Source organism: Salinibacillus kushneri (assembly GCF_900111405.1).
Classification (GTDB): domain Bacteria; phylum Bacillota; class Bacilli; order Bacillales; family Alkalibacillaceae; genus Salinibacillus; species Salinibacillus kushneri.
The window spans coordinates 1-57,671 of record NZ_FOHJ01000004.1; the positions used below are offsets into that span (position 1 = coordinate 1).

At 36.6% G+C, this 57,671-nt stretch carries 62 protein-coding genes and 1 other RNA gene (1 of these 63 running past the window's edge); 46 read left to right on the forward strand and 17 right to left on the reverse strand.

Annotated features, from left to right (window positions below; all coding sequences use genetic code 11):
• The 3 genes from BMX63_RS06575 to recU all read right to left on the reverse strand — a co-directional run.
• Nucleotides 1–251 (reverse strand): helix-turn-helix domain-containing protein (locus BMX63_RS06575; protein ID WP_143060121.1); only part of this gene is annotated, 251 nt, incomplete at its 3' end.
• 71 nt (nucleotides 252–322) lie between these two features.
• The gene (locus BMX63_RS06580) at nucleotides 323–2,914 is read right to left on the reverse strand and encodes a transglycosylase domain-containing protein (protein WP_093133220.1); all 2,592 of its coding nucleotides are present in this window, start codon (nucleotides 2,912–2,914) and stop codon (nucleotides 323–325) included.
• Nucleotides 2,915–2,932: 18 nt separating this feature from the next.
• Nucleotides 2,933–3,526: a Holliday junction resolvase RecU gene (gene recU, locus BMX63_RS06585; RefSeq protein WP_093133222.1), complete on the reverse strand. Its 594-nt coding sequence runs from the start codon at nucleotides 3,524–3,526 to the stop codon at nucleotides 2,933–2,935.
• Nucleotides 3,527–3,622: 96 nt separating this feature from the next.
• Here recU and BMX63_RS06590 point away from each other — a divergent pair, with 96 nt between their 5' ends.
• From BMX63_RS06590 to BMX63_RS06640, 11 genes are all read left to right on the forward strand, one after another.
• The gene (locus tag BMX63_RS06590) at nucleotides 3,623–4,567 is read left to right on the forward strand and encodes a DUF2515 family protein (RefSeq protein WP_093134023.1); all 945 of its coding nucleotides are present in this window, start codon (nucleotides 3,623–3,625) and stop codon (nucleotides 4,565–4,567) included.
• A 331-nt stretch (nucleotides 4,568–4,898) separates the two neighbouring features.
• Nucleotides 4,899–5,201 carry a hypothetical protein gene (locus BMX63_RS06595; RefSeq protein WP_093133224.1) on the forward strand — a complete coding sequence of 101 codons (303 nt, stop codon included), beginning with the start codon at nucleotides 4,899–4,901 and terminating at the stop codon, nucleotides 5,199–5,201.
• 39 nt (nucleotides 5,202–5,240) lie between these two features.
• On the forward strand, nucleotides 5,241–5,585 hold the full coding sequence (locus BMX63_RS06600) for a DUF1798 family protein (protein ID WP_093133226.1): 345 nt from the start codon (nucleotides 5,241–5,243) through the stop codon (nucleotides 5,583–5,585).
• 88 nt (nucleotides 5,586–5,673) lie between these two features.
• Entirely contained in the window at nucleotides 5,674–6,087 is a 414-nt protein-coding gene (locus BMX63_RS06605; RefSeq protein ID WP_093133228.1) for a cytidine deaminase, read from the forward strand.
• 149 nt (nucleotides 6,088–6,236) lie between these two features.
• On the forward strand, nucleotides 6,237–6,593 hold the full coding sequence (locus BMX63_RS06610; protein WP_245732749.1) for a CotD family spore coat protein: 357 nt from the start codon (nucleotides 6,237–6,239) through the stop codon (nucleotides 6,591–6,593).
• 45 nt (nucleotides 6,594–6,638) lie between these two features.
• On the forward strand, nucleotides 6,639–7,190 hold the full coding sequence (locus BMX63_RS06615) for an SLOG family protein (RefSeq protein ID WP_093133230.1): 552 nt from the start codon (nucleotides 6,639–6,641) through the stop codon (nucleotides 7,188–7,190).
• A 78-nt stretch (nucleotides 7,191–7,268) separates the two neighbouring features.
• Nucleotides 7,269–7,568, forward strand: coding sequence for a cell division regulator GpsB (gpsB, locus tag BMX63_RS06620; RefSeq protein ID WP_177167219.1), 300 nt, complete (start codon nucleotides 7,269–7,271; stop codon nucleotides 7,566–7,568).
• Between the two features lie 80 nt (nucleotides 7,569–7,648).
• Nucleotides 7,649–8,036: RNase P RNA component class B (gene rnpB, locus BMX63_RS06625), an RNA gene on the forward strand.
• Between the two features lie 157 nt (nucleotides 8,037–8,193).
• Nucleotides 8,194–9,330, forward strand: a complete 1,137-nt coding sequence (locus BMX63_RS06630) for a THUMP domain-containing class I SAM-dependent RNA methyltransferase (protein WP_093133232.1) — start codon at nucleotides 8,194–8,196, stop codon at nucleotides 9,328–9,330.
• A gap of 80 nt (nucleotides 9,331–9,410) precedes the next feature.
• A complete protein-coding gene (gene spoIIP / locus BMX63_RS06635) occupies nucleotides 9,411–10,583 on the forward strand; it encodes a stage II sporulation protein P (protein WP_093133234.1) in 1,173 nt (390 codons plus the stop codon).
• A gap of 501 nt (nucleotides 10,584–11,084) precedes the next feature.
• Nucleotides 11,085–12,587 (forward strand): carboxypeptidase M32, encoded by a 1,503-nt coding sequence (locus tag BMX63_RS06640; RefSeq protein ID WP_093133236.1) that lies wholly within the window; start codon nucleotides 11,085–11,087, stop codon nucleotides 12,585–12,587.
• A 44-nt stretch (nucleotides 12,588–12,631) separates the two neighbouring features.
• Here BMX63_RS06640 and BMX63_RS06645 read toward each other — a convergent pair whose 3' ends face one another.
• The 3 genes from BMX63_RS06645 to BMX63_RS17710 are packed head-to-tail and all read right to left on the reverse strand — an operon-like array spanning nucleotide 12,632 to nucleotide 14,983.
• Nucleotides 12,632–14,284 carry a b(o/a)3-type cytochrome-c oxidase subunit 1 gene (locus BMX63_RS06645; protein WP_093133238.1) on the reverse strand — a complete coding sequence of 551 codons (1,653 nt, stop codon included), beginning with the start codon at nucleotides 14,282–14,284 and terminating at the stop codon, nucleotides 12,632–12,634.
• Entirely contained in the window at nucleotides 14,281–14,787 is a 507-nt protein-coding gene (locus BMX63_RS06650; RefSeq protein ID WP_093133240.1) for a cytochrome c oxidase subunit II, read from the reverse strand. Before BMX63_RS06650 ends, BMX63_RS06645 begins: the two co-directional genes overlap by 4 nt.
• Nucleotides 14,788–14,815: 28 nt before the next feature.
• Nucleotides 14,816–14,983, reverse strand: coding sequence for a cytochrome c oxidase subunit 2A (locus tag BMX63_RS17710; protein ID WP_143060122.1), 168 nt, complete (start codon nucleotides 14,981–14,983; stop codon nucleotides 14,816–14,818).
• Nucleotides 14,984–15,379: 396 nt separating this feature from the next.
• On the opposite strand from BMX63_RS17710, the gene BMX63_RS06665 reads away from it, so the two are divergent.
• Together BMX63_RS06665 and BMX63_RS06670 are read left to right on the forward strand one after the other, a co-directional pair.
• The gene (locus tag BMX63_RS06665) at nucleotides 15,380–16,471 is read left to right on the forward strand and encodes a type III polyketide synthase (protein ID WP_093133244.1); all 1,092 of its coding nucleotides are present in this window, start codon (nucleotides 15,380–15,382) and stop codon (nucleotides 16,469–16,471) included.
• The gene (locus BMX63_RS06670) at nucleotides 16,468–16,977 is read left to right on the forward strand and encodes an isoprenylcysteine carboxyl methyltransferase family protein (RefSeq protein ID WP_093133246.1); all 510 of its coding nucleotides are present in this window, start codon (nucleotides 16,468–16,470) and stop codon (nucleotides 16,975–16,977) included. The genes BMX63_RS06665 and BMX63_RS06670 overlap by 4 nt, the downstream gene beginning before the upstream one ends.
• Before the next feature lie 54 nt (nucleotides 16,978–17,031).
• Here BMX63_RS06670 and BMX63_RS06675 read toward each other — a convergent pair whose 3' ends face one another.
• Nucleotides 17,032–17,703 (reverse strand): queuosine precursor transporter, encoded by a 672-nt coding sequence (locus BMX63_RS06675; protein WP_093133248.1) that lies wholly within the window; start codon nucleotides 17,701–17,703, stop codon nucleotides 17,032–17,034.
• Between the two features lie 510 nt (nucleotides 17,704–18,213).
• Here BMX63_RS06675 and BMX63_RS06680 point away from each other — a divergent pair.
• Nucleotides 18,214–18,870, forward strand: a complete 657-nt coding sequence (locus BMX63_RS06680) for a lysozyme inhibitor LprI family protein (RefSeq protein ID WP_093133250.1) — start codon at nucleotides 18,214–18,216, stop codon at nucleotides 18,868–18,870.
• Nucleotides 18,871–19,062: 192 nt separating this feature from the next.
• Here BMX63_RS06680 and BMX63_RS06685 read toward each other — a convergent pair whose 3' ends face one another.
• A complete protein-coding gene (locus BMX63_RS06685; RefSeq protein WP_093133252.1) occupies nucleotides 19,063–19,689 on the reverse strand; it encodes a lytic transglycosylase domain-containing protein in 627 nt (208 codons plus the stop codon).
• A gap of 156 nt (nucleotides 19,690–19,845) precedes the next feature.
• On the reverse strand, nucleotides 19,846–20,046 hold the full coding sequence (locus tag BMX63_RS06690) for a cold-shock protein (RefSeq protein WP_093133254.1): 201 nt from the start codon (nucleotides 20,044–20,046) through the stop codon (nucleotides 19,846–19,848).
• Nucleotides 20,047–20,356: 310 nt separating this feature from the next.
• On the opposite strand from BMX63_RS06690, the gene BMX63_RS06695 reads away from it, so the two are divergent.
• From BMX63_RS06695 to BMX63_RS06705, 3 genes are read left to right on the forward strand one after another with little or no spacing between them, the layout of a single operon-like run.
• Nucleotides 20,357–20,917 (forward strand): DUF7010 family protein, encoded by a 561-nt coding sequence (locus BMX63_RS06695; RefSeq protein WP_093133256.1) that lies wholly within the window; start codon nucleotides 20,357–20,359, stop codon nucleotides 20,915–20,917.
• Nucleotides 20,918–20,962: 45 nt separating this feature from the next.
• Nucleotides 20,963–21,826 carry a DUF72 domain-containing protein gene (locus BMX63_RS06700; RefSeq protein WP_093133258.1) on the forward strand — a complete coding sequence of 288 codons (864 nt, stop codon included), beginning with the start codon at nucleotides 20,963–20,965 and terminating at the stop codon, nucleotides 21,824–21,826.
• Nucleotides 21,826–22,464: an HD domain-containing protein gene (locus tag BMX63_RS06705; RefSeq protein ID WP_093133260.1), complete on the forward strand. Its 639-nt coding sequence runs from the start codon at nucleotides 21,826–21,828 to the stop codon at nucleotides 22,462–22,464. The genes BMX63_RS06700 and BMX63_RS06705 overlap by 1 nt, the downstream gene beginning before the upstream one ends.
• Nucleotides 22,465–22,485: 21 nt before the next feature.
• Here the strand turns inward: BMX63_RS06705 and BMX63_RS06710 are convergent, their stop codons facing one another.
• A complete protein-coding gene (locus BMX63_RS06710) occupies nucleotides 22,486–23,493 on the reverse strand; it encodes a C40 family peptidase (protein ID WP_093133262.1) in 1,008 nt (335 codons plus the stop codon).
• 115 nt (nucleotides 23,494–23,608) lie between these two features.
• Here BMX63_RS06710 and BMX63_RS06715 point away from each other — a divergent pair, with 115 nt between their 5' ends.
• The 11 genes from BMX63_RS06715 to BMX63_RS06765 all read left to right on the forward strand — a co-directional run bounded on the left by BMX63_RS06715 (nucleotide 23,609) and on the right by BMX63_RS06765 (nucleotide 30,789).
• The gene (locus BMX63_RS06715) at nucleotides 23,609–24,556 is read left to right on the forward strand and encodes a thymidylate synthase (protein WP_093133264.1); all 948 of its coding nucleotides are present in this window, start codon (nucleotides 23,609–23,611) and stop codon (nucleotides 24,554–24,556) included.
• 22 nt (nucleotides 24,557–24,578) lie between these two features.
• The gene (locus tag BMX63_RS06720; protein ID WP_093133266.1) at nucleotides 24,579–25,073 is read left to right on the forward strand and encodes a dihydrofolate reductase; all 495 of its coding nucleotides are present in this window, start codon (nucleotides 24,579–24,581) and stop codon (nucleotides 25,071–25,073) included.
• Between the two features lie 136 nt (nucleotides 25,074–25,209).
• Nucleotides 25,210–25,446 (forward strand): twin-arginine translocase TatA/TatE family subunit, encoded by a 237-nt coding sequence (gene tatA / locus BMX63_RS06725; protein ID WP_245732750.1) that lies wholly within the window; start codon nucleotides 25,210–25,212, stop codon nucleotides 25,444–25,446.
• A gap of 21 nt (nucleotides 25,447–25,467) precedes the next feature.
• On the forward strand, nucleotides 25,468–25,659 hold the full coding sequence (locus tag BMX63_RS06730) for a twin-arginine translocase TatA/TatE family subunit (protein WP_093133270.1): 192 nt from the start codon (nucleotides 25,468–25,470) through the stop codon (nucleotides 25,657–25,659).
• 90 nt (nucleotides 25,660–25,749) lie between these two features.
• Nucleotides 25,750–26,517: a twin-arginine translocase subunit TatC gene (gene tatC / locus BMX63_RS06735; RefSeq protein ID WP_245732751.1), complete on the forward strand. Its 768-nt coding sequence runs from the start codon at nucleotides 25,750–25,752 to the stop codon at nucleotides 26,515–26,517.
• Nucleotides 26,518–26,554: 37 nt separating this feature from the next.
• Complete coding sequence (locus BMX63_RS06740) at nucleotides 26,555–26,776, forward strand: YozE family protein (protein WP_093133272.1); 222 nt, start codon at nucleotides 26,555–26,557, stop codon at nucleotides 26,774–26,776.
• 296 nt (nucleotides 26,777–27,072) lie between these two features.
• Nucleotides 27,073–27,450, forward strand: a complete 378-nt coding sequence (locus BMX63_RS06745; protein ID WP_093133274.1) for a GntR family transcriptional regulator — start codon at nucleotides 27,073–27,075, stop codon at nucleotides 27,448–27,450.
• A gap of 2 nt (nucleotides 27,451–27,452) precedes the next feature.
• Nucleotides 27,453–28,142, forward strand: a complete 690-nt coding sequence (locus BMX63_RS06750) for an ABC transporter ATP-binding protein (protein WP_093133277.1) — start codon at nucleotides 27,453–27,455, stop codon at nucleotides 28,140–28,142.
• Nucleotides 28,139–28,972, forward strand: coding sequence for a hypothetical protein (locus BMX63_RS06755; RefSeq protein ID WP_093133279.1), 834 nt, complete (start codon nucleotides 28,139–28,141; stop codon nucleotides 28,970–28,972). The genes BMX63_RS06750 and BMX63_RS06755 overlap by 4 nt, the downstream gene beginning before the upstream one ends.
• Nucleotides 28,973–28,984: 12 nt before the next feature.
• Nucleotides 28,985–30,208 carry a hypothetical protein gene (locus BMX63_RS06760; protein WP_093133281.1) on the forward strand — a complete coding sequence of 408 codons (1,224 nt, stop codon included), beginning with the start codon at nucleotides 28,985–28,987 and terminating at the stop codon, nucleotides 30,206–30,208.
• A 32-nt stretch (nucleotides 30,209–30,240) separates the two neighbouring features.
• The gene (locus BMX63_RS06765) at nucleotides 30,241–30,789 is read left to right on the forward strand and encodes an RNA polymerase sigma factor (RefSeq protein WP_177167220.1); all 549 of its coding nucleotides are present in this window, start codon (nucleotides 30,241–30,243) and stop codon (nucleotides 30,787–30,789) included.
• 294 nt (nucleotides 30,790–31,083) lie between these two features.
• Here BMX63_RS06765 and BMX63_RS06770 read toward each other — a convergent pair whose 3' ends face one another.
• On the reverse strand, nucleotides 31,084–31,419 hold the full coding sequence (locus BMX63_RS06770; RefSeq protein WP_143060123.1) for a YolD-like family protein: 336 nt from the start codon (nucleotides 31,417–31,419) through the stop codon (nucleotides 31,084–31,086).
• A 101-nt stretch (nucleotides 31,420–31,520) separates the two neighbouring features.
• Between BMX63_RS06770 and BMX63_RS06775 the strand changes: the two genes are divergently transcribed.
• The 6 genes from BMX63_RS06775 (at nucleotide 31,521) to BMX63_RS06795 (ending at nucleotide 37,330) form a co-directional block, all read left to right on the forward strand.
• Nucleotides 31,521–31,730: a WYL domain-containing protein gene (locus tag BMX63_RS06775; protein WP_093133285.1), complete on the forward strand. Its 210-nt coding sequence runs from the start codon at nucleotides 31,521–31,523 to the stop codon at nucleotides 31,728–31,730.
• Between the two features lie 106 nt (nucleotides 31,731–31,836).
• Nucleotides 31,837–32,985, forward strand: a complete 1,149-nt coding sequence (locus BMX63_RS06780) for an exonuclease SbcCD subunit D (protein WP_093133287.1) — start codon at nucleotides 31,837–31,839, stop codon at nucleotides 32,983–32,985.
• Nucleotide 32,986: 1 nt separating this feature from the next.
• Complete coding sequence (locus BMX63_RS06785) at nucleotides 32,987–36,100, forward strand: AAA family ATPase (RefSeq protein ID WP_093133289.1); 3,114 nt, start codon at nucleotides 32,987–32,989, stop codon at nucleotides 36,098–36,100.
• 261 nt (nucleotides 36,101–36,361) lie between these two features.
• Nucleotides 36,362–36,610 carry a DUF2584 family protein gene (locus BMX63_RS06790; RefSeq protein ID WP_177167221.1) on the forward strand — a complete coding sequence of 83 codons (249 nt, stop codon included), beginning with the start codon at nucleotides 36,362–36,364 and terminating at the stop codon, nucleotides 36,608–36,610.
• A 37-nt stretch (nucleotides 36,611–36,647) separates the two neighbouring features.
• The gene (locus BMX63_RS18280) at nucleotides 36,648–36,821 is read left to right on the forward strand and encodes a hypothetical protein (protein ID WP_220083818.1); all 174 of its coding nucleotides are present in this window, start codon (nucleotides 36,648–36,650) and stop codon (nucleotides 36,819–36,821) included.
• Nucleotides 36,822–36,835: 14 nt separating this feature from the next.
• Nucleotides 36,836–37,330, forward strand: a complete 495-nt coding sequence (locus tag BMX63_RS06795) for a GNAT family N-acetyltransferase (RefSeq protein ID WP_245732752.1) — start codon at nucleotides 36,836–36,838, stop codon at nucleotides 37,328–37,330.
• Between the two features lie 112 nt (nucleotides 37,331–37,442).
• Here BMX63_RS06795 and trhO read toward each other — a convergent pair whose 3' ends face one another.
• The 4 genes from trhO to BMX63_RS06815 all read right to left on the reverse strand — a co-directional run bounded on the left by trhO (nucleotide 37,443) and on the right by BMX63_RS06815 (nucleotide 41,881).
• A complete protein-coding gene (gene trhO / locus BMX63_RS06800) occupies nucleotides 37,443–38,417 on the reverse strand; it encodes an oxygen-dependent tRNA uridine(34) hydroxylase TrhO (protein WP_093133293.1) in 975 nt (324 codons plus the stop codon).
• A gap of 196 nt (nucleotides 38,418–38,613) precedes the next feature.
• Nucleotides 38,614–39,678: a type I restriction endonuclease gene (locus tag BMX63_RS06805; protein WP_093133295.1), complete on the reverse strand. Its 1,065-nt coding sequence runs from the start codon at nucleotides 39,676–39,678 to the stop codon at nucleotides 38,614–38,616.
• A gap of 409 nt (nucleotides 39,679–40,087) precedes the next feature.
• A complete protein-coding gene (locus BMX63_RS06810; protein WP_093133297.1) occupies nucleotides 40,088–40,756 on the reverse strand; it encodes a haloacid dehalogenase type II in 669 nt (222 codons plus the stop codon).
• Between the two features lie 255 nt (nucleotides 40,757–41,011).
• Nucleotides 41,012–41,881, reverse strand: a complete 870-nt coding sequence (locus BMX63_RS06815) for an NAD(P)-dependent oxidoreductase (protein ID WP_093133299.1) — start codon at nucleotides 41,879–41,881, stop codon at nucleotides 41,012–41,014.
• A 294-nt stretch (nucleotides 41,882–42,175) separates the two neighbouring features.
• On the opposite strand from BMX63_RS06815, the gene BMX63_RS06820 reads away from it, so the two are divergent.
• The 6 genes from BMX63_RS06820 to BMX63_RS06845 all read left to right on the forward strand — a co-directional run bounded on the left by BMX63_RS06820 (nucleotide 42,176) and on the right by BMX63_RS06845 (nucleotide 46,193).
• Complete coding sequence (locus tag BMX63_RS06820; RefSeq protein ID WP_245732753.1) at nucleotides 42,176–42,865, forward strand: uracil-DNA glycosylase; 690 nt, start codon at nucleotides 42,176–42,178, stop codon at nucleotides 42,863–42,865.
• 85 nt (nucleotides 42,866–42,950) lie between these two features.
• Entirely contained in the window at nucleotides 42,951–43,580 is a 630-nt protein-coding gene (vrrA, locus tag BMX63_RS06825) for a VrrA/YqfQ family protein (protein WP_177167222.1), read from the forward strand.
• Nucleotides 43,581–43,666: 86 nt separating this feature from the next.
• Entirely contained in the window at nucleotides 43,667–44,629 is a 963-nt protein-coding gene (msrA, locus tag BMX63_RS06830) for a peptide-methionine (S)-S-oxide reductase MsrA (RefSeq protein ID WP_093133302.1), read from the forward strand.
• A gap of 260 nt (nucleotides 44,630–44,889) precedes the next feature.
• The gene (locus BMX63_RS06835) at nucleotides 44,890–45,093 is read left to right on the forward strand and encodes a DUF6501 family protein (protein WP_093133304.1); all 204 of its coding nucleotides are present in this window, start codon (nucleotides 44,890–44,892) and stop codon (nucleotides 45,091–45,093) included.
• Nucleotides 45,093–45,803 (forward strand): DNA/RNA nuclease SfsA, encoded by a 711-nt coding sequence (sfsA, locus tag BMX63_RS06840; protein WP_093133306.1) that lies wholly within the window; start codon nucleotides 45,093–45,095, stop codon nucleotides 45,801–45,803. Before BMX63_RS06835 ends, sfsA begins: the two co-directional genes overlap by 1 nt.
• Nucleotides 45,804–45,818: 15 nt before the next feature.
• Nucleotides 45,819–46,193: a VOC family protein gene (locus BMX63_RS06845; RefSeq protein WP_093133307.1), complete on the forward strand. Its 375-nt coding sequence runs from the start codon at nucleotides 45,819–45,821 to the stop codon at nucleotides 46,191–46,193.
• Between the two features lie 48 nt (nucleotides 46,194–46,241).
• On the opposite strand, the gene BMX63_RS06850 is transcribed toward BMX63_RS06845, so the two are convergent.
• Both BMX63_RS06850 and BMX63_RS06855 read right to left on the reverse strand, forming a co-directional pair.
• Nucleotides 46,242–46,631 carry a cbb3-type cytochrome c oxidase subunit I gene (locus BMX63_RS06850; protein WP_177167223.1) on the reverse strand — a complete coding sequence of 130 codons (390 nt, stop codon included), beginning with the start codon at nucleotides 46,629–46,631 and terminating at the stop codon, nucleotides 46,242–46,244.
• A gap of 94 nt (nucleotides 46,632–46,725) precedes the next feature.
• The gene (locus tag BMX63_RS06855) at nucleotides 46,726–47,916 is read right to left on the reverse strand and encodes a M14 family metallopeptidase (RefSeq protein WP_093133311.1); all 1,191 of its coding nucleotides are present in this window, start codon (nucleotides 47,914–47,916) and stop codon (nucleotides 46,726–46,728) included.
• A 174-nt stretch (nucleotides 47,917–48,090) separates the two neighbouring features.
• Between BMX63_RS06855 and BMX63_RS06860 the strand changes: the two genes are divergently transcribed.
• The 6 genes from BMX63_RS06860 to BMX63_RS06885 form a co-directional block, all read left to right on the forward strand.
• Nucleotides 48,091–48,327 (forward strand): ferredoxin family protein, encoded by a 237-nt coding sequence (locus BMX63_RS06860; protein WP_093133313.1) that lies wholly within the window; start codon nucleotides 48,091–48,093, stop codon nucleotides 48,325–48,327.
• An 86-nt stretch (nucleotides 48,328–48,413) separates the two neighbouring features.
• Nucleotides 48,414–49,385 carry a P1 family peptidase gene (locus BMX63_RS06865; RefSeq protein ID WP_093133315.1) on the forward strand — a complete coding sequence of 324 codons (972 nt, stop codon included), beginning with the start codon at nucleotides 48,414–48,416 and terminating at the stop codon, nucleotides 49,383–49,385.
• A 94-nt stretch (nucleotides 49,386–49,479) separates the two neighbouring features.
• Nucleotides 49,480–53,118, forward strand: coding sequence for a dynamin family protein (locus BMX63_RS06870; protein WP_093133317.1), 3,639 nt, complete (start codon nucleotides 49,480–49,482; stop codon nucleotides 53,116–53,118).
• A gap of 291 nt (nucleotides 53,119–53,409) precedes the next feature.
• Nucleotides 53,410–54,906 (forward strand): degradosome RNA helicase CshA, encoded by a 1,497-nt coding sequence (gene cshA / locus BMX63_RS06875; RefSeq protein WP_245732754.1) that lies wholly within the window; start codon nucleotides 53,410–53,412, stop codon nucleotides 54,904–54,906.
• A gap of 140 nt (nucleotides 54,907–55,046) precedes the next feature.
• Entirely contained in the window at nucleotides 55,047–56,648 is a 1,602-nt protein-coding gene (locus tag BMX63_RS06880) for an ABC-F family ATP-binding cassette domain-containing protein (protein ID WP_093133319.1), read from the forward strand.
• Nucleotides 56,649–56,764: 116 nt separating this feature from the next.
• Nucleotides 56,765–57,671, forward strand: partial view of an ATP-binding protein gene (locus tag BMX63_RS06885; protein ID WP_093133321.1) — the 5' portion only. 347 nt of this gene lie beyond the right edge of the window; the window shows 907 of its 1,254 coding nt (coding positions 1–907); the start codon lies at nucleotides 56,765–56,767; the stop codon falls past the right edge of the window.

Consider the following 57,671-nt stretch of genomic DNA (forward strand, 5'->3'; position numbering starts at 1 on the left):
ACATCTTCAAGGGAATCTCCTGTTCTTACCTTATAGTTTATGACATCTAATTTAAATTGAACAGGATAATTCGTAGATGCTTTTTTAGTAGTCAAACCCTGTTCCCCAAACTGTCGGAAAGCACTGACCCATTTTCTTATATTGGTTTTACTTCGAATTCCAAATCTTTTAGCCAAGGAAGCATATCCACCTTCTCCAGCTAAATAAGCGTTAACTACATTTTGCTTAAATCCTTCATCATATTTGACCACAAAAAACACCCCAAAAGTTAGAATTAGTTCGTCTAACTTTTGGGGTGCACATCAGTGTCAGTCCTTTTCATTTAGCCAGCTCTTTCATGTAAGAACCCAGTTACACCATTTTCTCCTTGATCACCGTCTTCACCCTGGTCATCGCCTTCATCGGATCCATCGTCTTCATCTTGGCCACCGTCTTGCCCCTGGTCGCCGTCTTCACCTTGGCCGTTGCCTTGCCCCTGGTCGCCGCCTTCATCCTGGCCGTTGCCTTGACCTTGGCCGTTGCCTTGACCTTGGCCGTTGCCTTCACCGGGGCCATTACCTTCACCAGGAAGCATATCCTCAATTGGATCTTCTTCCTCTTTCGGAATCTCTATTTCTACACGCTTAGGCTCACTGCGGTTGTCAGCGTCATCTGTGTGAACTGCGGTAACTTCGAAAACAGCTTTTGAACCTGGTACAATATCTGTTACTTTTAATTTTTTCTGTTGAGTATTTGTGATAACTTGCATGTCAGCATTTTTGGCACCAGCTTTTACTTCAAATTTAACTTTATCAGTGTCTTCGTAACCCCAGCTTAGATTAATAGCCTTTTCTTTCTCGTTGTACTCAGCTTTCAAATCTGATACGGGGTCAAGCTGGTCATATTGTTCTGATACCTTTTCAGGTTCATGACCTTTTACGAATAGTTCATGAACAATCTGTTCATCAGGGGTAAATTCACTTGGTAATTTCGCTGGTCGTGTGCCTTTCTCTACACCAACCTCAACAACTGAATCAGGTTTTACGAAATCCTTTGTTTCTACATCCTCTGAAATATGCTGCATGACATCTTTAAACATTAACTTAGGTATATCATCTAAGTCGCCATTAAGGCTTTTATCTGTCTTAGGATAACCAGTCCATACAGATACAGTATAATTGGTTGTATAACCGTTGAACCAGGCATCCTGATTACCGTTCGTTGTACCCGTCTTACCTGCAAGTGGAAGACCTGATATATTGGCAGCAGTACCTGTACCGTATTGAAGAACATCTTTTAGCATATCCGTTATCATATAAGCGGTATGATCAGACATTGCTGCTTTCGGTTCTTCCTTAAAGCTAATTTCCTTATCACCAGCCACTACTTTTTTAACAGCATGTGGTTTATTGAAAATACCTTCATTTCCAAATGCAGAATAGGCACCAGCCATTTGTACTGTATTTGGTTCAATATGACCGCCAATGGCATCCGATTCATAGACACCTTCTTTAGGTATTGGGATTCCAAGATTACCAGCAAAGTCTGCTGCTTTATCTGTACCTACTTCCTGTAATGACTTCAAGGCCGGGATATTACGTGAGTATGCAAGATGGTAACGCATGCTATTCCACCCTTTGAAGGTATCATCCCAGTTAGTAACCTTATCACCAGTTGAATATTCATGAGGTTCATCATTAATTTGATAATACGTTGATTTATTCTTGTATTCGATTAAAGGACCATAGTCCATAATCGGTTTCATGGTTGAACCTGGCTGGAAACCGTCTTGAAAGGCATAGTTAAAGTCGGTTCCAATTCCTTGTTTTCCATGAACGCCTCCGCCAATCGCCAGGATTTCACCAGTTTTTGTATCGACAACGGATAAAGCGGTTTGCAAGTCCTCATCTTCAAAGTAACCCTTAAATGGATTGTCATCTGAATCACTTAGTAAAAATTCTACACGTTTTTGTGCTTTTTGATCTAGTGTTGTATAAATTTTTAATCCATCCTGATAAATATCTACTTCATCACCCATCTTTTGCTCGACTTCCTTGACTACCTTCTCCAGGAAGTCTCCATAGGCGATATCTGGTTCATAGTCTTCAACTACCATATCACGAACGTGGACTTTTTTAGCTTCTTTAGCTTCTTTTTCAGAAATTTTTCCGTGCTGAACCATTAAATTCAACACAACATTTTTTCTTTTTTCAGCTCTGTCAGGATGCTTTGTTGGATCATACACGTTTGGAAGCTGTGGTATTCCAGCTAATAAAGCAGCCTCAGGTAATGTTAAATCATCAAGATTCTTTTTCCCAAAGTAAACTTCTGCTGCTTTGGCGACTCCATAAGTAGAGTTTCCGTAATGAATTTTATTTAAATACATGGTCAAAATATCATTCTTGGAATACTTTCTTTCTAATTTCACTGCCAGCCATTGTTCCTGAACTTTTCTTTTGAGTTTCTTATCTTGTGATAAGAAGGCATTTTTAACTACCTGCTGGGTAATGGTACTTGCACCTTCAGCCCCGAATCCTTCTGTAATATTGGCCCATACAGCACCGCCTATTCGTCTGAAGTCAATTCCGAAATGTTCACGGAATCTGGCATCTTCTGTAGCAATAACGGCATCCTCAAGAACCTGTGGAATATCACTATATTCTATTTTGGTTCGCTTTTGTGATCCTAAATCAGCAATAAGGTTTCCATCGCGATCATAAATCTTTGAAGATAGGGGGTCGGATAAACTTGCTGCATCTAATGACGGAGCACCCGCTGCCCATACGATAAATGTACCTGCTACTCCTGCGAATAATACACCACCAATAATGGCAAAAATAAGCAGGATTCGTTTCCAATTCCATTTCGACTTTCCTTGTTTATCTTTATTCTGCTGTTGACGTCGTTGCATACGAGATTGGCCTTGTTCTGCCATGATTATATCTCCTCCCGTCTATAAATAGACCTGTTCAATGACTTTTAAGTAGTCTACCTTTGCCTGTAAGCTAAAGGGAATTTTAAAGCCATGTTCCTTTATATCGTTAATTGGAATCGATTTTCTGCCTCCTTGAAATTGCCGGTCCCAATAGGGGAAAAATTGCTCTGCAGGAAGCAAAAAAGATTCATCCTGATTTTCAAAGCGAATAATAAGAAAGCAGATTCCATTGTGTTCAACAACGGACTTCATATGATCTACTTGGTGCTGGTGGATATTGGCTAATGGAAAAGATGTTCGACTTCGTGTTTCTTTGGCTTCAAAATCAATATATCTTCCTTTGTAAAGGCCGTTATAATCCGTCGTAGATGCTTGTTTAAAATAGGCCTCACGAATTACTGCAGCACTTCGTTTTGGATAATCTACCTGAACGATTTGTACAGGAGTAGGTTTTTTGTGAACTACTGCAATATTCCATTCCAAATAATAATGATTCGTCTCATTAATGTCATTTTCGAGGGTCATGCCCCGCTTTCCAAAATTTGTCGGGTTATTTAATGTATTTTTGGATTGGTTTGTTGTCATCCTTTTCTTTCCATTTGGATAGTGCATAAAATCCTCCCCTATATGGCAGTATCATACCAAATTTTGCGTGAAATGGGTATGAAAATGATAAAAATAATTTTAAAAGTGGAAGGGAAGCCCTTTATGAATGATTCTAAAATGATCAACAAAATAAAAATACAAACAGAGAAAATGAACATCAATAACATTAAAAGAACTAATGCCTATTTATATTTTTTTGATGATTATCCGGAAATCAAGTGGTCTTTCTTGGCAAGTATGGTTTCCCGTAATGCAGGCTGGAATATGACAGATTTAAAAACCGATACATATCAAAAATTGCTATCAATAAAAATGGTTCGTTATTTATTTATGACCTATGAAAGAGCAAATTGGTTTATATTTAGTGATGCGTATCCGCAGCTACTCATCTATCACTTTTCCATTATGCAAAAGCAACCATTATTTCATTTATTAAAGTACTTTTATGTTTCTACGTTTATGATAGACGAATGGATGCATTTTTGGTTACATAAAAATAAAAATCGTTTATTGTATGCTCAGATTATAAATGAACAAAATCTAATTCAAAAGCCTGTAATAGAAGAACCTTTTTTTAAGTGGAGGGTCTTTCATAATATTCCTTATTTACTACAGGAAAAAATTCATTTAAATGCGGTATTATTTCCAACGCTTTCAGGTTCATTATATGGCTTGTCTATTAAAAAGTTTACTGATGTTACAGAAAGAATTAATACAGGAAAAAAATTAGCATCGATTTTATTTGACGAGCGTTTGTATCAAGAATTTTTAGCCTTTGCTAAAAAGGTATATCCAGACGGAACAAGAAGGGAATATGAACAATTTTTAAAAAAGAAGTACATCACAGCTGATCACTTAGAAGAGATTTACCCTAATATTACGCATGAAAACAAATATAGAGAGGATTGGTATGAACCCAAAAACTTTCTATCTGTGTGGTGGAAGAAGGATATGGTTCAGCCTCAGCCTATAGGAGATAGGTTTTATAAAAAAAGAAGGACAATTGAAAAAATTTCAGGATTAACGGGAATACTTAAAAATGGCTGATAAATTGTAAGTCATACAATATACCAGCCATTTTATATTTCTCATTAAGTAGATGGCCGATTTGGTCCATCCAATTTAGGATTCCCGTCACCTTTCCAGCCTTTTCGTGTTGGTTTTTCTTCTACTGGCTTACGACTCTTTTGATTATCCTTTTTACTCATCAGAAACCCTCCTTAATTATAGTTTGAAACATGTCGATAAAACTATACTTCCTTTGAATTAAATCGAAACCTTTGTAACATTTCTTCTTTCTTTGTCGGACACAAAGGATATAAAGGAATATGGCAGAAAGATTTAAAGTAAGTGCCAATTTTAAAGGAGGCGTTAGAGGATGAGCGTTGCCTATAAAGGTGAGAAAGCGGAAAATAAAGTGAGTGGATATGAATTAGACAAGATATTGAATAAAGCAGAAGAAAAGCTTAAGGTATTGGAGGAACAAGTAGGGGGCCAAGTGAATCGCGAAGTTAAGGAACACCTTTATAAAACAGGAAGAAATATGAAGTCATTACCTTTAGAATTATTCGTGATTTATGATAAGTTCGATGAAAAAAATCCGATTAGTGAAAAAAGAAGTTCTAAACGAGTTCGAGCTTTCCCATTCTTAGCAAGGTTTGCACAATGGGTGAAAATGTAGAAAAAACGTGTTAAAGTGTAAGGAAAAAGGATGTTTAAAATGCCAGAACACTTACACGATATCATCAATCAAATTTATAAAAACCTATTGGAAAAAAGCTTAAAACGGTATGAAGCTGGAAATAAAGTGGATCGGAAGGACCTGGATGAATTTGAACGTGTTAAGGAAGAAACAGCGCCAATATTTGAACTGATTACTGAGTGGGAGCAAGAAGTTACAGAAAATATGGCAAACTTAAATGTTATGCCAAATCAAGTAGAAAATACTAAAGATAATATGGAGCTTTTGTTGCTGCACAGCTATTATATTGATGTTCGAAGGAAACGGTTTATGGAGTTATACCACTCCATCGATTATATAATGAATCGTATTTTAAATGATTAAGAGTTCCTCATGACCTGGAAAGCGCTTTACAATATCCCTGTTTATTATATATAATAAACACCCATACTTTTCTGAGAGGAAGACCAACATGGAACAACAAAAGCTCATTAATTATGCGAAAGAAATCTGGAAGAAGGCTTATGTCCCTTATTCTAAATTTAAAGTAGGGGCTGCTCTTCTAACGAAGGATGGAAAGGTGTATCAAGGCTGTAACATTGAAAACGCTGCTTATCCTGTTACATGCTGTGCGGAAAGAGTGGCGATCTTCAAGGCGATTTCTGAAGGGGAAACAGAGTTCTCTCAATTAGCAGTCATTGCGGATACAGACCGTCCTGTTCCACCATGTGGTTCATGCAGACAAGTCATGAGTGAATTTTTTAAACCGGATATGGAAGTACTTGTTTCGAATTTGCAGGGTGAAGTAAAATCAATGACAGTAGATGAACTATTACCTTTCTCCTTTACACCGAAGGATTTAGCTGAAGGACAGATGAAATCATAGTGTACATACCTCTTGTTTTACAACAGGAGGTTTTTTTAGGCCGTCGTACATATTTAGATTTATAGAAAGATTTAGGTTGATGACTTAGTACATGTCTCCTTTTTCAATAATATAGTGGTAGTGTAGAGTTTAAGAAAGGGGAGGATATTGTGCATCATCGTCATCATCATAAAGGATGTCATCCAATGGGTATAAGCCCGGCTCAGAATGCCGTTAGTCCAGCTCAAAATATTGTTTATCCTACAAAGCACTGCGTAAAGAACAATTTTATACCCCATGAAGTAAATCATATTCATCCAACTCATACAACAGTTATGAATCATCATTTAGTTAACAATAAACACTTCTATCCTCAAACACAGTCTGTTCAGAGCAACGTACAATCACAACAGACGAATATGGGACCAGGATTACCTAATATGGTGTCACCCGCTTCAATGGGACCAGGAGGACCAAATGCCGTATCACCAGCATCAATGAATAAACATCATTATAAAGGCTGCTAAAGAACAGGGAGGGTTTCGGCCCTCCTCTTAAAATGGAGAGATTTAATGAAAAATTTAATGATTACGGGTTATAAACCTATGGAATTAAACATATTTAATATGAATGACAAGCGTATTTTCTTTATTAAAGAAACGATTAAGAAGCGTTTAATCCCTTTAATAGAAGAAGGAATCGAATGGATATTGATTTCAGGACAGTCAGGAGTAGAACTTTGGGCAGGAGAGGTTGTACTTGAATTAAAGACACAATATGATATAAAGCTTGCCGTCATTACACCATTTTTAAATCAGGAACATGTATGGAAAGAAGATCAACAGACTCTTTATCAATCCATTATTGGACAAGCGGACTTTTTTCAATCACTGGTTCAAAAAGAATATGAAGGCCCATACCAATTTCGAATGAAAGATCGCTGGTTTTTAGAAAAAAGTGACGCCTGTTTAATGCTCTATGATCAGGAGCAAGAAGGATCTCCGCTGTATTTTTTACGTGAGGCTGAGAATCGAAAAGGAGATTTTCCGATTTTCTTTATTCAATCCTATGATTTGGAAGAAACCGTTCGGGAAATTCAGGAAGATTTAAGTGATTTTACATAGGATTCTTAAATTGAAAATTGACATTTACGCTGTAATTTGAAAGAATATGATTGAACTGTATGTTGTGGGGTGAATATAATGGCAGAACGTGTACAATTAACAACAAAGGAAATCTTGGAGAAAGATTTCAAAACAGCGATTAGAGGCTATAACCAGGAAGAAGTAGATCAGTTTTTAGATATTGTTATTCAGGATTATGAAGCATTACAAAATGAAATTGAACGACTTACCCAAGAAAATCAGCGGTTAAAAGGTGGACAAAATGGAAAAACTAGAGTAAGACAAACTCAAGCTGCAACCGCTAATGTGAATTATGATGTATTAAAGCGCTTGTCTAACTTAGAAAAAGCTGTATTTGGAAATAAGTATGCTGATTAAATTGGTAAATATTGCGATTTGCAAAATAGTGGAATCATGTTATAATTCTAAGTCCATGACATAAGTGGAGTGAAAAATGAATGTTCGGGTAATCGCTGCATGACAAAAGTCTGCAGAGGAAAGTCCATGCTCGCACAAGCTGAGATGCTTGTAGTGTTTGTGCCTGACGAAAACATAAGTCAGGGTAGCCACAGGGCTAACGGCAGGGAAAATACCTAAGTTCACTTGAATAGGGTATGATTACCTTTAAAGTGCCACAGGGACGAATTTAACTAGAAATAGTTGAAGTGGAACGCGGTAAACCCCGCAAGCGAGCAACCCAAATGATGGTAGGGGCACTCTCCAGGAGGGAAATGAACCAAGGGAGGGACAAGCAATTAAGATTGCTTGTAGATAGATGATTACCACCGGAGTACAAGACTTTGACAGTCGTTATGAGTACAAAGGGACAAAACATGGCTTACAGAACATTCATTTCGTCAATTTCACGATTTAATTTTGAGAACAAGCCTTTTCTAAGCATTAACGGTTTAGAAAGGGCTTTTTATTTTACATACGATTATAGATTTAATGAGTGCATGAAAAGAGCAAAAAATCAAACAATAGAGGAAGGAAGACTTTAACTATGTCCGGACCGTATACATTAATTGCAACAGCAGCTGCTGGTTTAGAATCATTAGTAGCTAAGGAAGTAAAAGAACTGGGATTTAATGAGGTTAACGTGGAAAATGGAAGAGTGACATATCAATCAGATGCACTAGGGATTTCGAGAAGCAATTTATGGTTACGTACAGCTGATCGTGTAAAATTATTAGTCGGAGAATTTGAAGCAAAGACATTTGATGAGCTTTATGAACAGACAAAAGCTCTGCCTTGGGAAAGCTTTGTACCAGAAAATGGGGCTATACCAGTGGTAGGGAAATCAGTAAAATCCCAATTACATTCGGTGCCGGATTGTCAGTCTATTGTGAAAAAGGCTATTGTTGATCGAATGGCCAAAAAACATGGTTTAGTCGGGAAATTACCAGAAAACGGTGCTTTGTATCGGGTAGAAGTGGCCTTATTAAAAGATAGGGCAACCCTTACGATTGATACATCTGGTGAGGGACTTCATCGTAGAGGTTATCGTATTGAGCAAAATGAGGCTCCTCTCAAGGAAACTCTGGCTGCTGCTTTAGTTGAACTGACTAATTGGCGCCCCAATGATTCTTTTATTGACCCATTTACCGGATCAGGAACCATCCCTATAGAAGCCGCTCTAATTGGCCAAAATATTGCGCCGGGCTTCAATCGTGAATTTGCTTCAGAAGAATGGGAGATTGTGCCTCAGAAGCTGTGGGATGAAGCTTTAACGGAAGCAGAAGACGTTGCCAACTATGATCAACCTTTGGATATTTCTGGATATGATATTGATCATCGAATGATTGAAATTTCCGAGAAAAATGCGTTGGAAGCTGGACTTGCGGACTTAATAAATTGGAAGCAAATGCAGGTGCGTGATTTGAATCCTGCAACACCAAATGGTTATTTAATAGGAAACCCTCCTTATGGTGAAAGGCTGGGTGATCGAAAGGAAGTTGAACAAATCTACCGTGACTTAGGTAAAATTATGAATCAGCATCCAAGCTGGAGTGTATATATTATTACTTCCTATAAAGACTTTGAAAAGGTGTATGGAAAACAGGCAACAAAGAAACGGAAGCTGTATAATGGGTATATTCGAACCGACTATTATCAGTATTTTGGAAAGCGTCAAAAATAAATCCATCATAATTTTTTACTAAAAATCAATTCTATTAGGATATTTTGTTTCATAGGTTTACTACTAGAGGTGGTAAAGCTATGAAATTAAAAAAACGAAAACAGAGACCAATAAATCGTAATGATGGACAAACAAAATTTATCATTACTAGATTTTATCTGATTTTTATTTTATTTCTGTTTACAATTAGTATTTTTTCATTACCTTTTTTTCAAAATAAAGTGTTTCATTTAAGTTCGATTGAAAAAATCACACAGTCTGAGGAAATCACAAATATTTTGTTAACAGCCATGAGTACGGAAATGCCTGAATTGGAAGCTTCCACAGATATAGGTATTGAAATCCCTTCATTATCTACGTTAGCGTTTGAAATTACGACCGGGATAAAGCCTAATGAATTATCCTCTATACTGGAGAAAAGTCTCCCGGGTTTTGAAACCTATACCTCCGAAGTTTATGTAGCAGGGGAAGGTACAAATGATTCTAATTTACCTGTAGAATCACCACCACCTGATTTTGATGAATTATTAGAGGATGAGGATTCTTCTAAAGAAGAATCAGAAGAGAATAAAAATGATCAATCCCAAAATGCATCGGTATTTGTTTATCATAGTCACAGCTGGGAAGCATTCCGGCCTTTAATGGATGAAGAAAATGTAAAGCCTAGTGATTCTTCGAGTGTCGACCCAAAGGAAAATATTTTACTAGTGGGATCGATGCTGACCAAAGAATTAGAACAAAATGGAATTCCGACCATTCATGACAATACAAATGTGGCTAAATCCTTAAATAGCAAGGGATGGGGATACAGTGATTCCTATAAATTGACTCGCGAATTAATTCAGACAGCTACCTCGAATCAGGAGCAGCTCCAATACTATATTGATGTTCATCGGGATTCGGCCGGAAAAGATGTTACCACGAAAACGATTGATGGCAAGAAATATGCGAAACTATATTTTATTGTAGGAAAGGAACATTCACAATATAAACAAAACCTTAAGTTTGCTGAACAATTGCATACAAAATTAGAAGAGAAGTATCCAGGTATTAGTAGAGGGGTTTTCCAAAAGGATAAATATGATGGAAATGGGGTTTATAACCAAGATGTTTCGGAAAATGCTATTTTAATCGAAATGGGCGGCATTGATAATCAGAAACAGGAACTACAAAATACGATTAAAGCCTTTGTAAATGTATTCAAAGAGCATTATGATGGTTCCATCGAAGTGCAAGCAAAACCAAACGAGTAAGGATGATTTTACTCGGGCTGTCGAGTAAGTCTCGGCAGCTTCATTTTTTTCATCCGGAGGCAGCGTTGAGACTTAAATAAAACCAAAACAATTCATTTAAGACTTTATAAGGCTATTGCTATGGTAGCGAGGTTATCAGAGAGATTTTTCCTTATAGATGGGAAATGCTATTCAAATTTATCAAAGGATGACATTTTGCTAATTCGATTGGCCGCAATATATATGACGAAAAGAATGAGAAATGAATAAAAAAGATTCCAGTTTAAACATAGGTGTTGATTTTTTCACTTCTGTGCGCACACTTTCCTCGGGCAATAAACTTTAACACCCTTTTGAAAAATAGTCTTAATAGAAGAGTGGTTCATATCTTGCATTGGATAGATGTAGAGACGACTCATTTTAAAATATTTTAAATTTTTTCATCTAAATAACAGCAAGAAATCATATAAACCGTTATAATTGAATAAATGCATAATTTTTAACAAAGGGAGTTGAATTTGATTGCCAACCAATTATACAGAAACAGAGCAGCAGTTTTTAGAATTTTTAAAGGAAATTCAATCTTATAATGAAGCTATTGATGTGATGTATTGGGATTTAAGAACAAAGGCCCCCAAAAAAGGAGCTAAGCAGCGATCCGAAACCATAGGAATGTTATCCCATAAAGTTCATCAAATGTCGACTTCTGAAAAGATGAAGGGCTTTATTAATGAGTTGAAAGGTAATACGCAAAATGAGATTATACATAAATCCGTTTTAGAATGTGAAAAAGAATATGAACGGAATGCGAAAATTCCGGATGAAGAATTTAAGAAGTATGTAGTCCTGCAATCGGAAGCAGAGACGGTATGGGAAGAGGCTCGTGAAAAAGCTGACTTTGAAATGTTTCGGCCGTATCTGGAACAGCTGGTAGAATATAATATAAAATTTGCTGAATATTGGGGATATGAAGAAAATCGATACGATGCTTTATTGGACATGTTTGAACCTGGAGTTACAGTAAAAATGTTAGATGAAGTGTTTCCAGCTTTACGTGATTCACTAACGCCTTTAATCGAAAAAGTACAACAATCAGAGCATAAACCTGATACATCTCGTATTCTTGTACCATTTGCAAAAGAAAAACAGGAAGCCTTTAGTTTAGATATTTTAAAAGAAATGGGCTATGATTTTGATGCAGGCCGTCTGGATGAAACAGTCCATCCATTTATGATTCCTTTAAATCGAAATGACACCCGTGTGACCACACGTTATGATGAACAGGACTTTCGAATGGCTGTTTTTGGCACGATCCATGAAGGGGGCCATGCTCTGTATGAACAAAACCTTAGTGAAGCATTAACAGGTACACCATTAGCTACGGGAACATCTAATGGTATTCACGAGTCTCAATCCTTGTTCTGGGAAACGTATGTAGCGAGAAGTAAAGCATTTTGGAATTGCTACTTTGATACATTAAAAGCCTATGCACCAGAATCAATTGGAACCTTATCGGTTGAACAATTTTACCGGGCTGTTAATGAAGTGAAACCATCCTTTATTAGAATAGAAGCAGATGAAATGACCTATCCCCTTCATATTATGGTTCGTTATGAGCTTGAAAAAGGACTTATTAATCAGGAAATTGATGTAAAAGACCTGCCAAAATTATGGAACGACAAGATGGAGGAGTATTTAGGTATTCGTCCTGAAAATAATAAGGAAGGTGTACTTCAGGATGTTCACTGGGCAGGTGGATCATTCGGTTACTTTCCTTCTTATGCATTAGGGTACATGTATGGAGCTCAATTCTTTTATGCTATGAACAAAGAATTTAATGTACAGGATGCTATCCAAAACGGTGAATTATACAGAATTAAGTCGTGGTTAACGGAAAATATTCATCAATACGGTAAGCTTAAAGAACCTTTAGAAATTTTAAGGGACGTAACAGGAGAAGATTTAAATGCTGATTATCTTGTTCGTTATTTAGAGGATAAATATAAAGACATTTATCAATGGTAAAAAAAGGCGCTGTCTTTTAAATAGAAAGACAGCGCCTTTTTCGATTACGTATTTCCAATTGGCCACTTAAATCCTGGTGATCCAGGAGGTGCGTTTTGTATAATATCAATAAACGGAATAGTATAAGCAATTAAGATAAGTACAGCCGCAATCCCAATCCATAGTCGCCAGTTTTCAAATACTTTAGGTGTTCGTTCAGTTGGATCAGCATATTCCGCAACTGGAAATTCTTCTTCGCCTTTAGGAGTACGAAAGGCAAGCTTAATAAAGATATAGACCATTAAGAGAATTCCAATGAATAGAATGCTTCCACCAATGGCTTGAGCAATTTGGTATCCGACCCATTCTTGAGCCTGTTGAGTACCTCCATAATTAGAGAAGGCCGAGCGTCTTGGAGCTCCTAATAAACCTTCGATGTGCATAGAACCTGACATAATCGTCATACCAACCGCCCATATAAAGGTTTGAATGATACCTAGTTTGTTTATTTGCTTTGTAAGCTTACGTCCTGTTAAAACAGGGATTAACCAATAGGAAATTCCAAAGAACGTTAAAACCACGGTTGTTGCTACAGTTAGATGAAAGTGACCTGTTACCCAGATTGTATTATGAATAACTCCGTTTAATTGATTGGATGCATTAATGAGACCTCCAGCACCACCTGGGATGAATGCAACCATCCCGATAAATGGTGCCAGGAAACGTACATCTTTCCAAGGTAAGCCTTTTAACCACCTAAACAGTCCGGTATATCCTTTCTTTCTACCTGTCATTTCGAAGGTTGCAAACATCGAAAAAGCGGTAATTAAAGATGGAATAGTCACCATAAAGGTGAGTACTACCTGAATATACTTCCAGAATGGATCAATACCTGGTTCTGTTAATTGATGGTGGAATCCGACTGGAATGGAAAATAGTAAAAATAGAATGAACGCCAAACGGGCTAAACTATCACTGAATATTTTTCCGCCAATAATTTTGGGAATAATCGTATACCATGCCATATAAGCTGGTAAGAGCCAAAAGTAGACGAGTGGATGACCAAAGTACCAGAAAAGGGTACGGCTTACCAAAATATCAATTTCCTCCACCATGCCTAAAGACCATGGAATGTACTGTAAAACTACTGTTGCAGCAACGCCTAAAGTACTAATCAACCAGATTAGCATATTAATAACAACCATAAAGGCCATCAGCGGTGACTTTTCACCTGGATATTTCTTTTTCCATTGTCTTAATTGACTAAAATTAACAAAGCAGGATATCCATGTACCTACAACGAATAGGGCTAAACCTATATAAAAAATAGGGTGTGCCTGCAAAGGTGCATAGAATGTATAAAGGACGTTTGCTTTTCCTAGAAGAATCATGGTACCAGACATTAAAGTCCCGATAACCATCATAGTAAAGCTTATCCAGGCCCACTTTCGCTGCTTTTCTGACATCCCTACGCTTTTACTCATTAGCGTATATTGAAAACCAATAATAAAATAGGTGGTTAAAACTAAACCTAATAAAACCCCATGTGCCGTTAATATTTGATAATAGCCGATTCCGAAGGGAAGTGTGAATTCTCCTGATCTCACTAACGTTTGTAACAGACCCATTAATCCTCCCAGAAATAATGCAATAAAGGCTATATAAATAAATCCAATAGATAATCGTGCATCCGGTTTTTCAATTCGTTTAGAAATCATGGTTCGTACACCTCCAGAACAGCTGACATTGTGTGTTGTCCTATACCGCAATATTCGTTACAAAGAATGGTATATTCACCTGGGTTATCCAATGTGGTTTCAAAATCACTAATGTAACCGGGTTCGAGCATCATATTGACATTTGTACCTGCAATTTGGAAACCATGTACAACATCAGTAGTTGTTGCCTGGAAGGTTACATTAGCTCCTTTAGGAATTCGAATGGTTCGAACTGGACTCCCTTTGTCATCTTTACCTAGATTATATTGAAATGCGCTAGCTAAAACATTGACAACATATTCATTTTCACCGACTTTTTGAAGACCTAAGCTTTCTTCTTTAAATGATTCATGAGCTTGCACATTTTGTGGATCAATCGTCACTAAACAACTAGGCGGCTGTGTTCCTTGATAAAAAGCACCAATCCCCAAAACAATAAGGAACACAAGTAGTGACCCAATGCCAAATGTAAGCCAGATTTTTTCATACTTATGCAAATGCATAGCTTAATCCCCCTAACCTACTTAAGTATTAACGGTACATATACAAAATAAAAACACTGATCCACGAAACAATAATAAAGGCTCCGAGAATCATAACAGAGGCGAATGTACCTTTTAAATTGGGTTCCTCATCAGTTTGTTTTGACTCATTAACCCCATGAGCAGAGCTTTGTTTAACCGATGGTTGATTACTCATCGTTAATCCATCCCCTTTCCTAATAGATTACAATTTAATACTACAAATAAGTCAGGAGGATGAATAGATAATTTGGAAACGATTCACAAAACGTTCATTTTGCCGACGTATTTTGTTCATAATTAAGAAAAGTTAAACGACAGTAAAAGAGTGGAATGATACAATAATAGAAACACATACGCCTCTCAAGCGGATTGGAAATTTGAATGAAATGGCCGGAACAGTTGTTTTCCTTTCCTCAGAAGTAAGTGACTTACATTACTGGCAAAGCTTATTTGTAGATGAAGGCATGACTATTTATGAATTTTTAGGGTATGTACTCCTATGTATTACAGGCTGTACCTGTATATTCTATAGGTTAAAGGGGGAATGTAAGGATAAAAAAGGGATGATTGAGTGTCAACAATAGCATCTATCGGAATAGGGATTCCAAAATATAAACTAACGCAAAAGGATGCCAAGGACTTTATCCGTATGATATCCCACCGTTCCTCTCAACATATTGAGCGACTGCTCCCCGTTTTTGATCATGCTGCGATTCAGGACCGACAACTGGTTGTACCTGTTGATTGGTTAAAGGAGGATCATAGCTTTGAGGAACGTAATCAATTGTATATGGAAAAAGCAATTATCTATATAAAGCAAGCCATTGAAGATTGCCTTAATCATAGCTTCTTTTTAGAGCAATCCGTCCATACAGAAAATATTGATTGTATAATCTTTGTTTCTAGCACTGGGATCGCCACACCTACCATTGATGCGTTTATAATGAATGAATTGCCTTTTACAGAGAACGTTACGCGAATTCCCATTTGGGGGTTGGGATGTGCTGGTGGTGCATCAGGGATAGCAAGAGCTTCTGAGTATTTACGGGCACATCCTGATGAAAATGTTCTTTTACTAAATATAGAGTTCAGCAGTCTTTCCTTTCAAAAGAATGACAAACGAAAAAGTAATTTTATTGGATCTGCCTTATTTGGTGATGGGGTTTCCTGTGTTCTTATGATTGGTGAGGAGAGTGAACTGCGTATAAACTTGAAGCAAACAGCCCCTAAAGTAATAAATAGTAGTTCTAAGATAAAAAAGGACGAACTTGATGTGATGGGCTGGGATATACGAAATAGTGGATTTCATGTCATCTTTGGAAAAAGTATCCCGAAACTGGTGGAATCATTTTGGGGTAAACATCTACGGGAATTTTTACATAAGCACCATCTGAATATAAATGATTTCCCATTTTTGATAGCACATCCAGGAGGAAAAAAAGTATTGGAAGCCATGGAAAAGGTACTTAATGTATCAAAGGAGTTATTCAATTTTTCTTATAAGGTGCTACAAAATCACGGGAATATGTCTTCGCCAACAGTGATTTATGTTTTAAAAGAAGTTATGGAATCAGCACCAGAAGAGAATACCAAAAGCATCGTTTCTGCTTTAGGACCCGGCTTTAGCTCGGAGCTTGTATTGCTGGAGTGGAAGAACCAATGAATTATCTAATATTATGGTTTTTAATCGTATTACAAAGAGTGGTTGAGCTATTTTTTGCAAGAAGAAATGAGAGGTGGATGAAAAAAAGAGGGGCCAAGGTAATCGATGAGAACCTTTATACTTGGATGGTTAGAACTCACGTTGTATTTCTGTTAGCAATTCTTTTTGAGGCTTATACCCGGCATCAATTTACAGCACCGTTACAGGAATCGTTAATCCTTTTATTTGTTCTGCTTCAAGCTGGCCGAGTCTGGTGCATTTTTTCATTAGGGCGTTTTTGGAATACTAAAATTGTCGTTTTACCTGGTAGTAAACAAGTGAAAAGGGGACCTTACAAATGGATAAGCCACCCTAATTATATTGTGGTCGGGCTTGAATTTTTATTTATTCCGCTATTGTTTCACGCCTATATTTGTGCATGCTTGTTTCCTATCCTGCATCTTGCTTTAATGTCTATACGCATTCCGATGGAGGAGAAAACATTAAAAGCATTAACGAAAGACTAATATAAAACGGGATCCAGCTTTATCAATGTACTGGATCCCGTTTTATATTATAGGTTATTTTACGTTCATTTTTTTGGCTAGATAGAAAAACGGCGTGTCCAGGAAGGAGACAATAAATTTAATAAAGTACGTGGAAATAAAGATTTCGATCCAGACACTCCACGGCATTCCATAGAACGCGATACCACAGAAAACAAGACTGTCCAATAACTGACTGACCATGGTACTTCCGTTATTCCGTAACCAGAAATATTTATCAGCAGGAAATTTATTTTTTATTTTAGAAAAGATCCACACATCAAAATATTGACTTACCATATAAGCAGCTAAACTGCCAAGTGCTACTTGTGGAACTAAGTCAAATAACGTTTGAAGTGCCCCTTGTACAGTATCACTCTCAGCAGGTACAAATTGTAAAGCAATTTGCATCATTATGGTCATGGTAATTAACGTGAAAAAGCCAAGCCATACAGCTTTTTTAGCATCACTTTTACCATATTTTTCATTTAAAATATCTGTTGCTAAAAAGGCTGTACCGTAAATAATGTTACCTAAAGTAGCTGTTATCCCAAACAGCTCAATCGTTTTTAATACTTGAATATTGGCTACAACTGTGGACATTCCAATCCAAACAAAGAGGCCAGGTTTGCCGAAAAGTTTGTAAATCGTAAGTATCATGGCAAAATTAATAATCGCAAACCCTAGCCATAACCATTCGTTAATCATCAATAATTCCTCCTTAGTTTTGATAACGCAGGATTTTTCGAACTGCGAAGTATTTATTATAAATGATTTTTCATTGGAGAACAACATTTTTGATATTGTGTTAGTCATTATAATAAAAAGAAAATGAATAGCCAATTCCATATAATAAGACTCATTCGTTCCTGTTTCGTAAAGTTTAGGGAAAGTTCATAATCATATAGTTATTTAATTAAGATATGGTTTTAGTCAATTTGCCAAAATAGTTGTGTTCATACAAGAGGGAGGATTTGTACGTTCTATGTCGAATTTATGGTACTAAAGAAAATAGTAAAAAAGTAGAAATAGAAACGTTTGGTAATCAAATAGACTGAACGACTTTAGTTTAAAGGGGGAATGAAGGGTGGACACAAACTTTATTAGATGATTTTATGGAATTTTGAGGAGTATCGAGATTCTTGAAATATAGTTCATATGCAGAACGGGCATTTCAGAAAAACTACATGGATTATTTCAGATTAAAGGAGCAATCGTATGAAAATAAATAGAAAAATCCTGACAGGAATGCTTACCACAGTATTAGTCCTATTAGTTGCTTGTAACAACTCAACGGATGAGTTAAGTAGTAAATCGAACGAGCAGTCATTGAATAATAACTCAACTGAAAATGCAGATGGCGACTCAACTACTAAAGATTTAACAGATCATGCAGCCAAGTCTTCAGATGGTACAGATAACACCCAGCAAAATGAGCAAAAGGATGCGTCTAATCATACATCTAAAAATTCAAATAATGAAGAGTCGCTGAAGTCTAGTGATAGTGACAGTGAAGTTAATGAAAGTAAAAAAGATGAATATTTTAGAAAACTTAATGCTATGGAAGAATCGGATAGATATTCAGAAGCCGGAACAACAGTATTAGAGTTGGAGGAACAAGAAAAGGATAGATATACCAAATGGGATAAGGAATTGAATGAAATATACGGAGTGTTAATGGAACAACTTAGTACGGAACAGATGGATAAATTAAGAGATGAACAACGAAACTGGATAAAATATAGAGACGATACTGCTAAAGAATCCTCACAACAATATAAAGGTGGTTCGTCTGAATCATTAGAATATATAGCTACTCAGGCAAGTCTTACAAGAGAAAGATGCTATGAGTTAGTTGCAAAATATATGAAGTAATGTTGAAAGAATTGAAAAAAGGGTGAGCCTATAATATTTCTCCCTGCCGAGTTTTTTCGGGTAATGAAGGGCTTAATATACCAGAATACTTGAGTGATAAATTTGAACTGGTATAGGCTGATAAACATGAAAAATCACGCTCTTAGTTTTTCCGATGGAGCGTGATTTACTGAACTGCTTCTATGAAGCTTATTATATTAAATAATTCTTCATTACTTTTTGTACATAATTTTGTGTTTCCTCAAAAGGCGGAATATCATTATATTTATCCACATTTCCAGGTCCTGCATTATAAGCAGCCAAAGCCAGGGAAGTATTTCCATGATAACGGTCGAGCATTTGTTTTAAATATTTCGTACCACCTAAAACATTTTGTTCAGGATCAAAGGCATTATTCACACCAAGACCACGTGCGGTATCAGGCATTAATTGCATAAGACCCTGAGCTCCAGCATGACTGACCGCATTAACATTATAGTTCGACTCTGTTTCAATAACAGAACGAATAAGCTTTGAATCAATCCCATACATTTCAGATGCTTTATTAATATATGATTCAATCTCACCTGATGTTGAGGACTGAGTATTAGAATGGAATTGTATAGATGGCTGGTTAGGATTTTGCAATGCAAATAAACGTTGGGAATCAATATTCGACTTTTGAGCATGTATAGAATTAGAACGTGTAGACATTTGCTCGTTTAGGATAGATTGAAACGCCTGATTAAAAAATGAAGATGGATTATTAGAAGATCCATATGGTGAAAACTGGGACATGGATTGTAATTGAATAAGGCTTTGTAAAAGTTTAGCTTCCATTTCTCTATTCCCCTTTAATTAGTACGCATATATACCTACTATACCTAATTGGTTGAGAATAGACAAGGATTTAATGCTGATAAATAGGGAAAATGCTTTAGATAAGTAAAAACGGTAATCGCTAAATAAGCGATTACCGTATCTATGAATGGCGTTTTATTTTTTCACAACGTTAGCTGCTTGAGGTCCACGATCGCCTTCAACAACCTCAAATTCTACAGATTGACCTTCGTCTAAAGTTTTGAAACCTTCTTCTTGAATTGCAGAGTAATGTACGAATACATCGTCTGCTCCCTCAACTTGAATAAAACCATAACCTTTTTCTGCGTTGAACCATTTTACTGTACCGTTTTGCATAAATAAAATCCTCCTAAAATCTTTCACAAAAATGTGCTTATTTCACAAATAAGAAATGAGAGGGTCCATTAAAAAAGGGCAACCCAGTAGAAGTGAAGGACACAAAATCCATCGACTTCTATCTGAAGTTACCCGTCTTTCATGAACCTCACATCTTATCTGTATTATTTATTATATCCTCTTTTGAAATAGGAGTCAAACATAAAAGAAGAACTTTTCAGAAAGAGTCTGAAAAGTGAAACAAATGAAGGTTCCCTATGATAAAATATAATTGGATATTTATTCTAATCCTAAGTTAGGAAGTGGTGTCATGAACATACTGGCTATGAGAACAGCGTTATCCATTAAGGCGAAGAATGGAGTTGCTTTTTTATTTGCTGCTAGTATTCTCTGGAGTCTGATAACAGTTGTATTTCTTTTGCCTATTGATTTATATAGTAAAAATATATACTTGTTATGGAGTACCGGCGCCATGTTTCCTTTAGCTCTCTTATTTTCTAAACTTTTTAAAGCAGAATGGAAATCAGATGATAGTCCTATTGGTCTTCTTGGGTTATATCTAAATCTGGCGCAGCTTATGTATTTCCCTATTGTTATTTGGGCTATGGTACAAAGCCCTTCACATATGATTTTATTTTTTGCAATTGTTACAGGAGCTCATTTCTTTCCATATGGATGGTTTTATCATGCAAAAGCCTACTTCATCATGTCTCCGATTATTTCTATCAGCATTTTAATGATTGGCTGGAACTTACCGTTGAAACATTTATGGTTGATCGCCTCTATGATGGTTGTTTTTCTAATCATCTTAAGTATCTGGCTCTATATGGATTATAAAAATAAGAAATCATGTTCTAACCAATTACGATAAAATTTGATAAAATATGAAAACATAGTCTTTAACGGTTGGAGGAAGATGATTTTGGCTATACATATTGGCTTGACAGGGTGGGGAGATCATCCAGCTCTTTATGAAAATCAAAGCATTACATCCGGAAAATTGTTTGCTTATGCTTCTCATTTTCCGGTAGTTGAAGTTGATACAGCGTTTTATGCCATACAACCTCAAAAAAATTACTGGAAATGGGTGGAAGAGACGCCGGATCATTTTTCTTTTGTGATTAAGGCTTTTCATATATTAACAAGGCATGACCGAAATCAGCTAACTCTTAAAGAACTTAAAGAGTTACTGGCTGCATACACCGATTCGATTTCACCTGTAGTGGAAGCGAATAAGTTAAATGCCATTCTTTTTCAATTTCCGCCTTGGTTTGATTTGCGTAAAGAAAATATCCGTTATTTGAGAGTCATTCGTGAATATTTGAAAGAGTATCCTTTAGCGCTTGAATTTAGGAATCGTTCATGGTTTGATCCAAAATATAAAAGGCAAACCCTTCATTTCATGGAACAGGAAAACTGGATTCATACCATTTGCGATGAACCACAAGCTGGTGAAAGCTCTGTTCCGACTGTACTAGAACCGACGCATGATAAGACGTTAATTCGTTTTCATGGTCGAAATGTTAATGGTTGGAATAAAAATGGCAGGGAGAATTGGCGTGCTGTTCGATTCCTGTATCGATATAGTAAAGAAGAATTAATGGAGTGGGTTACACATATAGAGAATCTTGAAAAGCATTCAAAAGAGATTACAGTTTTATTTAATAATAATTCTGGTGGAGATGCGGCGGATAATGCAAAGCAATTTATGGATTTATTAAATATCCATTATACAGGCTTAAACCCAAGGCAAATGGATTTATTTGATGGAGGACTGTAATGGATAAACAAAAGATACTGACAAACACGGAACAATGGATTAGCGAAAGGTTTTCAGCGGATACCACAGGACATGATCTGTGGCATATGAAGCGAGTGGTTCGTTTAGCAAAGCACATCGCCTATCAGGAAAAAGCAGATCCTTTTATTTGCCAACTGGCCGCATATTTACATGATGTTTCGGATGAAAAGCTTGTAAATGATGTAGATACTTCCATACAGGAGATTTTTACATTTTTAACGAATGAGGGTGTAGAGGAAAAGGACCGACATGCTGTTTGGCGGGCCATAAAGGACGTTTCGTTTAAGGGAAACCACACAATACCTGAAAAGATGGAAGGGAAGGTTGTCCAGGACGCAGATCGTTTAGATGCTCTCGGAGCAATAGGTATTGCGCGGACCTTTGCTTATGGAGGTTCACAAAAAAACAAATTGTTTGATCCCAATTCACCCAATACTTTGGAGCAAATGGATTATCGAAACCCTGCTAAAACAACCATTGATCACTTCTATGAAAAATTACTGAAATTGAAAAATCTTATGAATACGGAAAGTGCAAAAGAAATCGCAGAAGATCGTCATCAATTTATGGAACAATTTTTAGCTAGATTTTACGCTGAATGGAATGGGGATGACTAAAATCATCCCCATTTTAATTTATTATTGGGAGACTCTTTTTGCGCCCAGATACCGTTGTTGCCAATAAGATCCACTCATATTGCTTATTTCAACGCCATTGTTTCCTGCGTGAATAAAATTACCGTTTCCTAAATAGATACCAGCATGAGATGGCCCTGGTTTATAGGTTTCATAAAATACTAGGTCACCAACACTAGGTTTTTCTACTGGGGTTGTAGCGTTCCATATATCCGACACGGTTCTAGGTAATTGTACGCCCGTCTTAGAAAAGACAAATTGTAAATATCCACTGCAGTCAAATCCACTGGGGGATTCACCTCCCCATGTGTAGGGTGAGCCAAGATAGGATTTCGCAATTTGGATTAGACCGCCCGAAACAACAGGGCCACTTTCTTTTACTGTCTGTTTTTGAGTTGTTTTTTGTACAGTATGGACAATAGCATCCTGGTCGGGCGTCTTGGTTTGTTCCAATTGATTCACAAATTGTTTATCCAGCTCTGTTTTAACAGGAATCTTATGATCTTCCTGAAAGGCTTTGGCTGCTTCTTTTGTTAAAGGTCCATAAATACCATCGATACTTCCATCATAATAGCCAAAATAGTGAAGTGCTGACTGAATCTTCTTAACATCTTCACTATACATGCCCACATCAATGGTTTCTTCTTCTAAATTTTTCAGGGGTTCTAAATAGTGCTCCCGCTCTTTTTGTATTAGTTTATATATGGTTTCTTTATTCGCACGCCCCGTTATGTTTAAATTGTATTTAGCCTGAAATTTTTTTACATAATGCTCAGTAATAACACCAAAGTTGCCATCTTCTTTTCCTTTAAACATATTAAGATTCTTTAATTTCTTTTGTAAAACGTTTACCGCTTCGTTATGAGTCCCATATGTCAGGGTCTCACTTTCGGTTAATTGTTTATTCTGCTCTTGGATATCAACATCCAAAACAAACGAAAGGGGCTGTGAGATGGCAAAACTTGTAGCGAGTGTCCCAAACAGAACTGGATTTTGACTCATTCCCGGCATTGCTGTCACCACCTTTTCTGTTTAGCTAAAGACAATATATGACGGTGGAAAAGTGGTTATGTACAGACAAGAAACATGTTACAATAATGTAATGAAACTAGGGAAAGTGGGGATTATGTTGCAACAATATCTGGAGTTAACGAAACATATTATAGAAAATGGGACAACCCGAAGTGACCGAACAGGAACGGGAACTATCAGCGTCTTTGGGTGTCAGATGCGTTTTGACTTAACGAAGGGATTTCCTTTACTTACAACGAAAAAGGTACCATTTAGACTCATTGTAAGTGAGCTTTTATGGTTTATTAATGGAGATACGAATATTAAATTTTTATTACAACATAACAACAATATTTGGAATGAATGGGCGTTTAAGAGTTGGGTGGAAAGCTCGGAATATGATGGTCCTGATATGAGTGATTTTGGGCGTCGTTCATTAGAGGATAGTGAATTCAAGCAGAAATATGAAAAGGAAATGGAAAAATTCAAACACAACATCTTACATAATGATGAATTCGCACGTAAGTATGGAGATTTAGGCAATGTCTATGGAAAGCAATGGAGAGAATGGAAAACTTCTCAGGGAGATACCATTGATCAATTAAAAAATGTCATTGAACAAATTAAGTCAAATCCTGCTTCCAGAAGATTAATAGTTTCAGCATGGAATCCCGAAGATGTTCCATCCATGGCTCTTCCGCCATGCCATACATTGTTTCAATTTTATGTAGCAGATGGGAAATTATCATGCCAGCTATATCAACGCAGTGGTGATATGTTTTTAGGCGTCCCATTTAATATTGCAAGCTATGCCTTGTTAACTCATTTAATCGCGTATGAATGCGGGCTTGAAGTTGGGGAATTTATTCACACAATAGGTGATGCACATATTTACCAAAATCATGTGGAACAAGTACAAACCCAGCTTAGCCGAAAACCAAAGGAATTACCATCTGTCCACATAAATCAGGGAGTAACATCTATTTTTGCTCTTAACGTAGAAGATATTGAATTGCGTGATTACAATCCTCATCCGGCTATAAAGGCACCAGTAGCTGTTTAGTGAGCAAAGGAAGTGACTCTGAATGATTTCATTATTAGTTGCCATGGATCAAAAAGGGGTAATCGGAAAAGATGGTGATTTACCGTGGCGTTTACCTAATGATCTAAAATTTTTTAAGGAAACAACTATGGATCACACCATTGTTATGGGGAGAAAGACGTATCAATCAATAGGGCGGCCACTACCTCGTCGTAACAATGTAGTATTAACAAGAGATTCTTCTTTTGAAGCTCAGGGATGTTTTATTATTCACTCTTGGGATACAGTGAAGGAATGGAATGAACATACTCCGGAAGAAGAAGTTTTTGTCATTGGTGGAAGTGAACTGTTTAAAGATGCCATTTATTTTGCAGATAAAATGTATATTACAGAGATTGATGAGTCCTTTGAGGGGGATACTTATTTTCCATCGTTTGATTCTTCTGAATGGGAACTTGTCCATAAAGAAAAAGGAATAAAGAACGTTAAAAATCCTTATGATTATTATTTCTGCACATATATCAGGAAGACCTCTTGAACTTTTTGTCACAAATTATAATTAATATTTGCAAATCATAGCCGTTTGAGGGAAAATGAAAACGAGAGTTGCACGTTTATTTGTTTAACTTATATTCAGCAGGAGAGAATAATAAAGAAAATACATACGTCTCCTTATGATAAACCAAAACAGGCAGGTGATTGTTATGATGCAAATAGGTATTCCTGGATTGATTTTAATCTTAATCATTGCACTTGTGATTTTTGGACCGAAAAAGCTTCCGGAACTTGGGAAAGCTACAGGTCAAACACTAAAAGAATTTAAGAAATCTACCCGTGAATTAACGGAAGATGTGACCGATGAAGCGAAGGAAGTAAAAGATATTACATCAAATGATTCGAAAAAATCCTAAACCATTTTGAGGTGAATAAAAATGGGACAAATTGGAATTCCCGGTTTAATCTTAATTCTCATTGTGGCGCTCGTGATTTTCGGCCCTTCAAAGCTGCCGGAGATTGGCAAGGCTGTAGGCTCTTCATTGAAGGAATTTAAGCGTGCAGCCAGTGGTGTTATGTCCGATGATTCTGACGAGAAGAAAAACATTGAGACGAAAGATAAAAACTAATACGGTCTGAATGAAGGTGTAAGGATCTTCCTTACACTTTTTGCTTGTCAGTATATATTAGTGTGTCTTTGCAAATAGGAGGTGTATCCTGTGTCAGAAAAAGAAAAGAACCAGGCGGAAACAACAAATACAGCTGAAGAAATGGAAGTATCTGAACACATTTTGGAATTGCGAAAGAGAATCATTTGGACTATCCTTTTTTTCATTGCTTTTTTTGTTACCGGCCTTATTTTTGTACAATATATATATGACTTCTTTACTCGTAACCTTGAATTTGAATTAGTTGTGCTTAGCCCGTGGGAAATTATGTGGATACATATTATGATTGCAAGTGTGATTGCTATAGGTGCTACACTTCCTTTCTTTTGCTTTCAGGCGTGGTTATTTGTACGACCAGGCTTAATGCCAAAAGAACGAAAAGTAACTTTAATTTATGTTCCAGCTGTTTTCCTTCTGTTTACAGGTGGTTTGTTATTTGGATATTTTGTTGTCCAAGAGCTGATCTTCAACTTTCTAATGAGCTTAGGGGAAGATATGTTTGATAATATGTTTACAGCTGAGAAGTATTTCCGTTTTATCCTTACGACAACATTACCCTTTGCTTTCTTTTTCGAGGTTCCATTAATTGCGATGTTTTTAACCAGTCTTGGAATCATTGATCCATCTAAGATGAAAAAGATAAGGAAATATGCTTATCTGGTTTTAGTAATCCTTGGTACAATGCTTTCACCACCTGATTTTATCCTGCAGCTTTTCGTAGCAGCACCACTGATTATCCTATATGAAATTGCGATTATCATGTCAGGGGTTGTATATCGCAGAAAAATTGCAAAAGATGAGGAATCTGCTGTAGAATAACTCCAACACCTATTCATTAAATAAGGGAGAGAATGTTGTGCGTTCTTTTTATCATTTTATGATGAAATTTAGAGACACGGAAAAGCATGCTGAAGAAAGACAGCTTGCCGAATGGATGTTTCAGGATCATGATTTTCCTAAGCAGTCCAAATCCTATGATGAAATTAGCCGGTATTTAGAATGGAATATGCCTTTTACGGGTGCCCTTCAGGTATTTGACCGGATGTGGGAAACATATATAGTGGAAGAAATTGAATAATAGAATGGTATGAATATGAATTCTATCCAGTCTGGTTTAAGAAAACAAAAGATAAAAACCTTTTAGACAGTCCAATTTAATAGATAAATTGGGCTGTTTTTTTGTGTGTTTAAGACGTTTAATACCTCTTAAGTTATCAGGATATTGCTACTTTACATAGCAAAGAAAAATCTTTTTAGAATCGGATTGACAACCTAGTGTATTAACTATATAATACACCTTAGTTGTATGAACCAATTAATACACACACTTAAATGATGAGAAAGTTACTTCAAGGTCGTATAGGAGTTGTTTCGATGAATGTGAATTTTAACAATCGGGATCCCGTCTATTTTCAAATCATTCGTTACTTTAAAGAGAAAATTGCAATTGGTGAATTCGAGCCTGGAGAAGAAATACCATCCAGACGGGAGCTTGCAAACAGGATGAAGGTGAATCCTAATACGGCGCAACGAGCGTATAAGGAAATGGAGGAACAGGGTTTGATCTATACAGAACGGAATCTTCCGAGCAAAATTACAACAGACACAAAGGTTCTGGGTAAGGTGAGAGAAGAATTAATCGTTGAAGCAGTAGATACTTTTGTTGCATCTGTTCGTTCGATTAATGTTCCCGTCGATGAACTGCTTGACTTGGTCAGAACAAAGTACCTTGAAAGTGATAAGGAGGTTTAAACATGATTGAAGTAAAAGAGGTTGAGAAGAAGTTTGGACGTAAAAAAATACTAAAAGACGTGTCATTTACGGCGAACAAAGGTGAAATTACCTGTTTAATAGGTATTAATGGTGTTGGGAAGACGACCCTTTTAAATGCCATTATGGCACTGACTCCTATTAATAATGGTGAGATTTTAATCGATGGAGAACCTGTAAAGGAAAAGACATTTGAAAAAATTTCCTTAATTCCTGATGCTCTTACAATGATCCCAAACATGACAATAGAGGAAGCAATGGAGTTTATGAATGATTTCTATACTAGCTGGAACAGGGAACGTGCGGAGGAACTATTAGGTTTTTTCAGATTAAATAAAAATGACCGGATTTCCTCCTTATCTAAAGGAAATACCGCAAAAGTTAATCTATTACTTGGCTTAGCGCTGGATGTGGATTATGTATTAATGGATGAGCCATTTTCAGGCATTGATATGTTTAGTCGTGAGGAAATCGCTAATGTATTTACAAGTCATTTGATTGAAAATCGGGGAGTAATTATCACGACTCATGAAGTAAATGATATTGAACACTTAATCGATAAGGTTGTCCTGTTGGATGACGGAATGGTTACAAAAGAATTTGATGCAGAAAAAGCGCGTGAAGACGACGGGATGTCTGTTATTGATGTGATGAGAGAGGTGTATCAGGGATGAAAAAATACTTGAAGCTCGTTAACTTTGAATTTAACCGTGTTGTGAAACTATTTATTGTTTTATTAGGTATAACACTCGTTGTCCAGGTTGCCGGAGTCATTATTAAGTCAAAAGATTATCTCAATATGGCAAATGAAAAAATTAACGAAGACCTCATACCGAAAGCGCAGTTTTTAACAGACTATGGTCAATTTAGCTTTTTACACATCATAAGAAGCTTATGGTTTGTTGGGCCCATTGCGTTATGTGCCGCTGGTGTTGCGTTCTATATTTTCCTTATTTGGTATCGTGACTGGGTTGGAAAGAATATATTTGTTTATCGCTTATTAATGCTGCCAACGACGAGGTTTAATATCTTTTTTGCCAAGATTTCTAATATCCTCATTATGACATTAGGTCTAGTGGCCTTTCAGTTAATATTATTACCCCTTGAGGCAATGGTTTTGAAATGGATGGTGCCCGATGAATTTAGAAATGATATGGGGATCGAAGAAATGATTACGAGCATACCTGAATTAAATATCATTATTCCAAGCAGCTTTGTTGAACTGATCTTGTATTATGGAGCAGGCTTGATGGCGGTTTCGATTTTATTTACAGCGATTTTAATGGAAAGAAGCTTCAAGTGGAAAGGAATCATTGCGGGAGTGATTTATAGCGCTATCGCTGTTATAGTTTTCATTTCTCCTGTTCTTTTACAAGAATTCGTTCTTAATAGCTATTTCTATCCGATGGAATTGTTTGTCATTGAAATCGTAATGGCAGTGATTGTACTGGCGGCATCGGTTTGGATGAGTGGATTCTTATTGAAGAAAAAGGTTACCGTATAAGGAGGGTATACAATGAAAAAGTATTGGAAATGTACGGCTATTATTGCTGTTATTGTGTTTAGCATTGGAACGTTCTACGTGAATTCGGCTATATCAGCCGATCAGAACCCAGAGTTTGTGATGAAGACAGAAAGCGGTGATGCAAAAGAGATAGAGCCATTGGTGCTGGAGGGAAACTATCAAGGTGATTCCTCAATGAATTATGTAAGCAAGAGCCTAAAAATCACCGAGGACGGTACAGATTACACAAATCGATCCTTTCTGGATCGGTTGATTGGTTCTCCAACGCCCGTTATTAAAGAGTTGCAGGATGAATATCACGGCTTCATGCGGGGAAAGACTCCAGCAGTGAGCTTGTTTTTTGAGAACAATCAGCGTCTTGCTTATGCAAATGTGGAGTATAAAATTGGTGACAATTCCTTAAAAACAAGGGATTATACGTTTGATATATCCCTTTTAAATAAGGAGGATGGAAGTACAGACTCCTTTACAATGAAAATACCAGATGGAGAAGAATTGGATCATATATTTGTGGAAGATGTACAGATTGTAGATGGGGAATTAAACATTATCACCGAAAACACGGTAAGAAATAGTGATAACATCTTTAATGAAAAACATGTCTACACGATTGATATAGAAAATCAGGAAGTAAAAAACCATGAAGCGATTCATGCACCAAAAGGACAAGAGAATTCCCAATCAGAAATACAGCTGATTGAATCAGAGATGTCAACAACAGCGCATGAAAAGCTTTTATTGCTAAAAACGGATAGAAAGATTATCAATGATAGCGAATCCACAAGAGCAGAAGAAATCAATCGGGAACTTATTTCCTACAACCTGAAAACGAAAGATAAAGGAAAAATCTCAGGTGACTTAAATTTAAACGAGAACGAAATTAGTTCTTTTGATGGGTCCACGGTTTACCTTACGAAAGTAGATGGGCAAGAACATGTTATTACTCCTTTTCATTTAGAGGACAGACAGATTGGAACTGCATTTCGTTTCCAATTGTCAGACAAACCCAATATTAAAGAGCCCCCAATGATCAGGATAAAAGATGGTAAGCTTTATGCGACTTCCCAAAGGATGAATTCAAAAATAGATGGAAATGTCATCGTTGCTGACCTGAAAACAGGTGAAACACTTTACAAAGGTAAATTGGGTATAAAAGATGCAGAGGATGAGAAGGACGATTATGATTTGTATATCAATGATATGTTTGTGAAATAGGGTGTCCTTACTAAGAAAAGAGGATGGTTCATATGGAAATAAAGCAAGATAAAGCTATTTACCTAATGGGATTAAATCAAGGTTTGAATGAACAAAATGTAAATGAGCTTTATGTTGAATATAAAAGGAAAGTATATACCATCGCCCTTTCCTATGTGAAAGATTATTATTTAGCAGAAGACCTTTCTCATGAAATTCTAATAAAATGCTATTTAACCCGTGATAAGTTCAAAGGTGATTGTTCCTTTCATTCATGGATGTATCGAATTTCGGTTAATCATTGTATTGATTTTTTGCGAAAAAGTTATCGTAAGCGTGATTTGTTATATGAAGACATCAATATATTTAACAGTGAGGACGCGTATAATCCAGAATCTGAGGTATTAAATCTTTGTGATCAGGAAGAACTGAGAGACCATTTAAGGCAGTTACCATCAAAGTATCAAGAGGTCATTATACACTTTTATTTTAAGGACCAATCTTTGAGAGACATCGTAAATGAATTGAATATAAATCTTTCAACAGCAAAGACACGGCTGTTTAGGGCAAAGAAAATGTTGAGGGAATTTTATTATATGTAGATAGAGACTTCGTTTTATACTTGTGAGTTAAGTCAAAAAGGGAAGGAATTACAGTAAAGGTATTTTATGCACCTTGAAAGTTAGAGTGAAGCCTAACTTTTGGGGTGCATTTTTTGTCGCTCAATATCATTATTATAGAAGAGGCAAACGCAATATGATTAAAGCTTAGAATTACCTATGAAATACCTGGCCAAGAAGCAGATAAAAATTTAGCTTTTACTAGTAGCAATGATAGTCTTGCTGGCAGGGTTCTTTTACATACCATACTCTCTTTTTGGGCTAGGAGTCCTCTCATCATTCATGATTAATAGGCTGGATATGCAATAGCTTCTGAAAAGCGATTTTTTCAGTTCCATCTGATGTATGAAGATGAATCGTTTGCTGCTCCTGGTCGAGATTTGTGATGACTCCCTTCCGTTCCTTCTTATACCCGTCGTGATAGATGGTTAATTGTACCGTTTGCTTCTGTTTATAAGCTGCTAAACACCTTTGATTCATTTCCTCTAATTCTTGCTCGTCTAAAACAGGCATGGATTCCTGTTCGTATTCTTCCCATAATTTTTTTAATTCTTCTACATGCTCTGGCAGCATTAAAGAAGTCCATTTTTTATTACCTCGATCTCTTAACAATAGTTCTCACCTCTTTTTTCATATTATACACGAACAAACATTCGATTAAAAGTGGATAAAGAACAAATGTTCGTGTATAATATGAACAGGAGGTGAACATCATGCTTGCCAATCAAAAGGTAAAAGCTGATCAATTAGTGGAGATGATTTATGAAAGTCGATCCGGTGAGATAACCAAACGTACCGTAAAAATATATGGATCAAATAATCAGAAAATATTTGGCTATTGCTTCTTGCGTAAAGGATATCGAAGCTTTTATAAAGAACAGATTTTAGCCATGATTCCTAAACGAAGCTCAAAACAATACTAATACCTCGGGAAACAACCTTCCAGAAATCCTCATTTTTTCAAATTACCACAATACGAAATTCATGATAAAATAATAGTAAGAAAAACGTGATGGAGTGTTATTACCAATGAAAATCGTACACACAGCAGACTGGCACTTAGGTAAGATTGTGCATAACACATATATGACAGAAGATCAGGAATACGTATTACAACAATTTTTAGAAGATATAAAGGAAATCAATCCGGATGCCATCATTCTGGCAGGAGATTTATATGACCGGGCCATTCCTCCTAAAGAAGCGGTTGAACTATTGAGCCGCATGCTAACAACGATTGTTTATGACATGGATATCCCTATTTTAGCGATTACAGGTAATCATGATAGTGCCGAACGGATGGACTTTGGTACACAGCTTCTTAGAAAAAACAGGCTCTTTATTCAGACAAAGCTAGATCCGGATTTAGAGCCTGTAGTGATAGAAGATGACCATGGGCCTGTATATTTTCACTTAGTTCCGTATATGGAACCAGCTGAGGTACGAAAGGTGCTTCAGAAGGATGAAATCACCTCACATCAGGAAGCCATGGCGGAAATTGTGGACCAGATTCAATCCAAATACGATTTAGATACAGAACGACATATTTTTGTTGGACATGCCTTCCTTGCTGGTGGAATGGATTCAGATTCCGAAGAACGTTTAACCATGATAGGTGGTACACCTTATGTAGAGGCTGAATTGTTTGAGAGGTTTACGTATACTGCACTAGGACATCTTCATCAGCCTCAAAAGGTGAAGTTTGACCACATTCGTTATTCTGGCTCGATATTTAAATATTCCTTTTCTGAAGCTAATCATAATAAGTCTTATACAGTATTGGATATTGACCAAAATGGAATTCAGACGTTAGAACAGAGGTCATACCGGATGCAACGCGACTTAATTCGTTTGGAAGGGTATTTGGATGAATTACTGGATGTAGAGGAAGTATGTGAAGATTACTGTCATATTACTTTATTGGATGATGGAGAGATTATGGATCCTATAGGGAAATTGCGCAAATGGTATCCTAATATCCTCAAGCTCGAACGGAAGATGACAGGAACCCAGCATTTACATGAGCTCAAACAAGTAAAAAAACGTCAGCAAATGTCCCATATCGAACTCTTTTCCTCCTTCTATGAAAATATGAAAGGGGAGCCTATTCCCGAAAAACGAAAGAAAATGATGGAAAGAATCGTGCAAAAAGTTGTAGAAGAAGAAAGGGGACGGTAGTATGCGGGCCATTACTTTGAAAATGTGTGCATTTGGACCATACAAGGAAGCACAGATTATCGATTTTTCTCAGTTAGGTGAAGAAAAACTATTTCTTATTACAGGTCCAACTGGTGCTGGAAAGACGACTGTTTTTGATGCCATGTGTTTTGCTTTATATGGAAGAGCAAGCGGGGATGACCGTGATCATGACACCTTAAGAAGTCATTTTGCGGGAGTCGAGGAACTGACACAGGTCTCCTTCCGTTTTCAATTGCATCAAAAGGAATTTGAAATTGTCCGGAGTCCAAAACAAATGAAACCTAAAGCACGCGGGGAAGGATATACAGAACAGCCGCCGCAGGCCGAAATCTATCAAATTATTGATGGGGAAAAGCATTTGCTTTATGCGAAGGTTAAGGAAGTAAATGAAGCTGTAGAGGATATGCTTCAATTGGATTATGAGCAATTTCGAAAAATGGTCATGATTCCTCAAGGAGAATTTCGCCGGTTAATTTCCGAGAACAGTAAAGAACGGGAAGAAATTCTGCAGAAGATTTTTCATACCTATTTTTATGAACAAATGACGAAGCGTTTAGCTGAAGAAAGTAAAAGTATTCAGCAGCAGCTTGAACAAATTGAAAACCAGGAACAGCAGGAAATTTCTTATATAAACTGGCCTGAGGAATATCGTACAAAAAATGCTGAACCAAAACAGGCAAGAAAGAATCTCCTTTCCATTATTGAAAATGTGGAAAAATATATCGATGAACAGAATAATCTCCTTCAGGAAAAACGGAGTCAGCAAAAAAAACGACAGGATGAATTTTATGCGGCAAAGGAAGTGCAGACTCTTTTTGAGGAATATGATCAACGTAAGCAGGAACTTAGCGAACTAAAGGGACAGCAGGAAGAAATAGACGCTCAAAAGCAACAATTGAAGCAGGCAAAGAATGCAGCCGGTATCAAAGCTTATGAACAACAGGTAAAGGTACGCAGGGATGAGCACAAAAAACTAGAAGAAACATTAGGTTTAAAAAGAGAAAAACAACAACAGATGCTGGAATCCTTTAATCGTATTGAGCAGGAATATCAGAAGGCTAAAGAAGCAGAACAGGACCGGGAAAAGTTAAAAGATTCAATTCGGTTTATGAAGGAACAACTGGAAAAGGTAAAACAGGCTGCCGATCTGGAAAAGCAAAAGAAGGAATTAGCCTCTACTTATCAAGAGGAAAAGCCTAAACTCGACAAAGTTAATCAACGAATTGAAAAGATAGAAAATGATATTGAAAAACTCGATGAAGAAACTGGTCAATCTCAACAGGTAACAGAGCAGTTTTATGAATTTAATACAAAGCTTAAAGAATTTGATCAACTACTTATGAAAACTGATAAACTGAGTACGGAGAATCAGCTGTTAAAAAACTATCGTATTCAATACCGCGATATTTTAAAAAAATATGAGAATAATGATAAATATGTTGAACAGTTACGGGAAGAGTTACAACAGTTAGAAGATGCTATGCGAAACGAAAAAGCAGCGCTCCTGGCTGCAGACCTTGCAGAAGGACAAGCCTGTCCGGTGTGTGGATCTACTCACCATCCCCAAAGGGCAGAATTTCACAATGCGTCCATTACAGATGAGATGATTGCTTCGAAACGAAATCAGTTACAGCAAAGTGAACAAAAACAGAAGGAAGTTCAAAATGAATATGTAAACATTAAATCTAAAGGAACCTCACAAAACCAAACGGTAGAGAATTTACAGCAGGAAATTGAAGATCTATCTGGTGTAAAGGTGGAACTGGATGAAATCGATCAACGTATACAGGAATGGCAGAATGAAAGAGCAGGCATCAGTGCGAAACGGAATGAATTAGATAAGCAGTTAAATGAGTTAAAGCAAAAGCAGGAAAAACAAAGGCAGTTAAAAGAAGAATTAAGTAAGAGTAAAAAAGAACAGCAGGAAAAGCATGAAAGCCTCCAAAGCTTAAAGGAACAGGGAGTGAAAATCCAGTCTCAGCTTGAAAATGTAAAAGCTTCTCTGGAAAATCCTGATGATCATTACGCAACCGTTAAGGAACGACTTTCGAAGGCTGAAACCGAATACGAACAACAGATTAATAAATGGAATCAGCTCCAAAAGGATTATGAACAAATAAAAGAGCACAAGCAGACAGTGGATGTAGAGATTGAATCCTTACAAAAACAATTACAAACCGCACAAATAACCTATCAAGAAGTAAGACAAACCTTCGAAACAGAATTGGAAAATAAAGGATTTAAAACACTCCAACACTATGAACAGGCAAAAATGGCTGAAGCAGAAATCGAGAAAACAGAGGAAAGAATAAGCACTTTTGAAGAAAAAATTTCTATTACTAAAAATCGTTACAATCAGCTTACAATCCAGCTGAATGAGAAAAAGCGTCCTGATTTAGAAACTCTGGAACAATCATTAAAACAGGTAAATGAAGAAATTGACGCGAAAACAAGACTCATCCAAGAGCAGCAGTTGCAGCTGGACCGGTATCTTTCTACCTCAGAGCGATTACATCAGTTAGCGGAGGAAAAACAGGAATTAGAGGAATATTATTTTGATATTGGGGAACTGGCAAAGCTATCAAGGGGAGATAATCAATTACGACTATCCTTTGAACGTTATGTTTTGTCCTCATTTTTAGACGAAATCTTATTCCAGGCCAATATTCGCTTAGATCAGATGACCGACCATCGCTATCAGTTAAGAAGAAGTGACCAGGTGGCCAAAAGAGGAGCACAAAGCGGTCTTGACATCGAGGTAATTGACAATTATACAGGTCAAAATCGTTCTGTTAAGACTTTGTCTGGTGGAGAAGGATTTAAGGCAGCGTTAAGCCTTGCCTTGGGAATGGCAGATGTTGTCCAGGCCCATTCCGGTGGAGTAGAGCTTGATACACTATTTATTGATGAAGGGTTTGGAACACTCGATGAGCTCTCCCTTGAACAAGCATTAAATTGCTTAAGTGATTTACAAAAAGGAAACCGAATGTTAGGCATTATCTCCCATGTACAAAAACTAAAAGAAGAAATCCGAGCCAAACTTCATATCGAACCTTCACACAGCGGTTCCAAGGTATCACTAACCGTTTATTAAGTTCCTATTACTCAAAGGCTGTGTTAAAGCTTATTATTGATTTTCTACCAAGTTAATTGGGGAAAGTGCGCGAGATTCCTGGGAGAAGAGCGATATATGGGAGACGCCGCGGGCGGATATAGAAGAGGGTCCTGACCGCCCGCGGATAGTGGGCGCACTGGACGGAAATCAACACCTATATGTTTAACAGAGCCTACTCAAAAGAAATGTAAACCTGGGCTATGAAGCTTTCATTATATGGATTTGAAAGGGGTGAGCAGTATGTCTGTACCATTAACGATTGAATGGCGGATTGTGACAAATGAAGAAGAAAAGCGAATCAACACCAAGGAAAACATATTTGAGATTACTTTTTCAGGCTACAGGCTTTTTCCTATTGATGTTCCGATTGATATTATGAGACATGAGGATTCAGACCAAATTGGCAGTGCCATTGTGCAGAAGATTATTTTTGAACATAATCAAACTATATGCAGATACCAGCTTGTTTCTTTATATAGTGTAAATTAAGTAGAATTCTGAAACACGGAAATATCAATGCTCGATAATGGAGTTAGCTAATAATGGAATTAAGAAAATATCTTTTATTACTGAAAATCAAATGAAACAACTATTGGCAGAAGCTGATTTTTCGGATATAACCAGAGTAATTACATTGACATATATTATGGTCAATAGGTCTCAAACGCAGATGAATTTGAAAAAGGGATACAATAAATAAGGAGAATTTTAGAAATGCCTTATATAAAAACAAGCAGACTTACTCTTATTACATTCACAGTCGATATGATGAAAGCGACATTATCAGGTGCAAATCAGCTAAAAGAATTAACGGGTTATCATGTCGCAGATGGCTATCCGATGGAGGTATATAAAATAGAACGTTTTCTTCAATATCCGGAAGAAAACGAATGGGAAGGCATCATTATTCACAATAAAAATCGCTCCATAATCGGGGATATGGGATTTAAAGGTGGACCAGATGAAAAAGGAGGTATGGATCTCGGATACAGTATCATATCAGGCTATCAAGGAAATGGCTATGCCACTGAAATGGCTTCGGCTATGGTTGAGTGGGGATTAAATCAGCCCCATGTAAAGAAAATTACCGCTAGTTGTTCAAATGAAAATATTCCCTCCATAAAAGTACTGAGAAATACTGGTTTTGCAAGTGGGCAAAGAGGGAGACGAAATCTATTGGGAAATCGATACAGACTCATACTAAGCTAAATAATACTGAAGTTTTAAGGAAAAAAAGCAGTCCAATTTATCTATTCATTGGACTGCTTGAATAACTAAAAACTTTCTTGTCAGGTGATTTTCGTTCATTTTTTCATGATTTTTACCTTTGTGCTACCTGGTCTTCTTTTTCAATACGTTTTAAACGTTCCTGAATATCTTCTTCTGTCATTTGATGTTCAATCACATAGCGGTTTCTTGGTGAAACACGGCATTCATGAGAACAACTGCGCATATATTTGTATTCATTTTCTTCGGAACAAAGGAATTGACGGTTACAATCCGGATCAGCACAGTTTACATAGCGCTCACATGGCTTCCCATCAAAATAATCTTTTCCGACTATAACGTGTTCTTTTTGGTTAACCGGTACGGAAATGCGTTCATCAAATACATAACATTGACCGTCCCAGAGCTCTCCTTGTACTTCCGGGTCTTTTCCATATGTGACAATACCACCATGAAGCTGTGCAACATCTTCAATACCTTCTTTTTGCAGCCAGCCGGAAACTTTCTCACAACGAATACCACCAGTACAATACATGAGAACCCGTTTTCCTTCTAATTCTTCTTTATTATCCTTAATCCATTCAGGAAGCTCACGGAATGTTTCGATATCCGGATTAATGGCTCCTCTGAAATGACCAAGTTCATATTCATAGTCATTACGTGTATCTAAAACAACGGTATCGTCTCTTTGTAATTCTTCGTAAAATTCTTTAGGATTTAAGAATTCCGCTGTTTCTTTACTTGGATCCCACTCATCATCTAAGCGTAATGTAACGAGTTCAGAACGATGACGTACGTGCATTTTCTTGAATGCATGTCCTTCAGCTTCATCCACTTTAAACATCATATCTGCGAAACGAGGATCCTTGTGCATCGTTTCCATATATTTGTTTGTTTGCTCAACAGTACCTGATACCGTACCATTAAGTCCTTCTTCCGCAACTAAAATACGACCTTTTAAACCTAACTCTTTACAGAATTCCAAATGTTCAGCTGCGTAAGTTTCAGGATCATCGATTTTAACAAACTTGTAGTAGAGTAAGACTTGATATTTTTCCTTATTTTCCATGTTATTACCACCTATCCATTTATATTTGCAAGATATAAATTTATAAGGTGCGGATGCATTTTATCTCTTGCAAAAGGAAATTTTATCACGGTTTCCGAACTTTATCAAATCTATTTTAACAAAAAGAACGAAACTAATAATAAATCTTTTTGAACAAAATAAAAGACCTACAGTTATGCAGGTCATTAGTAAATAATTAGTTTTCTAATTTATTTACTATATCTAAAAATTCATTTTTAAAATGAGTCAGTTCCGATACTTTTTCAATATTGTAAGTGGTTTTATTAGTATCATTAAATTGTACATATTTTCTATTGCCATCTAGTTTGAGGCGACAAACCCATTTTCTAATCGAGTCATCTAACAATATATTGAAGTAACTTTTGTTATCTCTGTAAAATATACGTTCTTCATCAACTTTTTCAGATATAATTAATTTAACTATAGTATATCCTTGTATTTCCTCCTCTGTTGTAATTATGCCATCATCTAACTCCTGTTCTTCTTGTGTATCTTTTTGTTGTTCCTCTTGTGAATTTTCTGCATATGTAGAATTTAAGGCTGCACTCAGTTTTTCATTAACTAGTTCATTAATAAACTGTTTTAAAGATTTTTTAATTATTGGTGTAAATTGGTTTATAACATTTTTGGTCTTTCTTCCTTGGTATACATGATCCAGAATGTATGTAACAAAATCCTCGGTAGGGTCATCCCAAATTTCATATAAGAAGGCTTTGATATTATTTGTGTACTTTAGTTCAGAGGCTGTATTAAATATATTTTCAAGGTCAAAACTCTCTTTTTTGAATTTAGCTAATTCATTAACATGACTATCTTTTATATCCAAAATATTAAATTCAAAAAATGGCGAGTCATCCATTTTATTTTGTTCATCAAGATCAGTAAAAAATCGATATAAAATTCCATTCGTTAGAATTGAAAATTTAGCTGATGTTGTTCCGAAATATCTAAATAATTGTGAATCATGTCTATTTAAATTTTCATTTATTGATTTTGCTTCAATTAAAATAACAGGACGCCCCTCATTCATTATGGCATAATCTACTTTTTCACCTTTTTTAATACCGACATCAGCAACATATTCAGGGGTAAATTCTTCAGGATTAAATACATCATATCCCAATAACTGGAAAAAAGGCATTATAACACTTGTTTTTGTCGCTTCTTCAGTTGAAATGGAGTCCTGAATCTTACTGACTCTTTTTGATAATGAAACTAACTTTTCTTTGAAATCAGACATGTTTTTTCCTCCTTCTCTTTTTTGTATGAGAATAATCAAGGTTTCTTTCTTATAATATAAAAACAACACGATCATAAATCGTGTTGTAAATCTCGGTACTAAATCAAATTTAATGCGGAATTGTAAGCTTTCTTCTGTTATTTTTATAAGGGAGAAAATTAAAATATTTAAGTGATTTTAAAAACTTTTTATAGCTGATTTTTGAGAAAATTGATTAATTACTATATATTGTAATACTTTTTTTATATTTTATAAACAAATACCTTTAATTGTAAAAATGGAAATTATGTAATACAAATTAAAAGATGGATACATATAAGTATTGCGATTTAGTTCTGTTATAGTACCTGTTCTCCTAATTGCCATCATTGAAACTTAATTTAATATCTTATTTAGCACCTTGATATGATTAATTCCATTCTAAAATACCGGTTAAATCCTCATATATTGTATCCGGGGCCAGATTTAGTTCTTCCACAGGTAAGTTTTTCCGATTAATCCAGGCGGTTTGAAATCCGAAGTTTTTTGCTCCGGAAATATCCCATCCATTAGAAGACATGAATAGCACTTCCTCTGGTTTCGCATTTAATACGTTAGCTGCATGATTATAAGAGGCTGGAGTTGGCTTATACTGTTTTACCTCATCAACACTTATAATTTCTGTAAATAAACGAGAAATATCAGATTGATGAAGTAAAGGATCAAGCATATCATGTGATCCATTGGAAAATACCGCAAGCTTTTTATCCTTCAACCGGGAAAGTACAGTTTTTACTTCAGGATAAGTTGATAGGTGTAAATACGTATTCATCAGCTCTATTTCTGAATGATGATTAAGATGTTCATCGTTTTTCTTAACAGCGTAGCGTAATGCATCTTTTGTGATGCTATAAAACGTCTTATAATTCCCCATTAACTGTCTTAGATTTGAGTATTCAATCTGTTTTTCCCTCCAGGTCCTACTTATTAACTGGCCTTTTCCAGGAAACAACTCATTACATTTTTTGCTTATCGAATGAACGTCAAAGAGGGTTCCATAAACATCAAATACAAAAGCTTGTATTGCGTGATTTTTCACTTCAAACAACTCCTTGTTTTAATCTTTAGAAGATAAAATAAATATTAACCAATCATTTAAGTTATTGCTCTTTTATTTTAATTCCATTCTATAATAATAGAAAAAATCGTACTGATAATGGACATTGGAGATTATTGTGTTCTTATTGAGGACCGGAAGTACGTTATAACAGAAAATTGAGCATTGAAATCCTTTAGAATTCAATGCTCGTGTTAATGTAATAACCCAATTGTATAGGTTGATAACGGATGCAGGCTATTCTGAAAATAGCTTGATTAACGCTTGTGTCCCGCTATCTTCTTCACCTTTTTCCGCAAGCTCAGTGTATAGGGAGAGGGATAATTCTAATCCAGGCGTCTTTAAACCCATGTCTTTAGCTGATTCCAGTGCAATTTTCATATCCTTGATAAAATGCTTAACATAAAATCCAGGTTCATAATCCCCTTTAATCATTCGGGGACCTAATTTGCTTAATGAAAAGCTGCCGGCTGCTCCTGTGGTAATCGAATCTAATACTCTTTCGGGGTTGAGGCCTGCTTTCTTTGCATACATAATGGCTTCACAAACACCGATCATATTGGAGGCAATGGTAATTTGATTGCTCATTTTCGTGTGTTGTCCAGCTCCTGCTGGTCCTTGAAGGATGATGTTTTCACCTAGTACTTTAAAGATAGGAAGCATTTCTTCATAAGCTGTCTGATCTCCTCCAATCATAATGGTCAGCTTACCATCTCTTGCTCCAATATCCCCTCCAGAAACAGGAGCATCTAAAGCATAAAGATTCCGCCCTTTTGCCTGTTCATAGATTTTTTGAGCAAGCTGGGGGTTAGATGTTGTCATATCTATGATGTATGTACCTGCTTTAGCATTTTCCAGGATGCCTTCCTGACCAAAATAAACTTCCTCGACATCATTTGGATAACCGACTATCGTAATGATTACATCCGATGATGCAGCCAATTCACTTACGGTGTTCTTCCAAGTCGCTCCCTCATTTAAAAGTTCCTGCGCTTTAGACTTCGTACGTGTATAAACATTCAGCAGATAGCCTGAATGCATAAGACTCCGTGCCATGCTTTTTCCCATAACCCCGGTCCCGATAAAGCCGATAGTCGTACTGGACATAACAACACTCCTTTTCAAATTTTCATAAATTTGCCATATGATATACCCTTATTTTACCGCTTCTTCTATTATACTTAAAGTGTAAAAGTTAGATATATAGGGGGAGATTAAGTGCTTCCAGCTGTTTTATTTGGTTTAATCTTATCCGGATTTGTTGGATTTATTATTTATTCAGAAGTAACCTCATAACTGTTTGTAATAGAAGACGGACACACTTTAATTCGTGTCTGTCTTTTGTTTTCTCATTACCGGAAAACTAGTAAAATAGTATAAAAAAGTTTAAGGGTGAGAGAAGTGAAGCAAATCCTAACAAATGACTGGAAGGAATATTTAAACGAAGAATTTAACAAAGATTATTATCAACAATTGCGGGAATTTCTAAAGAAAGAGTATCGTACTGGCCAGGTTTATCCAGACATGTATGACATTTTTAATACCTTTCATTATACTCCTTATCAGCAAACAAAGGTCGTTATCTTAGGGCAGGATCCTTATCATGGACCTGATCAGGCACATGGATTTAGTTTTTCTGTAAAACCAACCGTGCAAATCCCTCCATCATTAATGAACATTTATAAGGAACTTCATCAGGATTTAGGTTGTACAATTCCTGATCACGGGTATTTAATTCATTGGGCTAAGCAGGGGGTTCTTTTATTAAATACTGTGCTTACGGTCAGGGCACATCAGGCTAATTCGCATCGGGGTAAAGGATGGGAGAGATTTACGGATAAAGTTATAAACGTTCTAAATGATCGTAAACAGCCAATGGTGTTTATTTTGTGGGGAAGAAACGCTCAGGAGAAAAGTAAAAATCTGAATCAGGAAAAGCATTTAATTTTAAAATCTCCCCATCCAAGCCCGTTATCTGCTCATCGTGGCTTTTTTGGAAGTAAACCTTTTTCCAAAACCAATCAATTTTTAGAATCGATTGGAGAGACGCCTATAAAGTGGGAAATTCCAAATCTTAATGAAATTTCTTAAGTGTTTTCCATATATCGCCTACACCCATTAATCCTTCTTTTCGTACAGTAAAGTAGTACGTATGTTTAGAAGAGGAGGAATAGAAATGGCACCAAATACAGGAAGACCTAGTCCTTTTCATTTTCCAGGTTCACAAAGGGCGCCTCAGCAGCCACCACAGGGATTTTTTCAACAGCCAATGATGCCTCGTCAAATGGGAGGACAGCGCGGAATTGGTGGAATGTTTCAACGCCTTTTTAATCGTTCACCCAAAGGAAATACGGGTTTTGGACCAGGCATAGGAGCACCAGGAATGGGAGCACAGAATCCTGGATATTTTACTGGAGCGGGCTCAGGAATCGAGAAAGCCTCTAAGGCACTGGGTAATGTGCAGCAAGCCATTAATGTTGCTCAGCAAGCAGCGCCCATGATTCAACAATATGGTCCAATGGTCAAAAATTTGCCAACGATGTTTAAAATGCTTAAAGCTCTTAATGAATCAGACGATGATGAAGACGATAATACAGCTGAAGGTGAAGAAAGTGAGGAAACCCAAGAGGCATATGACAGTGACTCCGCTCATGAACAAGAGGATGATCTAGAGGCATTTCTTACCTCTGATGATAAAGAAGAGCACCACACAAGAAGGACAAATAAACAGGAGAATTCTGTCTCCAGGTCTAAAATAAGAAGGTCAACAGAGGATGGGCGTTCCACACCGAAAATTTTTATATAGTCATTAAAAAAACCCCTTAGTTGTGAAGCTGGCAAATCCGGTATAAAATAGAAGTAACTTAGAAGAAATAGAGGGGGTATGTATTCGTGTCACAAGAGAAATTAGAAAAAGCAACCTTTGCAGGAGGTTGTTTCTGGTGCATGGTGGAGCCTTTTGATGCCCGTCCCGGGATCGAATCGGTTATTTCCGGTTATACGGGTGGCCATAAGGAAAATCCAACCTATGAAGAAGTATGCAGTGAGACAACAGGACATTTTGAAGCCGTACAGATCACCTTTAATCCAGATATTTTTCCCTATAAAGATCTTGTTGAGATATACTGGACATTAATTGATCCAACTGATCCCGGAGGACAATTTAATGATCGAGGAGATTCCTATCGAACGGCCATTTTTTATCATAATGAAGAACAAAAGAGCATTGCTGAACAGTCCAAACGTGAATTAGAAAAGAGCGGAAAATTTTCTAAACCGATTGTTACTGAAATTTTGCCTGCATCAACCTTTTATCCAGCTGAGGACTATCATCAGGATTATTATCAGAAAAATCCTCTTCATTACAAAATGTATAAAAAAGGTTCTGGACGCCAGGATTTCATTGAACAAACCTGGGGAAAACAAAAAAATCTTGATGAACTGAAGAGACAGTTAAATTCAATCCAGTATCAGGTTACACAGGAAAATGGCACTGAGGTTCCTTTTCAGAATGAATATTGGGATCATGAAGAAGAGGGGATTTATGTTGATATTGTATCAGGTGAGCCCTTATTTTCTTCCAGGGATAAGTATGATGCAGGCTGTGGCTGGCCAAGCTTTACGAAACCGATTTATGATAAGCAAGTAAAAGAAAACCTGGATACATCACATGGTATGAGAAGAATGGAAGTGAGAAGTAATTATGCTGACTCTCATTTGGGTCATGTATTTGAAGATGGACCGACCGATAAAGGTGGTCTAAGATATTGTATGAATTCAGCAGCTATGAAATTTATCCCTAAAGATAAAATGGAAGAAAAGGGATACGGTAAACTTTTATACTTGTTTGAGTAAAACGCTGCGGGAAGTATTACTCATGTGAAAAAAGACTGTTCTGAAAAGCGAAAGCGCCAGGCAGCATAAGCAGAAAACATTATGACACGTTTTTGCTCATGTAGTGGATTAATTGATGTCAGCTTTGGACCTATGGAGCCGTAACATGACAACAACCGTGAGTAAAAAAGATTATAAAAATGGGAGGTTTATCTTCATGTGAGGATATGCCCTTCCCTCTATTTATATACATATACTTTAAATAAGAAAGGTGTAGAAAAATGATTCATAAACATTGGGAACACAGGGATACAATTAAGCAAATCGAATGTGTGCATGCGAATGCAAAAAAGTATATCGTTAATAATGTTTTAACGCCAGGCAAGGTATACGATGTAAAAAATGAAACAGAGGAGTTTTACTTTATTATTGATAATTCCGGGAAAATAGGTGGATTTTTTAAGGATTATTTTAAGGAAGTCTAATGTTTCTTCCTAATAATAGAAAGTTTTATCCCTCTGTTTTTATAGAGAGAAAAAATCGTTTTATCCTTACATGTAAATTAGCAGACACAAATGAGCCCATTACCGTACACCTGCAAGACCCTGGTCGTTTGAAAGAGCTACTCATCCCGGAAAATCTCATCTATGTATCATACCATAATGATCCCCAGCGCAAAACTAAATGGACTGCTGAACTAATTACTAGGCCCAATAGTGATGTGCTGATATCTTTACGGTCAACCTTACCGAATCAATTAATTAAACTGGCTCTTCAGGAGAAAGTTTTGCCAGACTTTAGCCATTTAACTTTTAAAAGGCAGGAATATACATTTGGCAAATCAAGATGGGACTTTTTATTAGAAGGAGAAGACCTTCCTTATTTGCTTGAAGTAAAAAGTGTTACAATGGCACAAAATGAAATTGGATACTTCCCAGATGCTCCTACAAAAAGGGGAAAGAAACATGTTGAGGAGCTGATAGAGATTCGGCAACAGGGCACACATTCAACGGGAATTCTTTTTGTATGTCAGCGTGAGGACATTAAACGTCTACAACCTGCAGACTGGATTGATCCGGATTTCTCAACGGTGCTTCGGCATGCGAAAGAAGCTGGCGTGGACATAAAAGCGTTAAGCTGTAAAGTCAGTCTGAAGGGAATCACATTAGAAGAACAAATACCTGTACAAATTTAAAAGGGAGTTGGGAAAATGTTTTATACGATGAAGGGGATTGATCACATTCAATTGGCAGCACCTGCTGGATGTGAGGAAAAAGCTCGAACTTTTTTTGGCAGTATTCTCGGTATGGAAGAAATCGAAAAGCCGGAATCTCTTAAGAAAAATGGGGGCGTATGGTTTCGATGTGGAAATCAGGAATTACATATTGGTGTAGAGGAGGACTTTAACCCTGCACGAAAAGCTCATCCTGCTTTTTACATTGAATATTTACAGTATTTAAGGGACCATCTCGAAAAGCATGACGTACAAGTAAAAACAGATAATCGCCTACCTGGATATCGACGTTTTTATGCTACGGATCCCTTTGGAAATCGACTTGAATTTTTAGAAAAGGAAGTTGGATGAAAAATGAGACCCGGATGGAGCAATAATTCCCGTCCGGATCTTTTTTAGTTACGCTTTATCATTTAGGTTAACAATTATATTAAATGCAAAAAAGACGACCCCTATTAATACAAGTGTACCTCCAACAGCTGAACTAGTAATTAAGGGTATGCTGTTCATGTTTCCTGTTTGTAACATCACTGCTAAAGAAATCATCATGATTGGTAGTCCTACATTGTGTAACCAAAAGTGGATTTTAGCATATACCCTTTCTGTAAGATGCGGAAATAACACATAGATAATTCCAATTAGGGTTAAGGCGGTCCAGCCGAGCAGATTAATATGAACATGTACCCCTGTTAGCGTATATTGATGGGATGTTGACATATAATATCCAATACTAAACCCAATAACAAAATACACTGTCGAAATTTTAATCAGTAATGTCCCCAAAATCATCCAACTCCTTTTTGAAGTATTCAAACTTATTTTATAGAGCTATTCATAATCTGGGAACTATACCAAAGTATAATTTTATGGAGCATTAAGCGTTTTATATATAGAGGCTTGCCAGGAATATGCCAGTAGCTTCCTGATAAATTTCCTCAAATTGACTTAGGGGCAACGGATTTACCCCTTCTCCAAGCTCAACGGTATAGCCGGGGCGTTGCCATTCTTGGATAAACCAATCTTTATATCCAGCATAACTATCTACTGTTCGGATGGGCTCATACCCACTTACTCGTGCGAATTCATTAACAATGGTTTCTGCGACAGCTGGCTCTGATTTTTCAAATCCCCAATAAATCACCTCTCCTTGTGTATGAAAAGCTAATAAGCGGTCAAAATCACGATTAACTGTAAGATCAGCAATGGCATTTGCTTCGGGTTCAGTCAAGGGAGTCTCTCCAGGATAATCTCTAGGAGCTGGTTTTTGTTCTTTACGCTCCTGTTCAATTTCCCATCTTGCAGGGTATTGATTATTCAAGTCGACTCCCCGAATATTTGCCTTCCAATGGGTAAAATCCGAACGACCATTATTAATGTCCAGAACAAGATCTCGATAATATGTTTCCTCAGGAGGACCTTCCAGTACCAGATTGACACCATCAGGATTAACCATTGGAACCACTGATAGTAAAGTCTCATAATATAATGGATGAACATGTAATCCGCGTATAGGCTTTTGATTTGTCAGAGATAGTAAATAATCATTTAAGAAGGTCATCATAATAGGAGTGGTTATCCATTCATTAGCATGAAAGGAGCCATTCCAATGCACTTTTTTTGTTCCGTTTCCAATAACAAGTTCGGGTATCGGTTTACCCATTACCGATTGACCAATTTCAAACAGGGACATAAATGGATAAATATAGGCTAATTGTTGCATGTTTTTAATCAGGTTGTCATACGAATATTCTTGACAGCCATTAACTACACGCCATGTAACTTGTCTTGGTAAAGTGATTTGTTGACCAGTAATCAGGTTGTTAGCCTCCAAATGACGATTGATAAACAAGAGCTGTTGAAAAGCTACATTTTGTTGTTGAGAGATGGTCCACAATGTATCTCCAGATTGAACTGTATAGGTATCAGGAATAAAGCCTGGAATTTTAATCGTTTGACCAATCATTAACTGGTTAGGATTAATGGATGGATTTGAGTCTACAATAAGTTGAAGAGGAAGCCTAAAGATTTGACTATACAACCAGAAATTGTCGCCGGATTGAACGGTAATATTCATGCTGTACCCCCTATATTTTCAAGTCTCACGTAAAATATATGATTAAACATGCTTGATTATTTGTAAAAGAATGAAGAATTATCTCTAAAAAAAGTGATAAAAAAGAGGATTTTAAATTGTGGACATCTAATATCATATAAGTAAGGGGAATTTAACTATAAAGGAGGGCTTATTTTGGCATTTATTATTACTTCGCCGTGTAAGGACGAAAAGTCGGCGGAATGTGTAGAAGTTTGCCCCGTTGAATGTATAGAAGAGGGCGAAGATATGTTCTATATTGATCCGGATATCTGTATTGACTGTGGTGCCTGTGAAGCAGTTTGCCCAGTTGAAGCCATTTATCATGAGGACGATGTTCCTGAAGAGGAAAATGAATATATAGAATTGAATAGAAAATTCTTTCAAGAGTAGATATAAGGGCTGCTTCATCCCACTGAAGCAGTCCTTTTTGTACTCTTAGAAAGTTTTAAAATGGTAGCCAAAGGAGCGGAATAAAGTTGAAGGAAATTGCTTTTTCGGAGCTTGAGGGATTTCGATTAGGACATGCTCAGGACCATGTAGCTTTATCAGGATGTTCGGTTGTGATTTGTGAAGAGGGAGCTATTGGTGGTGTGGATGTTCGAGGAGGCTCGCCCGGCACAAGAGAAACAGATTTATTAGACCCCAATAATCTGGTAGAAGAAGTTCATGCGGTATTTTTGTCAGGTGGCAGCGCTTATGGTTTAAATACAGGTGGGGGGATTATGCAATATTTAGAGGAACAAAAGATTGGATTTGATGTTCAGGTGGCAAGGGTTCCGATTGTAGCTGGGGCCATATTGTTTGATTTACTTCCAGGCAATCCAGCTATTCGTCCAGATCACCAAATGGGATATAAGGCTAGTCAAAATGCCTTTATTAAGCAAGAGGATATGAATGGAAATATTGGTGCTGGAACCGGTGCAACAGTCGGAAAGGCTTTAGGACCTGAATTTGCTATGAAGGGTGGTTTGGGTACCTATGCCGTTCAAATCGGGAGTTTTCAGATTGGTGCTGTAGTTGCTGTGAATTGCTTTGGGGATGTGGTTGATCCAGGGACAGGAGAGATTATCGCAGGTGCTTACGATTCTAATAACAGTACTCTTCTATCTTCAGAAGAAAATCTGCTTTCTCAACTTAATCAATATGAAAAAACGAATCGTTTTAAAGGAAATACGACGATTGGTGTGCTCGTGACGAATGCTAAACTGACAAAAGGACAAGCCAATAAAATTTCTTCAATCACACATGATTCTCTGGCCCGAACTATGCGCCCTTCTCATTCTTTAGTGGATGGAGATACGATTTTCACCATGAGCTCTAATCAAGTTGAAGTGGAATTAAATAGCCTTGGGATGCTTGCTTCAACTGTAATGGAAAAAGCGATTTTGCGTGGAGTTAAAGCTGCAAAAGGTGTAGACGGACTTTTCTCTTATCAAGATATTACGTAACGAGTATAATGATAGAAAAAGGCTATTATCATGCTTGTTTTTTCAGTAAAATTTTTATAAACAGGGGTTTGGGAAAAGGAGTTATAGAAAACAAATGACAACCTACACAAATAAAACAAGTGACAAGAAGTTGAAGACGCTGGCAACGCTATATGAACAATTAGATGAATATGGGGATAAAAAAAGAATAAAGAAGCTTTTGGATCTTTATAAGAAATACCAGGATAAAGAGATGATTATTGGTTTTTCGGGGCATTTTTCTGCAGGTAAATCTTCTATGATTAATCGACTCATTTCCGACGACCTGTTACCTTCAAGTCCCATTCCAACTAGTGCCAACCTTGTAAAAATTAAAAATGCAAACCCTTATACCAAAGTATTCTTTAGGAAAGATGCACCTGTACATTATTCAAGCTTACTTGATATGGATGTGATTAAATCTCTTTGTAGAGATGGAGATACGATTCAACAAATCGAAATCGGAAAACCGATAAATGAGCTCAAGCAAAATGTTTCGATTTTAGATACACCGGGAATTGATTCATCAGATGATGCTGATCGGATGATGACCGAATCAAGTATTCACCTTGTAGATGTATGGTTTTATATTATGGACTACAACCATGTTCAATCGGAAGTAAACCTGGGATTTTTAAAGAATTTACAGTCCCGTGGCAAACCATTTTACATCGTTGTAAACCAAATTGATAAGCATCAGGATGAAGAACTCTCTTTTATGGATTTTAAAAACAGTGTCGACAAAGCACTAAAACAGTGGGATATTAAACCAGAAGCTGTTTATTATACTTCCTTAAAAAATGAAAATCATCCATTAAATCAGTTACATGAGATGAGGGAATTAGTACAAAGCATTACTTCCGGAACAGAAGGTTTGATTGAGGATACGATTAACCATTCTGCTTTCTCTCTTATAAAGGATCATATTGAATATGTAAAAGGGCAGTATAACCAGGAATTAGTGGATCTTCAAAGAAGGTTAGATGAATTTAAAGAAAATGGGTATTCCGAGCAACTGGAAAAGGAAATAGATGAGTCAACGCCATTCCATCAGGAAGCTGAAAATCTATTAAAAAAGAAGCTTCGTGATCTATTTAAAAATGCTTATTTAATGCCTTATGAAAATCGGGAGAAGGCGAAGAGTTTTTTAGAAGCGATGCAGCCGAATTTCAAAATCGGACTTTTAATGGCCAGAAAAAAGACTGAAGCAGAAAGACGAGAGCGTCACGAAACATTTTATCAATCATTAATGGAAACAGCTGAGGTACAATTGACGTCTCACATTCGTGATGTATTACTGGAAATAGCCAGGACTTACCACGTAAGTGATGAAGAGATTCTGCAGGATGTACAAAGCTTTACGATTTCCTATGATTTTAATCGTGTAAAGGACCTTATCAAACAAGGTGCTGAGGTTACCGGAGACTATGTACTGGTATACACGAATGATGTCACAGCTGATTTAACATCATGTACGAAAGATCAGGTTTTATCCATTTGGGAAAAGATGAAGAGCATGATACAAAAATGGGAAAGTGATCAAATAAAGGCAAAACAAGATCAGCTTGAACAACAAAAAGAATATAACTCCATTAAAGAACAAATTCAACAGATTCACCGGACTATTGAAGAACGTTCTCATAGGCTTAAGGAAATTTTTAATGGAAAAGTAATCTCTTCAGAATCACATATTTATAAGATTGAGAAAGTGCTTCACAACATGGAAGAGGGAGTCCAATATGAAAAGACGGTGTCCGATGATATCGTTAATCGAAAAGTATTCAAGGAAGAAGATTCACCTCATCATAATCAAGATTCAATATCCCATCCTCCTTCTGTCCCTGTTGAAGACATGATTCAGCGACTTGGTAAAACCAAAAATGTTATTCATGACATGACTGGGTTTCAGAATCTATATAAAGAATTAGCGCTAAAACAGGAACGAATGAAGAATCGACATTTTACTATAGCCTTGTTTGGTGCATTCAGTGCAGGAAAATCATCTTTTGCCAATGCGTTATTAGGGAATGAAGTTTTGCCTGTTTCTCCTCATCCGACTACAGCGACCATTAATAAGATTAGTCCACCAAATGATGAATACCAACATGGTATGGTTGTTGTAAAAATTAAAAATGAACATCACCTTTTAGAAGACATTAAGCATGCTGGAAAACATATTCCTAATCATTTTACAAAGCTAAGTGAAGCTATGTATTGGCTGGAGTCGGTAGATATAAACCAGTTTGTAGAAGAAAATGAAAAAAAGAATCTGTCCTTTTTACAGGCTCTCCAAAAAGGTTATCAGGAGATGGGTCCATATTTAGATGATCAATTAACCACTCAAATTCAAAATGCATCAAGTTACATTGCAGATGAAACCTATGCCTGTTTTGTAGAATGGGTCGAGTTTTATTATGATTGTAAGTTTACACAAAACGGTATTACGCTAGTGGATACCCCCGGGGCTGACTCTGTAAATGCGAGACATACTGACGTTGCCTTTGAATATATTAAAGACTCGGATGCTATTTTATTTGTTACTTATTATAATCATGCTTTCTCACGAACTGACCGGGAATTTCTCATCCAGCTTGGTCGTGTTAAAGATGTGTTCAGCCTAGATAAAATGTTTTTCATTATTAATGCTAAGGATTTAGCGGATAGTGATGGGGAGTTAGGTCTTGTTCAATCGTATGTTACTGAACAGCTTTCAAATTTTGGTATCCATAACCCAAGAATGTACCCTGTATCCAGTAAGTGGGCATTAAAGGAGAAACAGGTGAACCAGCAGGCTGATTTATCGGGCCTTGCAGACTTTGAACAAGATTTCACAACTTTTATACAGGATGAACTTACAGGGATGATGATATTTTCTGCTCTTCATGATATTAAACGCGTAGTTAGTACGCTGGATGAATATAGAAAACGCGCTTCTATGAGTATAGAAGAAAAACAAATGAAGAAAGATATTTATGAAAAAGATAGAGAGCGAATCCTTAAATGGATGAATGACCTTTCATTTGAACGTCATCAAAAGGCGATAAAACAAGAAATGGAAGAACTTATTTATTATATTAATCAACGGGTATTTCTAAGCTTCTCTGATTTGTTTAAAGAAACGATTAATCCGGCTACTATCAAATCAAATGGAAGAAAAGGGAAGGATGAACTGCAGAAGGCATTTATACAATTGGTTGATTATTTGAATGAAAAATTGATTCGTGAATGGCAGGCAACCGAGCTGCGTATCGAAGCTTTTATGAATAATCAAATAAATAAAATCAATGAGGATCTGCAAAGCCACGAACAAATCGAGGATTATCCCATTACCTTCCAAAAGGATGTTTTTACGGAATTTGAATCACCCGCAATTCAATTAAATATAAGAGATTTTGACTGGCAGCCATTTGAAAAGGTATTTGCTACGTATAAAAGTACGAAATCATTTTTTGAACAAAATAAAAAAGAGCAAATGCAAGAGGCGTTACAAAACTTGCTCAAGCCTATCGTTAAGGAACATCTAAATAAAGAAGGTCATCATGTAATCCAAAATTATTTGAATCAGTGGGAACAAACTATGGGCAATATAAAAACAAGCTGGTATACAACCATTAATCAATATTTTGAAGGTCTATTTTATAGCTTGACAGACGACATTGATTTAACTATGCTAAAGACTCGTTATGAACAGTTAAAGCCTTTGGCTGATATATAAAGGTAGCTTCCCGCGGCTGCCTTTATACACTAGACCACATATTAAAATACCCAAAAAATTTTAATAGTCGGAAATCAAACATTTTGATAGGTTGAACTAGATTTTTTAGGAAAATTCCTTTAAACTTGCTAAAGTATGGAAGTATACTACCTCACGGAAAAAAACAAATGATTGTTGCCCACTTGATGGGATTTAATCGTGGTAAACAGGGTAAATTCAAAGTTCAGGATACATACTAATTGTAGATTAGATATATGTAAGATAGGCAGCATAGGAAAGGATTGAGTCAGATTGACAAATTTTAAAGACTTTAATGTTAGTGAACATACACTACAGGCTATTTCGTCTATGGGGTTTGAAGAAGCCACTCCTATCCAGGCAAAGGCGATTCCTGCAGGATTGGAAGGAAAAGATTTAATTGGACAGGCGCAGACTGGAACGGGTAAAACGACTGCGTTTGGTATTCCACTTGTTGAAAAAGTGGACACCACTAGTGGAAATATTCAAGGTGTCATCTTAGCACCTACTCGTGAACTAGCTGTACAGGTTGCAGAGGAATTAAATCGTATCGGAGCTAAAAAAGGTATTTTTACGTTACCTATTTATGGTGGTCAGGATATTAACCGTCAAATCAAAGCATTAAAAAAACGCCCTCAAATCATATCAGCTACACCTGGTCGTTTAATTGATCATATGAAGAGAAGAACGATCCGTTTAAATCATATTCATACAGTTGTCTTAGATGAAGCAGATGAAATGCTGAACATGGGCTTTATTGATGAAATTGAAGAAATACTCGGAGCGATTAAGTCCGAACATCAGACGATGCTATTTTCGGCGACAATGCCAAATAAAATCGAAGCCCTGGCGCAGAAATTCATGAACAATCCAGTGTTAATACGTACGAAAACAAAAGAAATGACCGTTAAAAATATTGATCAGCATTATATTGATGTGCCCGAAAACCAAAAGTTTGATGTACTTTCCCGCTTATTAGATATTCAATCCCCGGAGCTTGCCATCGTGTTTGGACGGACGAAAAAGCGCGTAGATGAGCTTACAGAAGGTTTGAAGAAGCGTGGTTATTCTGCTGAGGGGATTCATGGTGATTTATCCCAATCGAAGCGAGATCATGTCATTCGTCTGTTTAAGGAACAAACCATTGATATTATGGTTGCTACAGACGTAGCGGCACGTGGATTAGATATTTCAGGGGTAACCCATGTATATAATTTCGATATCCCACAGGATCCCGAAAGCTATGTTCATCGTATTGGTCGTACAGGTAGAGCAGGCAGGAAGGGGTTATCTCTTACACTTGTTACGCCAAGGGAAATTAGTCACTTGCGAGCAATTGAAAATGTGACAAAAACGAAGATTGAACGAAAATCAGTTCCTACTTACAGCGATGTTATTGAAGGAAATAAACAAACAGCCCTTGATCAATTAAGAGAAGCTGCAGAAAGTGATGATATTAAAGAATATAAAACGATGGCGGAAAATCTTTTAAATGATATTGATTCCGTTTCATTAGTCTCAGCAGCGATTAAATTATTAACCAAAGAGCCTGATCGTACCCCTGTTCATTTAACATCGATTGCTCCACTTCGTGTGAAGAAATCAAAAAATAATGGTGGAAACCGGAAACGCTCAAACAATAGAGGCTACAAGGATCGTAAATACAAGGATCGAAACTATAAGGATCGCAAGCCCAGAGATAGAAAACATCAAAAAGACCAGCGGAATAAGAACAAGAAAAACTGGGGATCAAAAGGTAACAAATCATAAAGGAAATAGATAGCTAATGGTAATCGGACCATTAGCTTTTTTCTGTTCATTTTCCCGTTACAAACTATCTTTTCTTCCATAAATCATGATATAATGGGCCATACGTTTCAAGTTTCAAGTTATTGGAGGAAATATAAAACATGCTTAACGTTCAAAATGTGAGTTTACGGTATGGTGATCGTAAGCTATTTGAAGATGTTAATATTAAATTCACGCCTGGTAACTGTTATGGGTTAATTGGTGCTAATGGTGCCGGTAAATCCACTTTTCTCAAAATTTTATCCGGTGAAATAGAAGCGCAGACCGGTGATGTACAAATTACCCCAGGTCAAAGATTAGCCGTTTTAAAACAGGATCATTTTAAGTATGAAGAGGATGAAGTTCTTCAAGTTGTCATAATGGGCCATGAACGTCTATATAAAATCATGCATGAGAAAAATGAAATTTATATGAAGCCCGATTTCTCAGATGAGGATGGAATGAGAGCAGCTGAATTGGAAAGTGAATTTGCTGAGCTTAACGGCTGGGAAGCTGAATCAGATGCTTCTAAGCTATTAACCGGGCTTGGTATAGATGAATCCCTTCATCAGGTGAAAATGGCAGAATTAACAGGTTCTAAAAAGGTAAAAGTTCTTTTAGCTCAAGCGTTATTCGGACAGCCTGATATTTTGCTTCTTGATGAGCCGACAAACCATTTAGATATTAAAGCCGTACAATGGCTGGAGGAGTTTTTGATTAACTTCGAAAATACTGTAATCGTGGTATCCCATGACCGTCACTTTTTAAATAAAGTTTGTACACATATTACGGACATTGATTATGGAAAAATCGAATTATATGTAGGTAACTATGACTTTTGGTATGAATCGAGTCAGTTAGCCAAAAAAATGGCAGAAGAGGAAAACAAGAAGAAAGAAGATAAAATTAAAGAACTGGAATCCTTTATTGCACGTTTTAGTGCAAATGCTTCTAAATCTAAGCAGGCAACTTCAAGGAAAAAGCTTTTGGATAAAATTACGCTCGACGATATAAAGCCTTCTTCAAGAAGATACCCGTATATAGACTTTAAACCAAACAGAGAAATTGGGAATGATGTTTTATTTGTTGAAGGTATAAGTAAAACGATTGATGGGGAAAAGGTTCTGGACAATGTCAGTTTTACACTGAAACGAGATGATAAAGTCGCATTAGTTGGGGATAATGAAAGAGCAAATACAGTCCTCCTGCAAATATTAATGGGGGAAATAGAGCCAGATGAAGGATCCTTTAAATGGGGTGTTACCACGTCTCAAAGCTATTTTCCAAAGGATAACGCTCCATATTTTGAAAATAATGATCAGGACCTTGTCAATTGGTTGCGTCAGTACTCCCCGGAAGATCAGACAGAGACTTTCTTAAGAAGCTTTCTTGGCCGAATGCTCTTTTCAGGTGAAGAAGCAATGAAAAAGGCTAATGTCCTTTCTGGCGGTGAAAAAGTTCGCTGCATGCTTTCGAAAATGATGTTAAGCGGGGCTAACGTTTTATTATTTGATGAGCCGACAAACCACCTTGATTTAGAATCAATTACAGCATTAAATAATGGGTTAATCAAATTTAATGGTGTACTTTTATTCACTTCCCATGACCATCAATTTATTCAATCACTTGCCAATCGTATTATTGATATAAGACCAGATGGAGTGCTTGACAAAGAGATGACCTATGATGAATATCTCGAGTATCAGGGAGTAAACATAGGCTAACCAGCTATTAATAGAGCTACTTATTATATAGGTAGCTCTTTTCTATATGATATTTACATCTTTGTTAAAAAAAGGTAAGATTAAATCATAAATTGTAAAAATGGGGAGTTTTTTGCATGATGGAAACGCTTCCATATCTTTTGAATAATGTATTGTTTATTATCTTACCGATTCTGTGCTACCTATTATTTTTTAGTGAGGAGGAAACATCTCGTTATTCAAGGATTTTATCCAAATTTTCCATTTTCCTGACTATCGCTTTAATTCTTACCATCATATTCCCCGCAGTCTATTCTGATGAATTTTACTATGATTTAAGAATTGTTCCGATTATGATGGCTGTATTGTATGGTCCCCGATTATTAGGTGTCGGTATAACGCTCATCATGTTAGTGATTACATTGATCTTCCAATACCCTGACTTCTACCCCGATTTAGGGAACTATATCATTGCTGTTGCGATATTATTTTGGGTAAAGAAATACTATCTTAAAGCGGAATTAATAGCAAAAATCATGATGGTTACCCTCTTTTATCTATTAATCTCAATTACTCGAGGAATCTATCTCATCCATATTGATCAATCTCAGCAATTACCTCTGTTAATCATACTTTCTTTTATTACATGGTTTACAATCTTAGCTGTTTTGTTACTTATTGAACATATGGAAAAACAAGCACAGTTAAAACGTGAATTGAGACATATAGAAAAAGTTGATGCAGTCGGTCAGTTAGCTGCTTCGGTTACACATGAAGTAAAAAATCCCTTAACAACTGTTAAAGGATTTCTGCAGATTCTGTATGAAAAAGATTATATAAAAGAAAAAGATAAGTCTTACATGAAAATATCCATAGATGAATTGGGCCGGGCTGAATATATAATAAAAAACTATTTATCTTTATCAAAACCTAAAGAAAATCCATATGGAAAGGTTGATATCTCTTCAGTACTACATGACCTCACGAATCTTATGTCAACCTATAAGCATCAACATCCTATTCAGATGGTTACATCGATTGAAC

Excerpts from the sequence above, each read along its gene's own strand:
- BMX63_RS06580 (WP_093133220.1), bottom strand. The coding sequence starts at position 2,914 with ATGGCAGAACAAGGCCAATCTCGTATGCAACGACGTCAACAGCAGAAT.
- recU (WP_093133222.1), bottom strand. The coding sequence starts at position 3,526 with ATGCACTATCCAAATGGAAAGAAAAGGATGACAACAAACCAATCCAAA.
- BMX63_RS06590 (WP_093134023.1), top strand. The coding sequence starts at position 3,623 with ATGAATGATTCTAAAATGATCAACAAAATAAAAATACAAACAGAGAAA.
- BMX63_RS06595 (WP_093133224.1), top strand. The coding sequence starts at position 4,899 with ATGAGCGTTGCCTATAAAGGTGAGAAAGCGGAAAATAAAGTGAGTGGA.
- BMX63_RS06600 (WP_093133226.1), top strand. The coding sequence starts at position 5,241 with ATGCCAGAACACTTACACGATATCATCAATCAAATTTATAAAAACCTA.
- BMX63_RS06605 (WP_093133228.1), top strand. The coding sequence starts at position 5,674 with ATGGAACAACAAAAGCTCATTAATTATGCGAAAGAAATCTGGAAGAAG.
- BMX63_RS06615 (WP_093133230.1), top strand. The coding sequence starts at position 6,639 with ATGAAAAATTTAATGATTACGGGTTATAAACCTATGGAATTAAACATA.
- gpsB (WP_177167219.1), top strand. The coding sequence starts at position 7,269 with ATGGCAGAACGTGTACAATTAACAACAAAGGAAATCTTGGAGAAAGAT.
- BMX63_RS06630 (WP_093133232.1), top strand. The coding sequence starts at position 8,194 with ATGTCCGGACCGTATACATTAATTGCAACAGCAGCTGCTGGTTTAGAA.
- spoIIP (WP_093133234.1), top strand. The coding sequence starts at position 9,411 with ATGAAATTAAAAAAACGAAAACAGAGACCAATAAATCGTAATGATGGA.
- BMX63_RS06645 (WP_093133238.1), bottom strand. The coding sequence starts at position 14,284 with ATGATTTCTAAACGAATTGAAAAACCGGATGCACGATTATCTATTGGA.
- BMX63_RS06650 (WP_093133240.1), bottom strand. The coding sequence starts at position 14,787 with ATGCATTTGCATAAGTATGAAAAAATCTGGCTTACATTTGGCATTGGG.
- BMX63_RS17710 (WP_143060122.1), bottom strand. The coding sequence starts at position 14,983 with ATGAGTAATCAACCATCGGTTAAACAAAGCTCTGCTCATGGGGTTAAT.
- BMX63_RS06670 (WP_093133246.1), top strand. The coding sequence starts at position 16,468 with ATGAATTATCTAATATTATGGTTTTTAATCGTATTACAAAGAGTGGTT.
- BMX63_RS06675 (WP_093133248.1), bottom strand. The coding sequence starts at position 17,703 with ATGATTAACGAATGGTTATGGCTAGGGTTTGCGATTATTAATTTTGCC.
- BMX63_RS06680 (WP_093133250.1), top strand. The coding sequence starts at position 18,214 with ATGAAAATAAATAGAAAAATCCTGACAGGAATGCTTACCACAGTATTA.
- BMX63_RS06685 (WP_093133252.1), bottom strand. The coding sequence starts at position 19,689 with ATGGAAGCTAAACTTTTACAAAGCCTTATTCAATTACAATCCATGTCC.
- BMX63_RS06690 (WP_093133254.1), bottom strand. The coding sequence starts at position 20,046 with ATGCAAAACGGTACAGTAAAATGGTTCAACGCAGAAAAAGGTTATGGT.
- BMX63_RS06695 (WP_093133256.1), top strand. The coding sequence starts at position 20,357 with ATGAACATACTGGCTATGAGAACAGCGTTATCCATTAAGGCGAAGAAT.
- BMX63_RS06700 (WP_093133258.1), top strand. The coding sequence starts at position 20,963 with ATGATTTTGGCTATACATATTGGCTTGACAGGGTGGGGAGATCATCCA.
- BMX63_RS06705 (WP_093133260.1), top strand. The coding sequence starts at position 21,826 with ATGGATAAACAAAAGATACTGACAAACACGGAACAATGGATTAGCGAA.
- BMX63_RS06710 (WP_093133262.1), bottom strand. The coding sequence starts at position 23,493 with ATGCCGGGAATGAGTCAAAATCCAGTTCTGTTTGGGACACTCGCTACA.
- BMX63_RS06715 (WP_093133264.1), top strand. The coding sequence starts at position 23,609 with ATGTTGCAACAATATCTGGAGTTAACGAAACATATTATAGAAAATGGG.
- BMX63_RS06720 (WP_093133266.1), top strand. The coding sequence starts at position 24,579 with ATGATTTCATTATTAGTTGCCATGGATCAAAAAGGGGTAATCGGAAAA.
- tatA (WP_245732750.1), top strand. The coding sequence starts at position 25,210 with ATGATAAACCAAAACAGGCAGGTGATTGTTATGATGCAAATAGGTATT.
- BMX63_RS06730 (WP_093133270.1), top strand. The coding sequence starts at position 25,468 with ATGGGACAAATTGGAATTCCCGGTTTAATCTTAATTCTCATTGTGGCG.
- BMX63_RS06745 (WP_093133274.1), top strand. The coding sequence starts at position 27,073 with ATGAATGTGAATTTTAACAATCGGGATCCCGTCTATTTTCAAATCATT.
- BMX63_RS06750 (WP_093133277.1), top strand. The coding sequence starts at position 27,453 with ATGATTGAAGTAAAAGAGGTTGAGAAGAAGTTTGGACGTAAAAAAATA.
- BMX63_RS06755 (WP_093133279.1), top strand. The coding sequence starts at position 28,139 with ATGAAAAAATACTTGAAGCTCGTTAACTTTGAATTTAACCGTGTTGTG.
- BMX63_RS06760 (WP_093133281.1), top strand. The coding sequence starts at position 28,985 with ATGAAAAAGTATTGGAAATGTACGGCTATTATTGCTGTTATTGTGTTT.
- BMX63_RS06765 (WP_177167220.1), top strand. The coding sequence starts at position 30,241 with ATGGAAATAAAGCAAGATAAAGCTATTTACCTAATGGGATTAAATCAA.
- BMX63_RS06775 (WP_093133285.1), top strand. The coding sequence starts at position 31,521 with ATGCTTGCCAATCAAAAGGTAAAAGCTGATCAATTAGTGGAGATGATT.
- BMX63_RS06780 (WP_093133287.1), top strand. The coding sequence starts at position 31,837 with ATGAAAATCGTACACACAGCAGACTGGCACTTAGGTAAGATTGTGCAT.
- BMX63_RS06785 (WP_093133289.1), top strand. The coding sequence starts at position 32,987 with ATGCGGGCCATTACTTTGAAAATGTGTGCATTTGGACCATACAAGGAA.
- BMX63_RS06790 (WP_177167221.1), top strand. The coding sequence starts at position 36,362 with ATGTCTGTACCATTAACGATTGAATGGCGGATTGTGACAAATGAAGAA.
- BMX63_RS18280 (WP_220083818.1), top strand. The coding sequence starts at position 36,648 with ATGGAGTTAGCTAATAATGGAATTAAGAAAATATCTTTTATTACTGAA.
- BMX63_RS06795 (WP_245732752.1), top strand. The coding sequence starts at position 36,836 with ATGCCTTATATAAAAACAAGCAGACTTACTCTTATTACATTCACAGTC.
- trhO (WP_093133293.1), bottom strand. The coding sequence starts at position 38,417 with ATGGAAAATAAGGAAAAATATCAAGTCTTACTCTACTACAAGTTTGTT.
- BMX63_RS06805 (WP_093133295.1), bottom strand. The coding sequence starts at position 39,678 with ATGTCTGATTTCAAAGAAAAGTTAGTTTCATTATCAAAAAGAGTCAGT.
- BMX63_RS06815 (WP_093133299.1), bottom strand. The coding sequence starts at position 41,881 with ATGTCCAGTACGACTATCGGCTTTATCGGGACCGGGGTTATGGGAAAA.
- vrrA (WP_177167222.1), top strand. The coding sequence starts at position 42,951 with ATGGCACCAAATACAGGAAGACCTAGTCCTTTTCATTTTCCAGGTTCA.
- BMX63_RS06835 (WP_093133304.1), top strand. The coding sequence starts at position 44,890 with ATGATTCATAAACATTGGGAACACAGGGATACAATTAAGCAAATCGAA.
- sfsA (WP_093133306.1), top strand. The coding sequence starts at position 45,093 with ATGTTTCTTCCTAATAATAGAAAGTTTTATCCCTCTGTTTTTATAGAG.
- BMX63_RS06845 (WP_093133307.1), top strand. The coding sequence starts at position 45,819 with ATGTTTTATACGATGAAGGGGATTGATCACATTCAATTGGCAGCACCT.
- BMX63_RS06850 (WP_177167223.1), bottom strand. The coding sequence starts at position 46,631 with ATGATTTTGGGGACATTACTGATTAAAATTTCGACAGTGTATTTTGTT.
- BMX63_RS06855 (WP_093133311.1), bottom strand. The coding sequence starts at position 47,916 with ATGAATATTACCGTTCAATCCGGCGACAATTTCTGGTTGTATAGTCAA.
- BMX63_RS06870 (WP_093133317.1), top strand. The coding sequence starts at position 49,480 with ATGACAACCTACACAAATAAAACAAGTGACAAGAAGTTGAAGACGCTG.
- BMX63_RS06880 (WP_093133319.1), top strand. The coding sequence starts at position 55,047 with ATGCTTAACGTTCAAAATGTGAGTTTACGGTATGGTGATCGTAAGCTA.